41 protein-coding genes are annotated in these 57,671 nt (G+C 54.9%); 19 read left to right on the top strand and 22 right to left on the bottom strand.

The window, feature by feature from the left end:
* Window positions 1-22: 22 nt before the first annotated feature.
* The 4 genes from IQ254_RS03815 to IQ254_RS03800 form a co-directional block, all read right to left on the bottom strand.
* Window positions 23-658 (bottom strand): peroxiredoxin, encoded by a 636-nt coding sequence (locus tag IQ254_RS03815; RefSeq protein ID WP_193964536.1) that lies wholly within the window; start codon window positions 656-658, stop codon window positions 23-25.
* Window positions 659-938: 280 nt separating this feature from the next.
* Window positions 939-1,250 (bottom strand): DUF6464 family protein, encoded by a 312-nt coding sequence (locus tag IQ254_RS03810; RefSeq protein ID WP_193964534.1) that lies wholly within the window; start codon window positions 1,248-1,250, stop codon window positions 939-941.
* A 659-nt stretch (window positions 1,251-1,909) separates the two neighbouring features.
* Window positions 1,910-2,428: a DUF3122 domain-containing protein gene (locus tag IQ254_RS03805; RefSeq protein ID WP_193964532.1), complete on the bottom strand. Its 519-nt coding sequence runs from the start codon at window positions 2,426-2,428 to the stop codon at window positions 1,910-1,912.
* Between the two features lie 207 nt (window positions 2,429-2,635).
* Window positions 2,636-4,117: a tetratricopeptide repeat protein gene (locus IQ254_RS03800; protein ID WP_193964530.1), complete on the bottom strand. Its 1,482-nt coding sequence runs from the start codon at window positions 4,115-4,117 to the stop codon at window positions 2,636-2,638.
* 446 nt (window positions 4,118-4,563) lie between these two features.
* Here IQ254_RS03800 and IQ254_RS03795 point away from each other — a divergent pair, with 446 nt between their 5' ends.
* Complete coding sequence (locus IQ254_RS03795; protein WP_193964528.1) at window positions 4,564-6,357, top strand: sodium:solute symporter family protein; 1,794 nt, start codon at window positions 4,564-4,566, stop codon at window positions 6,355-6,357.
* A gap of 55 nt (window positions 6,358-6,412) precedes the next feature.
* Here IQ254_RS03795 and IQ254_RS03790 read toward each other — a convergent pair whose 3' ends face one another.
* The gene (locus tag IQ254_RS03790; RefSeq protein ID WP_193964526.1) at window positions 6,413-14,056 is read right to left on the bottom strand and encodes an EAL domain-containing protein; all 7,644 of its coding nucleotides are present in this window, start codon (window positions 14,054-14,056) and stop codon (window positions 6,413-6,415) included.
* A 744-nt stretch (window positions 14,057-14,800) separates the two neighbouring features.
* Between IQ254_RS03790 and IQ254_RS03785 the strand changes: the two genes are divergently transcribed.
* The 4 genes from IQ254_RS03785 to IQ254_RS03770 all read left to right on the top strand — a co-directional run bounded on the left by IQ254_RS03785 (window position 14,801) and on the right by IQ254_RS03770 (window position 18,904).
* On the top strand, window positions 14,801-15,031 hold the full coding sequence (locus IQ254_RS03785) for a hypothetical protein (RefSeq protein ID WP_193964516.1): 231 nt from the start codon (window positions 14,801-14,803) through the stop codon (window positions 15,029-15,031).
* A 698-nt stretch (window positions 15,032-15,729) separates the two neighbouring features.
* Complete coding sequence (gene leuD / locus IQ254_RS03780) at window positions 15,730-16,299, top strand: 3-isopropylmalate dehydratase small subunit (RefSeq protein ID WP_193964595.1); 570 nt, start codon at window positions 15,730-15,732, stop codon at window positions 16,297-16,299.
* A gap of 113 nt (window positions 16,300-16,412) precedes the next feature.
* Window positions 16,413-18,056: a hypothetical protein gene (locus tag IQ254_RS03775; RefSeq protein ID WP_193964514.1), complete on the top strand. Its 1,644-nt coding sequence runs from the start codon at window positions 16,413-16,415 to the stop codon at window positions 18,054-18,056.
* A gap of 125 nt (window positions 18,057-18,181) precedes the next feature.
* Window positions 18,182-18,904, top strand: coding sequence for a GvpL/GvpF family gas vesicle protein (locus tag IQ254_RS03770; protein ID WP_193964512.1), 723 nt, complete (start codon window positions 18,182-18,184; stop codon window positions 18,902-18,904).
* 87 nt (window positions 18,905-18,991) lie between these two features.
* Here the strand turns inward: IQ254_RS03770 and IQ254_RS03765 are convergent, their stop codons facing one another.
* A complete protein-coding gene (locus tag IQ254_RS03765; protein WP_193964511.1) occupies window positions 18,992-20,353 on the bottom strand; it encodes an ammonium transporter in 1,362 nt (453 codons plus the stop codon).
* 852 nt (window positions 20,354-21,205) lie between these two features.
* On the opposite strand from IQ254_RS03765, the gene IQ254_RS03760 reads away from it, so the two are divergent.
* On the top strand, window positions 21,206-23,431 hold the full coding sequence (locus IQ254_RS03760; protein WP_193964509.1) for a DUF4114 domain-containing protein: 2,226 nt from the start codon (window positions 21,206-21,208) through the stop codon (window positions 23,429-23,431).
* A 207-nt stretch (window positions 23,432-23,638) separates the two neighbouring features.
* Here IQ254_RS03760 and aspS read toward each other — a convergent pair whose 3' ends face one another.
* Complete coding sequence (aspS, locus tag IQ254_RS03755; RefSeq protein ID WP_193964507.1) at window positions 23,639-25,432, bottom strand: aspartate--tRNA ligase; 1,794 nt, start codon at window positions 25,430-25,432, stop codon at window positions 23,639-23,641.
* Between the two features lie 155 nt (window positions 25,433-25,587).
* Between aspS and IQ254_RS03750 the strand changes: the two genes are divergently transcribed.
* On the top strand, window positions 25,588-26,346 hold the full coding sequence (locus tag IQ254_RS03750; protein ID WP_193964505.1) for an HAD family hydrolase: 759 nt from the start codon (window positions 25,588-25,590) through the stop codon (window positions 26,344-26,346).
* A gap of 324 nt (window positions 26,347-26,670) precedes the next feature.
* Here IQ254_RS03750 and leuA read toward each other — a convergent pair whose 3' ends face one another.
* Window positions 26,671-28,359 carry a 2-isopropylmalate synthase gene (gene leuA, locus IQ254_RS03745; protein ID WP_193964503.1) on the bottom strand — a complete coding sequence of 563 codons (1,689 nt, stop codon included), beginning with the start codon at window positions 28,357-28,359 and terminating at the stop codon, window positions 26,671-26,673.
* Between the two features lie 578 nt (window positions 28,360-28,937).
* On the opposite strand from leuA, the gene IQ254_RS03740 reads away from it, so the two are divergent.
* Together IQ254_RS03740 and IQ254_RS03735 are read left to right on the top strand one after the other, a co-directional pair.
* The gene (locus IQ254_RS03740; protein WP_193964501.1) at window positions 28,938-29,612 is read left to right on the top strand and encodes a Uma2 family endonuclease; all 675 of its coding nucleotides are present in this window, start codon (window positions 28,938-28,940) and stop codon (window positions 29,610-29,612) included.
* Window positions 29,602-31,209: an AAA-like domain-containing protein gene (locus IQ254_RS03735; protein WP_228040098.1), complete on the top strand. Its 1,608-nt coding sequence runs from the start codon at window positions 29,602-29,604 to the stop codon at window positions 31,207-31,209. The genes IQ254_RS03740 and IQ254_RS03735 overlap by 11 nt, the downstream gene beginning before the upstream one ends.
* Before the next feature lie 359 nt (window positions 31,210-31,568).
* Here IQ254_RS03735 and IQ254_RS03730 read toward each other — a convergent pair whose 3' ends face one another.
* Window positions 31,569-31,862 (bottom strand): hypothetical protein, encoded by a 294-nt coding sequence (locus IQ254_RS03730; RefSeq protein WP_193964499.1) that lies wholly within the window; start codon window positions 31,860-31,862, stop codon window positions 31,569-31,571.
* A gap of 260 nt (window positions 31,863-32,122) precedes the next feature.
* Between IQ254_RS03730 and IQ254_RS03725 the strand changes: the two genes are divergently transcribed.
* Window positions 32,123-33,037, top strand: coding sequence for an AAA-like domain-containing protein (locus IQ254_RS03725; protein ID WP_193964497.1), 915 nt, complete (start codon window positions 32,123-32,125; stop codon window positions 33,035-33,037).
* 146 nt (window positions 33,038-33,183) lie between these two features.
* Here IQ254_RS03725 and IQ254_RS03720 read toward each other — a convergent pair whose 3' ends face one another.
* The gene (locus IQ254_RS03720) at window positions 33,184-33,675 is read right to left on the bottom strand and encodes a transposase (RefSeq protein WP_193964591.1); all 492 of its coding nucleotides are present in this window, start codon (window positions 33,673-33,675) and stop codon (window positions 33,184-33,186) included.
* Between the two features lie 438 nt (window positions 33,676-34,113).
* Window positions 34,114-35,253, bottom strand: a complete 1,140-nt coding sequence (locus IQ254_RS03715) for a HetZ-related protein 2 (protein ID WP_193964495.1) — start codon at window positions 35,251-35,253, stop codon at window positions 34,114-34,116.
* Between the two features lie 443 nt (window positions 35,254-35,696).
* Between IQ254_RS03715 and IQ254_RS03710 the strand changes: the two genes are divergently transcribed.
* On the top strand, window positions 35,697-36,365 hold the full coding sequence (locus IQ254_RS03710; RefSeq protein WP_193964493.1) for a sugar transferase: 669 nt from the start codon (window positions 35,697-35,699) through the stop codon (window positions 36,363-36,365).
* A gap of 256 nt (window positions 36,366-36,621) precedes the next feature.
* Here the strand turns inward: IQ254_RS03710 and proB are convergent, their stop codons facing one another.
* The 6 genes from proB to IQ254_RS03680 form a co-directional block, all read right to left on the bottom strand.
* Entirely contained in the window at window positions 36,622-37,821 is a 1,200-nt protein-coding gene (proB, locus tag IQ254_RS03705) for a glutamate 5-kinase (protein ID WP_228040094.1), read from the bottom strand.
* A gap of 385 nt (window positions 37,822-38,206) precedes the next feature.
* Window positions 38,207-38,716 carry a YqeG family HAD IIIA-type phosphatase gene (locus tag IQ254_RS03700; RefSeq protein WP_193964491.1) on the bottom strand — a complete coding sequence of 170 codons (510 nt, stop codon included), beginning with the start codon at window positions 38,714-38,716 and terminating at the stop codon, window positions 38,207-38,209.
* Window positions 38,717-38,863: 147 nt separating this feature from the next.
* Window positions 38,864-39,925 (bottom strand): endolytic transglycosylase MltG, encoded by a 1,062-nt coding sequence (mltG, locus tag IQ254_RS03695; protein ID WP_193964489.1) that lies wholly within the window; start codon window positions 39,923-39,925, stop codon window positions 38,864-38,866.
* 37 nt (window positions 39,926-39,962) lie between these two features.
* Window positions 39,963-40,523, bottom strand: a complete 561-nt coding sequence (locus IQ254_RS03690) for a DUF3727 domain-containing protein (RefSeq protein WP_193964487.1) — start codon at window positions 40,521-40,523, stop codon at window positions 39,963-39,965.
* Window positions 40,524-40,626: 103 nt separating this feature from the next.
* Window positions 40,627-41,052 (bottom strand): Holliday junction resolvase RuvX, encoded by a 426-nt coding sequence (gene ruvX, locus IQ254_RS03685; protein WP_193964485.1) that lies wholly within the window; start codon window positions 41,050-41,052, stop codon window positions 40,627-40,629.
* Between the two features lie 22 nt (window positions 41,053-41,074).
* Complete coding sequence (locus IQ254_RS03680; protein WP_228040090.1) at window positions 41,075-42,289, bottom strand: GNAT family N-acetyltransferase; 1,215 nt, start codon at window positions 42,287-42,289, stop codon at window positions 41,075-41,077.
* Between the two features lie 282 nt (window positions 42,290-42,571).
* Here IQ254_RS03680 and cruF point away from each other — a divergent pair, with 282 nt between their 5' ends.
* Together cruF and cruG are read left to right on the top strand one after the other, a co-directional pair.
* Window positions 42,572-43,492, top strand: a complete 921-nt coding sequence (gene cruF, locus IQ254_RS03675) for a gamma-carotene 1'-hydroxylase CruF (protein ID WP_193964483.1) — start codon at window positions 42,572-42,574, stop codon at window positions 43,490-43,492.
* 51 nt (window positions 43,493-43,543) lie between these two features.
* Entirely contained in the window at window positions 43,544-44,767 is a 1,224-nt protein-coding gene (cruG, locus tag IQ254_RS03670; RefSeq protein WP_313887358.1) for a 2'-O-glycosyltransferase CruG, read from the top strand.
* A gap of 64 nt (window positions 44,768-44,831) precedes the next feature.
* On the opposite strand, the gene IQ254_RS03665 is transcribed toward cruG, so the two are convergent.
* Both IQ254_RS03665 and sds read right to left on the bottom strand, forming a co-directional pair.
* On the bottom strand, window positions 44,832-45,302 hold the full coding sequence (locus tag IQ254_RS03665; RefSeq protein WP_193964481.1) for a CYTH domain-containing protein: 471 nt from the start codon (window positions 45,300-45,302) through the stop codon (window positions 44,832-44,834).
* 107 nt (window positions 45,303-45,409) lie between these two features.
* A complete protein-coding gene (sds, locus tag IQ254_RS03660) occupies window positions 45,410-46,381 on the bottom strand; it encodes a solanesyl diphosphate synthase (RefSeq protein WP_193964479.1) in 972 nt (323 codons plus the stop codon).
* 75 nt (window positions 46,382-46,456) lie between these two features.
* On the opposite strand from sds, the gene IQ254_RS03655 reads away from it, so the two are divergent.
* The gene (locus IQ254_RS03655) at window positions 46,457-46,645 is read left to right on the top strand and encodes a hypothetical protein (protein WP_193964477.1); all 189 of its coding nucleotides are present in this window, start codon (window positions 46,457-46,459) and stop codon (window positions 46,643-46,645) included.
* A 454-nt stretch (window positions 46,646-47,099) separates the two neighbouring features.
* On the opposite strand, the gene murI is transcribed toward IQ254_RS03655, so the two are convergent.
* Window positions 47,100-47,948, bottom strand: a complete 849-nt coding sequence (murI, locus tag IQ254_RS03650; protein ID WP_193964475.1) for a glutamate racemase — start codon at window positions 47,946-47,948, stop codon at window positions 47,100-47,102.
* 994 nt (window positions 47,949-48,942) lie between these two features.
* Between murI and IQ254_RS03645 the strand changes: the two genes are divergently transcribed.
* Complete coding sequence (locus IQ254_RS03645; RefSeq protein WP_193964473.1) at window positions 48,943-49,926, top strand: RNA polymerase sigma factor, RpoD/SigA family; 984 nt, start codon at window positions 48,943-48,945, stop codon at window positions 49,924-49,926.
* Between the two features lie 172 nt (window positions 49,927-50,098).
* On the opposite strand, the gene IQ254_RS03640 is transcribed toward IQ254_RS03645, so the two are convergent.
* Window positions 50,099-50,374, bottom strand: a complete 276-nt coding sequence (locus IQ254_RS03640) for a hypothetical protein (RefSeq protein ID WP_193964471.1) — start codon at window positions 50,372-50,374, stop codon at window positions 50,099-50,101.
* A gap of 510 nt (window positions 50,375-50,884) precedes the next feature.
* Between IQ254_RS03640 and IQ254_RS03635 the strand changes: the two genes are divergently transcribed.
* The 3 genes from IQ254_RS03635 (at window position 50,885) to IQ254_RS03625 (ending at window position 54,370) form a co-directional block, all read left to right on the top strand.
* Entirely contained in the window at window positions 50,885-51,895 is a 1,011-nt protein-coding gene (locus IQ254_RS03635; protein ID WP_193964469.1) for a cytochrome c oxidase subunit II, read from the top strand.
* A gap of 117 nt (window positions 51,896-52,012) precedes the next feature.
* Entirely contained in the window at window positions 52,013-53,680 is a 1,668-nt protein-coding gene (gene ctaD, locus IQ254_RS03630) for a cytochrome c oxidase subunit I (RefSeq protein WP_193964467.1), read from the top strand.
* Window positions 53,681-53,758: 78 nt separating this feature from the next.
* Entirely contained in the window at window positions 53,759-54,370 is a 612-nt protein-coding gene (locus IQ254_RS03625; protein WP_193964465.1) for a heme-copper oxidase subunit III, read from the top strand.
* 62 nt (window positions 54,371-54,432) lie between these two features.
* Here the strand turns inward: IQ254_RS03625 and IQ254_RS03620 are convergent, their stop codons facing one another.
* Window positions 54,433-56,544: an FAD-dependent oxidoreductase gene (locus IQ254_RS03620; protein ID WP_193964464.1), complete on the bottom strand. Its 2,112-nt coding sequence runs from the start codon at window positions 56,542-56,544 to the stop codon at window positions 54,433-54,435.
* Between the two features lie 371 nt (window positions 56,545-56,915).
* Here IQ254_RS03620 and IQ254_RS03615 point away from each other — a divergent pair, with 371 nt between their 5' ends.
* The gene (locus IQ254_RS03615; protein WP_228040083.1) at window positions 56,916-57,308 is read left to right on the top strand and encodes a CsbD family protein; all 393 of its coding nucleotides are present in this window, start codon (window positions 56,916-56,918) and stop codon (window positions 57,306-57,308) included.
* Window positions 57,309-57,671 lie beyond the last annotated feature (363 nt).

The raw sequence follows: 57,671 nt of genomic DNA, 5'->3' as shown, positions 1-57,671 counted from the left end.
GCGTAATGGACAACGGCACAGCCTACTTGTTGGGCTGGGGGGTCATGCGCAGGTAGGGCTTAATCTCAGTCACTCCCTTGGGAAAGCGTTGCTTAGCTTCTTCGGTGGGGATGGTGGGGGCAACCACAACATCGTCACCATCTTTCCAGTCGACTGGGGTAGCCACGCTGTAGTTGTCTGTCAGCTGCAGCGAATCAATCACCCGCAAAATTTCGGCAAAGTTGCGTCCGGTGCTGGGCGGATAGGTGATGGTTAACCGCAGTTTTTTGCTGGGGTCGATGACAAACACGCTGCGCACCGTAACCTTGGCATTGGCGTTGGGGTGAATCATGCCGTAGAGGTCAGATACCTTCTTATCGTCGTCGGCAATAATGGGGTAGTTGACGGTAACGCCCTGGGTTTCGTTGATATCGCCAATCCAGCCCTTATGGGAGTCGGCGCTATCGACGCTGAGGGCAATCACCTTAGCACCCCGCTTCTCAAACTCAGGCTTGAGCTTAGCTACACTGCCCAACTCGGTCGTGCAGACGGGGGTGTAGTCGGCTGGGTGAGAAAACAGCACCACCCAGCTATCACCCGCCCAGCTATAAAAATCAATTTCACCCTCGCTGGTCTGCTGGGTAAAGTTAGGGACCTGATCGCCCAGTTGAAGTGCCATGTCTAATCTCCGTTTATCTCAGTAGGGGAAAATGTGTCGTTCGGCTTTGACGTTTGCCATTCTCGCATAAACCCCGGTATTCCGGTCGGGGTTTAGTAGATTATCTTAACGATCCTATGAAATGCCCGACTCGGGCAGGTCTATGGGGACAGTCTGCCGGTCTGACCGACAACAAGTAGGCACCCAGGGAACGTCCAGGTGCCTACTTGTTGCCAAGGCTATAAATATAGAGTTGCTTACATAGAGTTGCTGATCCTATGGGCAGCGTTCACCAATCGCTCTAAATCTGTCGCTCAAGGACTTTAGGAGCATAGGCACTACACCCGTCGCAGGGGCCCATCGGGTTGATGGCACAGCGCAGGTAGGGCGATCGCGCATTGAGATCGCAGGTAATGTCGCCCATCATGTAGCCCAGGCCTTCTACAAAATGCATGTCGGTATTGCCATCCATGAGCTTCAGCATGCTTTGCCCGAAAGCCGTGGGCGCCGAAGCTTCGCCATGTTTTTCGTCCTGGTCAGCTCGAACGCTCAGCCACGCTGAGATGATGGCTGGAGTCAGGCCGACAACGAAAATCAAAAGAATGACGAGCATGAATTTGCTGCAATAAAATCAGTAAAGTCATCCTAACCCGATGACTTAGGGGGGCAGGTTACAGGGCCAAAAGATTGGTACTTACCGTTGCGTTACTTAGTCTTTCGTAATGTCGGTTACAAAGTCATCTGGGGTCTTGCCACCTGTAGCGCCTGGCAACCCAAAGCGGCTTGATGCGCCCATGGGACGCCAAACAGATTGAAAAGTTCCCAATCAGCAACAGATTTTCGATAAATCTCTAGTTAAGATTGAGTTAAGGCCGTTTTTTTCTGGTTTCTTGGCCAAAATAATCTCTTTTAGCCCTTACCTGAACAACCTCCTGAACTTTTCAGAACTTTCATGTATTGGCGAATTCTGGTTCATGGGCGATTATCAAAACATCCTGTAGACTCGCGTGTGCTCCAAAGCTAAGACCGGGTAGGGCCACAGGACATTGCGGGGGTTCGCTCCTCAGTGATAGCGCCCTACCCGGCTTTTTATTTTTAAATAATCAATCCTGCTGGTCATGGACTGCACTGAGCTTGGGATCGCCATCACCTCTAGCTGGCCACAGTTTGAGGGTGAGCCTATTCAGTGACGAGCAACCGCTAGCCGTTCGATCTTTGATTTTGAGGTTGGCTGAGCCTTGGAGGTGTCAGGGCTCCAGGGATGGTTCAGACCTATCTATCGTTCATAGCGTAGATTTGCAGCCATTCTTTGACGACGTAGGGCGCGGCCACCAGCCGAGCAGCGCCCCCTCCCTGCAAAGGTACCAACAGCGTCAGCGGAATTGGCTGGGTTAATTCGGCTAGCACCTTACCAAGGCCATATTGAGCCACGCTCTCAGGTAGCTGCTGCGTCTGCGGATCGAGTTGGCGCGGTGCCCGCCATCGGGCCGTGGTACCTGTTTCGATCGCCAAATCGGCGACCGGGGCGATCGCGACCTGCCCTGGAAACCCCACTAAACGAAGATAGGTACCCTGAAAAACACCGTGGCTGTAGCGCTTAAACACCGTTGCCTGCCAGGCCAAGTCGGTCTGGTCGCGCAGGCTCTGGCGCGAGCGATAGGTCGTTTGTCCGGGCTGCTCGTGGTAGGTATGCACCGATGCGATCGCCGGTTGGGCCAGGGCGACCAACAACAAACAGCCCAACACCAGCGCCAGGACGAGGAGCTTCAGACCGCGCCAGAGAGAGTGCATAACAAACGGGTAAACAGCATGGAACCGCAAGACGAGCGAGGGCATGGTCTCCGGCCCTTTCTTACTGTAATTAAATTTACCCGCTCTACAGTTTATACGAAATCCAATTTGGAAAACCCCGATTCACAATTAGGAACCCCGTAGGGGCATAGCATGCTATGCCCCTAGCAATCGGGGGTATGTAACCAGGATTTGGTATTACTCGCTCTACAGTTGGCTCATCTGGTTTAACGTCTGCCGATAGCCAGCGGCTTCGCCCTGTTGCAGGTAGAGCTGCGCCGCTTGCTCAAAGTCGCGGCGAGCGCCAGCGTCGTCACCGAGGCGAGCGCGGACTATACCCCGGTTATAAAACAGCTCGGGCCTACCGACATTGGGGGCATTGAGAATCGCCTGGGTGAGGTCTTGGTAAGCATTTTGCATTTGGTTGACCTCTAGATAGGCCGCCCCCCGGGCAGCGATCGCCTCCAGGGATGCGGGTTGTACGGCTAGCGCCTGACTGTAATCGTCAATGGCCCCAAACGTATCACCGATAGAACGTCGGGCATTGCCCCTAGCCTGGTAGGCTTCGACATAGTTGGGGTCAAGAAACAGCGCCTCGGTATAGTCGGCGATCGCCCCCACAGGATCGTCAGCCTTGAGCAGGGCATCGCCCTTTAACTTGTAAGCCATGGCTGAGTCTGGGTTCAGCCGTAGCACCCGAGCAAAGTCTTGCTCTGCGGCCTGTAAATTCCCCTGGTCAGTATGAATGGTGCCCCGGCTCATGTAGGCTTCGGTCAGATCGGGATTGAGCTCAATGGCGCGATCGAGGTCTTGCAACGCACGGCTTGGCCTGCCCTGACGGAAATAAACATGGCTCCGGTTGAGGTAAGCCTTTGCCAGGGTAGAATCGCGACTCACGGCCTCATTTAAATCGCTTAGAGCAGCATCAAATAGGCCCAGATGATAGTAGGCTACACCCCGCCCCATATAGGCTTTAGGCAGGTCGCTATTGATATCAAGGGCGCGGCTGAAGTCGGCGATCGCATCGCTATAGTTGTCGATGTTCTCTAACGAAAACCCGCGCAGCACATAGGCCGCAGGGTCAGCAGGGTTGAGCTCAATTGCAGTCGAAAAGTCTTCAATGGCCAGATCGTGACGCCCTTGCTGGGCATCAATTAGCCCACGGTAGAGGTAGGCACCCACGGCATCGGGGTCAGTTTCTAGGGCAGCATTGAAATCGGCCTGGGCACGGCTGGAGTCACCCTGACGATAGTAGACACTCCCTCGGGCAAACAACGCATTGGCATTGCCCGGGTCGATGGCTAGAGCCTGGTTGAGATCTACCAGGGCCTGGTCATAGTCGGCCCGGTCAGCATAAATCACCCCCCGGTAAAGGTAGGCGTTGGCGAAGCCTGGGTCTTTTTCTAAGGCTAGGTCAAAAGCTTCGAGGGCCGCGTCATAGTCACCGCTGTTGTAGCGCTCTACCCCTAGATTATAGGCAGCGGTGGCCGATAGACCCGGATCTTCGACTTCGGGCTCAGGACCTGGCAAGTTGGTTTCGGGCAGCGCAGCATCCGGAATTTCAGGTTCAACGACTTCAGTCTCGACGATCTCGGCATCAGCCGGAGCGGTCTGGGCGTAGCCAGCCATTGGCAAAGTTCCTACGACCAGCCCTAGACTAAGTAGCACCATTGAATAACGCAGTTTCATAGCTTCCCTCCACCGACGGTGTTTGCAGATTGAGCAGGTTAATGCTGGCGTTAATAACCCGTTTTGGTCAGCATACCCACCTGTGCCCTTGGGGCTAATGATAGGTCAGCTTTCATTGGTTGCGATGGTGATTCTCGAAGTTTTTAAGCCCTCGAGATCGGCAATAAAACCTTTAGAGCTGGTCTCATGCAGCCAACACGTAGTAAATTTTTAGCGACTTTAGACCCTAGGCTGGGGCCGTTGAAGGGCAACTATACTTTAAGGCCAAGTTCGTGCTGGCCACCTATCATTGGCCACAGCCATCGTTTGCAGGCGACAGGGTATTGACTCCTCGGGGTTGCAGAACAGCCCTTGAAGCACGGCTAGCTGACGGCACCCGGCACCAAAATCACTGTCTGGTGAGGTGATTGTGGCAAGATAGCATCGATGTTTGCCGGTACCCCGCTGTGATTTGGATTGATTGGGCCATTGTGGTGGCCTATCTGGTGTTTACCCTGGCCCTGGGTCTGTATCTCTCACGCCGAGCTGCCGGGGGGCTGGTGGAGTTTTTTGTGTCGGGGCGATCGCTGCCCTGGTGGCTGGCGGGCACCAGCATGGCGGCTACCACCTTTTCCATCGATACACCACTTTACATCGCTGGGGTGGTGGGCAATCGGGGCATTGCCGGCAACTGGGAGTGGTGGAGCTTTGGCATTGCCCACGTGGTAATGATCTACGTTTTTGCCCGGCTGTGGCGGCGATCGGAAATTATTACTGATGCCGAACTCACCGAGCTGCGCTACGGCGGAGCCACAGCGGCCTGGCTGCGAGGTAGCAAGGCGTTTTTGTTTGCAGTGCCGATCAACTGCATCGGCATTGGTTACGCCATGCTGGCCATGGTTAAGGTGATCGACGCCCTTCAGCTGTGGCAGTCGTTCGGCATTGAGCCGGGGGAAAATCTGAAGCTGCTGAGCGTGATCGGGGTCAGCGCGCTGGTGCTGGTCTATGCCGGATTTTCGGGTTTGTGGGGGGTGGTGGCAACCGACTTCTTCCAGTTCTTTTTGGCGCTGCTGGGGGCGATCATTGTGGCGGTGGTGGCGGTGATCCATTTAGGCGGCATGGGTAGCCTGGTCGAGCAGGTGCGCGCCACCTCAGGCACCGACCTGCTGGCCTTTGTGCCCCTAGAGCGCACCGCCAATGGCTGGTATCGGTGGAGCGAGACGGCCGGAATTAGCATCAGCACCTTTTTGGCCTACGTGACTCTGCAATGGTGGGCGTTTCGCCGTAGCGACGGGGGCGGCGAGTTTATTCAGCGCCTAGCGGCATCTAAGGATGAAGCCGAGGCCGAGAAGGCGGCCTGGTTTTTTAACATCCTGCACTACGTCGTCCGCACCTGGCCCTGGGTGATCGTGGCCTTGGCCGCAGTGGTGATCTATCCCAACCTGGAGGATCGGGAGCTGGGTTACCCGATATTGATGCTCGATTTTTTGCCCCCAGTGCTGCTCGGGCTGGTGGTAGCGTCGCTAATTGCGGCCTTTATGAGTACCGTATCGACGCTGATTAACTGGGGCGCATCGTACCTCACTAATGATCTCTACGGGCGCTTTTTACGGCCTGGGGCGACCGATGCCGAGCTAGTGCTGGCAGGACGGTTAGCTTCGATCGTGGTGACGGGCATCGGCGCGATCGCCGCCTTCTATTCCCAAGACGTGGCTACGGTGTTTCGCCTGGTGATTGCGATCGGCACCGGGCCAGGGCTGGTGCTAATTTTGCGCTGGTTTTGGTGGCGCATCAACGCCGCCGCTGAATTGGCTTCAATGCTGGCGGGCTTTTTCGTTGGGCTCGTCACTAGCGTGGTGCCTCTGCTCACCATTCCTGACTTTGGTCTGCGGTTATTAGTGACTACGCTGATCACGACCGTCATTTGGGTGGCGACCATGGTGCTAACACCACCTGAAACCGACCAGACCCTGGATACCTTCTATCGCAAAGTGCGCCCTGGTGGCCCCGGATGGGAGCGCCAGCGCCAGCGTACTGGGCTGTGGCCTGCCCAGAACCTGGGTCGCGACTTAGCCAAAGCCCTTGCTGCCCTCTTCCTACTGCTGGGGGCCATGCTAGGCGTCGGCGGCTTCTTGCTCTATCAGCCCCTCACCGGCTGGTTTTGGCTGCTGGTGGCGGTAGCGGGCTGGGTGAGCCTGCGACGCCTGGGCAAAGCCGTGCTGCCTATGCCCAGACCAGGGCTCGATGATCCACCGGGGTGAAGCGGCAACGCGACCCTGGCGTTGGATAGAGTCGTTGGATTGAATAGAACCAGCCCTAGGGTGGCCCCTGAAGAAAATGGGTCTCAATCTCGTGGACTGCCATTGGTTTGGCAAACAGGTACCCCTGCCCCAGTTGACAGCCCAGGGCCTGTAATCGCTGCAACTGCTGAGATGTCTCAATTCCTTCGGCGATCGCCGTCAGCCCCAGCTGCTGACTTAGCGTCACAATGGTGCTCACCACCTCATAGTTGCGAGATTCCAATTCCATCTGACTGACAAAGGCGCGATCGATCTTCAAATTGTTGACCGGCAACCGATGCAGATAACTGAGGGAAGAATAGCCAGTCCCAAAATCATCAATACTGATCTGCACCCCTCTGGCATTTAGCTGCATCAATAAATCGATGGTTTTGTCGATCTCTTTAATCAGCATTCTCTCGGTAATTTCGAGGGTGATGGCCTGCCCCGCCAGCCCGGTATGCTCTAGGATTTGATCTATTTCCTCAATCAAGCTGGCTCTACACAAATCTTGAGCAGCAAGATTGACGCTGATTTTGAGGTCATCGCCATCGGTAAATTGATGCTGCCAAGCCGCCAACTGCTGGCAGGCTTGCCTGAGCACCCAACTATCAATCAGCGTGATCAGTCCAGTTTCTTCGGCCACCGGAATAAACTCATCGGGGCCAACCAGCCCCTGGCTTGGATGCTGCCAGCGCACGAGGGCTTCGAAGCCGACGAGTTTTTGATGGGCCAGACTCACGATCGGCTGATAGTGAATGGTCAGTTCCTGCTGATCAATAGCTTTGCGCAGATCGGTTTCTAGGTTAAGGCGACTGAGCACTGCGGTATGCATGGCTGTATCAAAGCACCGATAGGAATTTTGCCCTTGGGATTTGGCCTGGTACATGGCGATGTCAGCATCGCGAATGAGTTCGGAAGCCTGTCGATAGGCCCGATCTCCCATGACTATGCCAATGCTGAAGCTGGTAAAGATTTGATGATCCTCAATCGTGATGGGGGTTTGACAATCCGTCAAAATTCGCTCGGCAATTTGGGTGACTTCTTCAATACCGGTGATGTTTTCTAGCAGAATCAAAAATTCATCGCCGCCGAGCCGAGCCACTAGATCGATCTGGCGTAAATGGGTTTTCAATCGCTGGGCGATCGCCACTAATAGCTGGTCTCCCACCACATGGCCGAGGCTGTCATTGATCACTTTGAAGCGATCAAGGTCTAGAAACACTACAGCGTAGCGGTAGTTGTCCGAGCGTTGGGCCCGTTGAATCGCGAGGTCGAGTCGCTCAGACAATAGGGCGCGATTGGGTAATCCCGTCAGCGGGTCATGCAAAGCATGGTGGCTCATCAAGGCCTGGGCCTGCTGACGTTCGAGCTCGGCGGCGGCGCGGGCCGCAAAAACGTGGAGAATTTGCTTCGCGAACTGCAGGTTAGTAATGGGCTGTCTATGGAGAATGAACAAATGCCCTAGAGCTTGCCCCTGGGAGGCTGGTAGTACCACGCCTAGATAGCTTTCTGCCTCCAGTTCAACCAGGTCTAGGTCGTTGGGAAAGGCTTGCTGAACATTGCGCTCGCACAAAAACTCGCCGCTGATAAACACCTGCTCACAGGGAGTTTGAATCAGCGGATAGGTATGTTGAGGCAGTAAAACACCGTTGGCCCAAAAGGCGATCGTCTGCAACTGCTCCTCAACTTTTTGCGTAATGACGGCATAGTCAACGCCTAAGGCCTGGGCAATGTGCTGTACCAGCGCTGGGAAAAAGTCTTGCCCTGTGGTGGCTGCCGTGCCGGCAATCAGATTTTGTAGAGCCAGTTCAGTTTGTTTGCGATTGGTAATATCCAGGGTCGTACCAAACAGCCGCATCGTTTGACCCTGGGCATCTCGCTCGACCTCGACACGCCATTCGTAATAGCCCAAAGAACCATCGGCCTGAGGGCGGCTGTATTCCAATGTGTGGACATCACTTGCCGCATGGGCCACCTCGATGCAGTGCTGCAAGCAATCGCGCACCGCCTCTGGCAGTAGCCCTAGATAATCCTCGTAGGCAGGAGCTGAGGAACAGGGTTCTAACCCATGGATGCGGAACATTTCGGGAGACCAAGTCAGGGTTTGACGGGCCAAGTCCAATTCCCAGTTGCCCACGTGGGCAACCTGCTGGGCTTTGAGTAGGGTCGCTTCGCTCTGGCGAAGTTGGGCCTCAGCCTGATGGCGTTCGATCGCAATCCCAGCAATGTGAGCCATTTGCCTCATGGTCTGCAATTCGTGGGGTTGGGGCGATCGCACCTGGCGATAATACATGGCAAAGGTGCCGAGCACTGCTCCCCCCTGAGCCGTGATGGGAGTCGACCAACAGGCCTTTAAACCATGGCTCAACGCTAGGTCTTTGTAAGGGCACCAGAGTGGATCCGTGGCCAGATCGGCCACGATCACCGTTTCGTTGCGAAAAGCCGCCGTGCCGCACGACCCGACGCCTTCCCCAATCGGCAGACCGACCACCGCCCGGTTGTAATTCCTTGGCAAGCTCGGGGCCGCTCCCGGCTGAAATCGCTGGTCTTTGTCGAGCAGTAAAACTGAACAGAGCACCCCATCTGAGTTGTGCTCCACCGTCTCAACTAGGGTCGTTAGCACCTCCGTCAGCGGCTGACCCTGGGCGATTTTGGCCAGGAGGGCGTTCTGGGCCTCGAGCTGAATTTCGGCAAACTTGCGATCGCTAATGTCGATGTGAGTCCCTAACAGACGGGTCGGTTGCCCCGCAGCATCCCACTCTGTGAACTGACCCATGGAAAGGATCCACTGCCAGCCTCCCGATTGGGTGCGCAGGCGAAATTCAGCTTTGTATTGGGCCGTTTTGCCGGTCTTATAGGCCTGGTAAGCCCGATGGGTCCGTTCAACATCCTCGGGATGCAGGCGGGTACGCCAAGTCTCAATCGTTTCGCGAAAGGTGGCTGGGTCATACCCCAACATCAGCGCATATTCAGGGCTGACAATGGCCTCATCGGTTTGCAGGTTGATGTCGTAAAAGCCCTGCTTGGTTGCCCTCAGGGCCAGACGGAGTCGTTTTTCACTGCCTTGTAGGGCGGTGGTACGGTTTGCGACTTTAGCTTCGAGGGTTTGGGTGTAGTTTTCTAGGGCGTGGTAGAGACGAGCATTTTCGAGGGCAATGGCCGCCTGGGTACACAAAAAATTGCCCATCAGGATGCGATCGTAGGTAAACACGCCGCTGGCTGATTGATGGCTCAGCTGCAAAATGCCCATCAATCGCCCCTGATTGAGAATGGGAAGCCCCAATACGCTTTTGGGCTGCTGTTGGATCAGCCAGGCATCCATGACCGGCAGGTCAGTCCTGTGGTCATTGATAACGACGACCTCCTGGGTGTTTTTGACGTATTGAATCAGCTTGATCGGCACATTGGCACTATCCTCAAAGGGGATCTGGCAGAGCTCAATTTTTTCCGGGGTGGCGATCGCGTTGATCTGCCAGGAGCCTTGCTCGTCAGGCAGAATCAGAACACAGCGATCGCCCCCTGACGTTTGCAGCATGATTTGGGCCAGCTCTCGCAGGAGGTCATCGATCTGAACCGATTGGGCCAACACTCGGGATGTCTTGATCAGGGTGGCCAAATCGAGTTCGCTATTGAGATGGCCTTCTACGGTTTGTTCTAGATCGATGGTTCCGGGCAGAGAGAGAAGGGGCTTAGCAATGATTTCCAGCGTTTCCCGGGGATTCACCGTTTTTCGCTGGAGTAAGGGGCGTAGCAGGTGGGGGTAGCGCTGCTCCAAGGCTTGGGTTTTAGCCTTAGCGCCCCAATGGGCATAACCGTAATAAGCCGACTGCATATAGCCTGCAGCGGCCTTTTCTTTGCCCCAGGCCAGATAGAACTTGGCCGCCAGTTCATTCGCCAATGCCGCCTCCTGAATGTAGCCGTTGTCCTGGGCGGCGGCGATGGCACGCTCGTAGAAGTCGGCGGCGATCGCGGGCCTCTGCAAAATGCGGTAGCGCTCCGCTTCCACCAGGTGCAGCTTGTGCAGGGTGTTCATCGGGGCATGGCAGGCCCATTGCTTCAGCTTTTGGCGCCCCTGCTGAATCTGTTGAAGCCGCGGCTTTTGTGCAGGCGATTGGGCATAAACCGCCAGCCATGTCAGGGTCGCAAACCACCAATATTGCTGCACTTCATAAAAACCGATGAAGCCATCCAAATAGGTTTGACACTTCGAAATCGCGGCGAGAGCCCCCTCCCAGTCCGCTAACCAATAGGCAAACATGAGGTCATAGAGATACAGTGCCCCCAGACCGGTGCGATCGTCAGCCTCAGTTAAAATGGCGGCCAGGCTGTCGTGGCTTAGCCCCTGGTGATCGAGCTTGGCCAAGGTTTCAGTATGACCTAGCAGCCGCAGCGTAAACCGATAGCTGGGATAGGCATAATCGAGTACAGCGCTCCTTTGAGTTGTTTCCAGCGCCTGGATATAGGTGACATGCTGCCTAGCATTGTCCGTCAGCTCCATTCCGGCTGAACGGGCATTTCTCAGGTAGGTGAGAATTGACCAAGCGGCATACTCATTCTCTCCCGTTTCTAGGGCTCGATGGTAGTTACTGAGTAAAGCCGCTGAACTCCCGTTGAGATGGTGTTGCCAAGACTTGATACAGGCGTAGACCGTAAAAATAACCCCGGCCTCAGTTGCCCGAATCACAGCAGGGTTTGCCATTATTTTAAGGGCAAGTTCCCCAAATTGATGCCCCGTTTTGATGTCGCCTAAAAAACTACTAACAATCACACCATAGGAAGCATAGGCCGACGGTGCCGCATCGTTGCTGCCGTACCTGACAAGTAATTCAATTTGCTTGAAAATCAATAGTGGATATAGGTTAGGTGCACTAATGTAAGCGGCGGGCAAAATAGCCTTGATGATCGCGCTTTTTGCCTTTGCCAAGGGATTCTGCATGGGCGGCGAATTTGCCAAAGAACCCACGGAACGTCTCCCCAGCAGCAGTTTAGTTTTGAGAAAGCCAAATAGAATTGAAATCTGGCCAGGCTCTGACGGAAAGCTGATCTTCAGCTCAGCCAGGATATCTAGCCCGACCTCTAAAGCCTCTGCTGTCCTGTTCTGAATGATATAGGCGAGAATTTTGATTCTATAGCTTTGAATTTTTTCTAGAACTGTATCGGCTTGTTCTAAAACTACAGCTATTAACGCCTCTGATCGTTCAAAATCACTATTTAGATACGCGACTTCGGCACCGACCTCATAGAGCCCTCGAATCAATGCCCGCTGCTGCTGCCAAGCACTTTTGTCCAGCATATCAATCCCAGCTTGACAATATTGACTAGCCGCAGAATAGGCCGTTCTCGTTCTAGCTTTACGGGCGGCGTTTAACAGTAGCTGACCTAGCCGATGCTGCTCGTTTAGATCGGTGACCAAGGCTTTTCCCAGACTGATGTTGTTGGCAACAACAAACAGACATTGCTCTAATTCGGTCTGTGAAGCCTGTTCGAGCATTAACCGCCCAATGCCCAAATGGGTGTGGGGTTTCTCAGCCGCAGAAAGCAAAGCATAGGCAGCCTGCTGTACGCGATCGTGCAGAAATTTATAGGCCACTAAGGCGACTTGGCCCGACACTGATGCTACACCGTCTTGAAAAAATTTGTAGGCTTCATCAACCGGCAAAATTAGCTCATCCTGCAAAGCTGGCCATAGGTCAGCGGCTGTTTCTGTTGCTGATTTTTTTGCAATTAGGGCCAATGTGGCCAAGTCAAACTGATTGCCCAGACATGCGGCCAGCTTCAGTACCTGCTGGGTGGGCGGTGGCAGCTTTTGCAGTTGTTCAGCAAGAAACTCCACCACATCCCCATGCAGGTGGGACACGGTCGCTGGAGTGACATCCCATTGCCAATACCCTTGCTGTCGATCAAACTGGATGAAACCGTCTGCATGCAGCAATTTGAGCAGCCGAGTCATGAAGAAAGGATTGCCCTGGGTTTTGCGGTGCACGAACTGAGCCAACAGGCGCGATCGCTCCCTTGGGCCACGGAGCGTTTCGGCCATGAGCTGGTGGGTCTCGCTCAGACCAAGGGGCGAAAGCCTCAAGGTGTTAACCGCTTTGCCGTTTTTTTGCAATTCCCCGACCATAGTGGGTAAGGGATGGGTGGGCGCCACCTCGTTATCGCGGTAAGCACCGATGACGAGCAAAGTTCCGTTGCGACTCACAAGGAGCTGGATCAGCTGCAGTGAAGCAGCATCGGCCCACTGCAAATCATCTAAAAACATCACTAAGGGATGCTCTGAGGTCGTAAATACTGCGAATAGCTTTTCAAACAATCGGTTAAAGCGCTTTTGGGCGGCCAGCCCGGATAGCTCTAAAGCGGGGCGTTGGGGACCAATGATATGTGCAAGGGCAGGGACTAAATCAATTAAGACCTGGCCGTTTTCGCCCACCGCCGCCAAAATTTCGGTGCACCATTTCGCCCGTTGAGCATCTGACTCTGAGAGCAGTTGCCCCATCAGGTTTTGCAGTGCTTGGGTCAAGGCAGAGAAGGGAATATTGCCGTTGAGCTGGTCAAACTTGCCCTTGATGAAATAGCCCCTTTGGCGCGTGATGGGTTTATGGACTTCATTCACCACAGCGGTTTTACCAATCCCCGACAACCCGGCGATGAGCATGAATTCGCTGAGCCGCTCGGTTTCGCCATCTGTGGTTGGGGTAGAGATGCGATCGAAGGCATTCAACAGCGCCTGGACTTCAGGCTCCCGACCGTACAGCTTTTCTGGAATGGTGAAGCGATCGCACGCATCCCGCTGCCCGAGGTCAAAGTGGGGCATGGTTCCGGTACTCGCCCACTGAGCGCCACACTGTTCTAAATCATGCCTGAGGCCCAACGCGCTTTGATAGCGGGCCTCGGCATTCTTGGCCATGAGTTTGGCCACAATGGCGCTGAGCTGCTGAGGTACGGTTGGCTTGATCCGATGGACGGGGGTCGCCACTTTGGCCATGTGACAATACACCAACTCTAAGGGGTCGGCCACCTCGAAGGGCAAGCGTCCGGTCAGCAACTGGTAGAGGGTGCATCCCAGGGCGTAATAGTCGGCCCGATAATCCACGCCCCGGTTCATTCGCCCCGTTTGCTCGGGAGCCATATAGGCCAGAGTGCCTTCCAGCCTGTTTGGGCTTTGGAGTTCCTGGGTTGCTTTGGGCAGCAGAGTCGCGATGCTAAAGTCAATCAACTTAACCGCTTTAGACGCCGGATGAATTAAAAGATTCGCTGGCTTCAGGTCTTTGTGCATGACCCGATGCTGATATAGCCCCTGGAGAATATCGGTTAACTGGAGCGCCATAGGCAGGATCTCGGTCCATGTTAGCGATCGCTGCCGAGCATAGGCTTCCAGAGACACCTCGCCTTCGTCTGCCATTACTAGGGCATAGCCATTGCCTAAAGGCTCCAAACCCAGGGGTCGAACAATGCCTGGAACGGCCAGATTTTTAGCGATCCCATACTGATTGCGAAACTGCACCAGTTCCATGAAGCTAGGATAGCTATGGCGCAAAGCCTTAACCACAACGGAGCGTTGCTGGGTCGTGTGGAACGCCCGATACACAACTGTCCGTGTTCCCTGGTGCAGCGTCTCGATCAGGATATAGCCAGACAGTTCAGACAGGGGGCTCGAAGTAGCGCTGACAGGAAGTTGCATAGTTAGTGAGAAGCTTGCCTAAAGCAGAATCCTGAAGGTCTGGCAATAGCGCCGGGCTCGGCTCAAGTCGGAACCAGAACTACCCATGAATAGTATGAGCCGATGGCAAACGGCAAGACTCTGACCTGAATTGGGCCTCGCTCGATTTGGGGTCTATAAAACTTAGCGTTGAGTCTTGATTGACTAGATGAATAATCGCCACCCGCCGCCATTGTTGACGGTCAAAACGGGCTAGGCGAGTTTAAGCCATGTCAACTGCTGACATTGTAATTTACCCCATCCCTGTCATGCTTTTACCATTCCCCTAGGATGGAGAACCGGTTACCTGACAAAAGCTACGTCGTTCACCCTCGCCCCCAGCGGGCCGATCTCTTAGGCAAGAGCTGCTCTATCTCGTTTGACCTCAGGGTTTCACCCCCAGACTGCCGCGCCAAAAGGCGGAGAATGATCCCCCGATCGTCCCTAGAGCTTGAGCACCTTCCCCTGGGTTCAACGGCATTGCCCAAGAAGACTGGCCAAGACCGTGCTCTAGGGCCGGCAGCAGAGCGGCAAAAATCTGCCCAATGGCGACCATATCAAAATCGAGCCGGTCTCTTTTGTCCTCAAAGTATTGGTCAGAGCTGCCTTTGGAAATTTTGTCCTACTTCACCCCGCCAGCATGCGACCGATGGATATCTTTCTCCATCACCGGTTCCCCATGTAAGATGAAAGTATAGGTTACATTCCTTTACGTGCGATCGCCCCATGTCCTTCTTCCGTTCCTATATTGCGCCTTTGCTCATCGTGCTTATCTTTGCCGTAGCGATGCTAGCGGTAAGCGCTCGGATATTTTTGCCCAGCGACATGATGGCTCCTGCCCCCATCGAAGAGCAGCTATCGACGACGGACTCCATGCCAACGGCCACCCTTGACTTGGATATGCCAAATCTTTCTGAGCTGCTCCATGGCCCTGCCGGGTATGCAGCTGAAGGATAGTTGATGAGGTAGCCGAGACCTATCGTCCCTGCTAAGCGAACCCCCCGAACAGATTTTCTGCCGGGGGGTTCTTAAGTTTAGTCTTTTACCTGTAACCAGACATAATTACCCTCGAGAGATTTCTCGGAATAATATGCTTTGAAAACGTTCGGAGACAGCAGCACTTTGACTGGTTAGCTTGAGAGTTTTCCTCAAGAAAGTTTTGATTAAATAGAGATGTTCAAATGCCGTCGTAAAGAAACCATCGCGTGGGGTTTATAGCGTCTCTGGGCATTTCTTACAGAGCTCTCTATCAGCTAAGAGAGGAAATATCAACAACCGAGTAAAGTGCTGCTGGTATTTGACGAGATAGATTCAGACGTTAAATCGATAACGTACCTCCTATTTAACAGGACTGAACTATTCGATCTGTTGGGGAAGAAATCAGCTTTGGTATCTGGTGATTTGCTTCCTTACTTATTAAGATACTCCTCTGGATTGTGGATGGCCAGGGATGATACTAAAGTTTATGATTGGGTTAATAGCTACTCTCATAGCGCAAAAATGGAATGTGTCGGATCCAAGCTAAACGGTTGGGTTGGTCGCTGGATACGGTCTGGCGCTGTTATTCTAGGAGGCGGCTATTTCCCTGGCGGAAGGCTAGCGATACATTCAGAGTTCAGAGTTAAGGAGCGATCGCAGTGGCGCAGACAGAACGCATGATCGGCACCGGGATTCCCCTCACGGGCAATGATATTGACACCGATCGCATCATTCCGGCCCGCTTCTTGAAGTGTGTCACCTTCGATGGCCTGGGCGAGCAGGTGTTTGCCGACGATCGCGCCGCGCTGGAGGGTGCCCACCCCTTAGATCAGCCCCAGTACCAGGGGGCGACAATTTTGGTGGTCAACCGTAACTTTGGCTGTGGCTCGTCGCGGGAGCATGCTCCCCAGGCGATCGCCCGTTGGGGCATCAAAGCCTTGCTGGGCGAGAGCTTCGCCGAGATTTTCTTCGGTAACTGCGTAGCTATTGGCATTCCCTGTCTGACGGCGACCTCGGCGGTGGTGGGCCAGGTGCAGGCAGCCCTGGCCGCCGACCCGGCCCTGGCCCTGACCCTCGATTTGGCTAGCCAAACGGTGCAATTTGGGGCTGAAACCGCCGCTGTCACCATGCCCGAGGGAGTGCGTCAAGCCTTTTTAGCCGGTACCTGGGATGCCTGCGGCCAGCTCGTGGCCAATGCCGAGGCAATTCGGGCGACGGCAGCTAAGCTACCCTACGTGGCCTGGTAAGGGCACAGCATCCGGTGCCCTTACCCATAGATTTACAACGCCCTGTGGTTTTTGCCCGAAATATAGGCATTCTCTAGGGAGATCCCCCTCATCTTCCTGCGTAGATTGCTGCTATGGTTTCCTCTGCTGTGCGTTCGCTTACCCCCTGGCTGCAGCCGGGCACTGCCAGTCTGCCGGGTGCCACGGCTTCTGCGCTGAGTAATACGGTATGTCGCATGGTGCCGTTGGCCAACCAGCGCTCATCCCTGGGTCGGGTGCCGGGCGTAGCGGCGGCCCTGGAGCAGTTGGTTAGGCAAACTATGGTGCTGCGATCGCCCACTGGCGGTTGGCCCACCGATCTGCCCCAAACACCAGAGCATCTCGGGCCCTACCTGAGTGAAGAAATCTGGGAACTGCTAGAGGCCTTAGAGGCTATGACAGCCCCAGCGCCAGCCGCTAAGAGCGCCCTCGTACCCATACCTACCCTGGTACCTGCCCTGCTGTGGATGCTGGCCAGCGGGGGATACGAAATCATGCGTTTGATTGAGGGGGTGCAGGCTCGAGTCTACGACCCCGATGGGCGGGGAGCCGTGCATATTGTGCGTCTAGTGCCGGTGCTAGTGCTGACCGTAGAAGAGACCCGTTACGCCCTAGATTTGGTCACCCAGACAGCTCCAGTGTCTTCGCTTTATCTGGCTGAGGCCACCGAAATTCAGCTGTTAGAAAACGACCTCGACAGCCAGCCGATACTCTGTAGTCAGCTGTTAGCGCGGATAGCTGAGCTAGTCAGCAATACCCAGCCGGGGCTCAACCCACTGCTGGGTGACGGCTGTGCAATCGATACACTGCGTCCGTTTCAGCCCTGGCAGCCGGCCACTCTCACGGTGCATCTGCACCTAGCCGAGATGGCAACCCAAGGGCAGCCCCAGATCTACGAGAGCGCGGCCCTGGCGGTGCCTGACACCCTGTGTCTGCCGCCGACAGGCAGGCAGCACGGCCATGGGGCAGCGGCAGCGAGCTTTACCCTCGATGACTTTGCCAGCACCCTGGTCGATAACCCCGATGACGCGACCACAAGGGTGCTGGGCAGCTGGCTCACCTTTACCGATGAGCAATGGATTCAGACCTTTTTGAGCACCTGTGCCCAGCAGGTTATTAGCCAAAATCTGCACCAGATCGTCGCACTCAGTACAGATGATGAGCCAGCGACTCGTGCAGAACGGCTGCAACAGCGCGAAGCCGCCTGCAATCTGATTACCTACCGGGCTACCGACTTAGTGCGGGGGGCCAATAGCCTGTTTAAGCACACGTTTGTGCATGAGCCTGTGCTGGTAGCCGATGTTTGGCCTCGCCTACGGTGGTACCTGGCGCAGAGCTCAGAACGGGTGATGCAGCTGATGGGTGGGGTCATCGCGCAGGTGCTACCCCCCGGCATGAGCTGGCAGCAGGGCAGCCTCTACCTGCGCCCGTTGCTACAGCTGACTACCCCTAGCCACAGCTGGATTATTGACCTCAGCCGGGGGCGAATCTTGCCCACTGTTCCCCAGGCACTGCCCGCCGATGCCGTCGTTGACGTCGCCGACAATCCCTGGTCTACCCCCTTAACGGTGACCGATCTCACGGGGCTGGTCGACTACGACTTGGCCACCTTCACTCCAGCGATCGCCGCCCTGCGCCAGGGCACCCCCATTCACCTGCACCGGCTCGATGGAGATACGGGATGCCAGGCGGGGCAGCTCACCCTCGACTGGTGTTTTACCTTACAAAACACGTTGTAAATCTAGTATTTTGGGTGGGTTATGCCTGACTGATCAAGGTGACCATCGCAGGGTATCAATGGCCATAACTTTTATCGCGAGCGGCACCGCAGCCGTGGCGCGATCGCCTAGAGTGAGATCAAACTGTGGCGAATCCAAGGGCGTTTGATACCGTGTCTCCAGAGCTGACTCCAGAGCCAATCTACCTCTACAGTATTTGTCCCCGTCCTGTACATCCCCTGACGTTGCCCCTGGGGTTAGTCGAACCTACCCAGCTGATTGCCGTCGAGGATATTGCGGCCGTCGTTGAAACGGGCGTAAATCTGGAGACACTGCAAGCCGATGAACCACGCCTGCTCAACGCAGTGCTCAGTCACGATCGCGTCATCTGTGAACTGTTTCAGCATACGCCGCTACTGCCCCTGCGATTTGGCACTCAGATTGCCTCCATAGAGCATCTCAAAGCCCACTTGGCCGACCAGAGAGCAGACTATGCGGCTAAGCTTGCGGCCCTCGGGTCTAAGGTCGAATATCAAATCAAGTTCATAGCTGAGGGGGTAGAACTACCGCCCCTGCGTCAGGGGCTGACCGGACGCGAGTACTTTTTAGCTAAAAAGCAGCGCCTCCACGAGCAAACCGCCGCCCAAGAGCAGCAGCAACAGCAGTTAGCCCAGTTTTTTGACGACATTCACCATACCTACGGCGACAGCCTTGAGGCCGAGAGCCCAGCAGGAGAAGCTAAGGTTTACCTGCTGGTCGATCGCGCGGCGATCGCTGACCTAGAGCGTCAAATAGCAACCTGGCGATCGCAGACATCCCACTGGGAGATTGTTCTCAGCGCCCCCCTGCCCCCCTATCACTTTGTCTAAATTTCGCCGTTGCAGGGCTAAATTTGCTGGGCCTATCGGGCCCAGCGTCTCAGCCGCCAGGCGGCAGTTGCTGCGTCTACAGCAGCCTCAGCCCTGACGCCCTACCTGAAACTCAGGATAAGCCTCCATGGCATGCTCACCTAGGTCAAGCCCCTTATGTTCGTCAGCTTCAGAGACCCGAATGCCCACCGTAACCCGCAAGATTAGCCAGCACACCAGGCTAAAAATCACCGTAAACGCCCCTACCGCCGCAATCCCCAACAGCTGTACAAGCAGTTGCTGAATGCCGCCCCCCATCAAGAGCCCAGCCAGAGGGCCAGAGCCTTCGCCATACCAGGGATAGGTACCTGGGGTAACGCTAAACAACCCCAGGGCCACCGTGCCCCACACACCGCAGACTAGATGTACCGAAACCGCTCCCACCGGGTCATCGATTTTCAAGCCATCCATCAGTGTGACCGAAAAGACCACAACCACCCCGGCCACCAGGCCAATTAGAGCGGCACTGCCCAAATTGACATAGGCACAGGGCGCAGTCACCGCCACCAGCCCCGCCAGCACCCCGTTGATAATCATCGACAGGTCGGGCTTGCCAAGATAAATCCAGGAGGTAACCGTGGCCGCCAACCCACCCAGCGCCGCAGCAAAGTTAGTTGTGACCACTATATGACTAATGGCAAAGGGGTCAGCCGCCATGGTCGAACCGGGGTTAAAGCCAAACCAGCCCAGCCAGAGAATGAAACACCCCAGGGTCGAAATACTGAGATTGTGCCCCGGCATGGCCACTGAGCGAGCTTGAAACCGCCCCCGCCGTGGCCCCAGTAAAATAGCCCCCACCAGCGCCGCCCAGCCACCCACAGAATGCACCACCGTAGACCCGGCAAAATCGTAGAAACCAAGGCCAGCCAGCATACCGCCCCCCCAGACCCAATGGCCCGTAATCGGGTAAGACAACCCCACCAGCAGCAGGCTAAAGATAAAAAAGGCCAGAAACTTAATCCGTTCGGCCACGGCCCCAGACACGATGGTGGCAGCAGTGCCGGCAAAGGCTAGCTGAAAGAAAAATTTAGCGTTTAAGGGCACCCCAGCCCAGCTGAGAGCACTAAAGGTGCCTCGGTAAGCATCGCCCGTAGCCGGGCTATTGTCAGCCCCCTGGAGCAAGAACCCAGAAAACCCAAAGAGTGGGTTACCGTCACCAAACATAAAGGCAAAACCCACCACCCAAAAAGCCAGGGTCGAGAGGCCAAATACAATCAGATTTTTAGCCAACAGGTTGATGGCGTTTTTGCTGCGGCAAAACCCGGTTTCGAGCATGCAAAACCCGGCATTCATAAAGAACACTAAGAACCCAGCCACCAGCACCCACAACGTATCAAGGGCCACCTGGAGATCAGCCGCCCCCTGGGCCAGAGCGGCGGGGCATAGCATGAGCACTGTGCCTAAAGCCATCCAAGGCACATAACGCCATCGTCCGACCGCCTGACCTAGGGGATGCAGACATTGGTGTGAGTAAGGATTTTGTAGTTGAAGTCTGGCCACGGCTTGTCTCCCAAGCAATTTGACTCTTAACCAAACAGGTTGGCATGAATGATTCTCTGTGGCGCAAATTTTCCCTAGGCTACTAAAGCACTAGGGCAGTACCTAATGAGCATCTGTAAGAGCACAAGCACAATCTCAAAACGGTGGTGGATTGGGTGCAAAAAGATGGGTGGATGCGCAGACAATGCCGTGATTTAGCTGATCAGAGGTTCATCGGTTGAGAGCAGTTGCAGGCCCTTTTTGCTGAGCGCCTGCGCTGATCGCGATCGCCCGTGTCAGGCAGGTACTAACCGGTCTAAGTAATTGTCACATTTATAGCCCGATCGCAACCGTAAAAATCTGAATTCTTCGTGAATCTCTAAAAGTGGCCCAAACGACCGCAGATTTTCTCCTGGAAGCCTTGTAAATAGAGGCTTTCAAGAGAAGTATCCAGGTCATCGAGCTACCGGCTAGCCAGGGTCAGCATAAAGACTCCGTAAGCAATCTTTGTCCAGATATATTTCTTCCTGAGTAAGACAGTAGAAATACTGATAAGGCTTGCACTTGATGGGCAGTCTTCACCTGCTAGTTTTCAATTAGACCCTATAGACCATTGGGTTGTAATCCTGCTTCTTGCGCGCACAAGGCACTGTTACCTCAGCTACCTTTCAACCCAATCCTTATTCATTCCCTTGATGGGGATCCTTAAGTAGGTAATTGATTTCCTCGGCAGGCTTTTTGGCTACGTTTCCCAGGCTTTCTACTCTCACTTAGCATCGAAAAATGAGTACCAACCAGATCTATCAAGCTCAGAATGGGTTAGCTGTAATCGAAGTTGAATCCACCCCGCCAACGGGTGGCTGGCAATCTCAACAGCAGTACAGCGGATTCACTGGCAATGCGTATTATCGCTATGTTGGCAAGGGTCTAACTACAGGAATATCTGGAATTAAAGATAGCGTTCTCTCTTACACCGTTAATCTTGATCAAGATGGCAAGTACTTCTTAAGCTTACGATCATTGCGAGTTCAGGAAGGCCGCAATGCAACCGCAGGCCAGGAGAATGACTTTTGGGTTCGGGTTAATGGAGGGGACTGGGTCAAGGTTCGATTTGGTGGCCCCTTTGGCGAATGGACCTGGGCCAACCTGCGCAATGTTACTAACGTAGCCGGTAATTTAGAAGTAACATCCTATGATTTGCAGGCAGGTCTCAATACTATTGAAATTGGTGGGCGATCGAGCAATGCAATGCTAGACAGAATTCATCTGTCTAAAAATAAGCTAAATCGAGATGAAACGTCACCGCCGTCTCAAATTTCAGCAGTAGCCCCTCCGCCGGTTGATCCTCCACCGATTGATCCTGCACCGGTCGATCCTCCGCCGGTCGATCCTCCGCCGGTCGATCCCGCACCTGTTGACCCTACGCCTCCCACTCCTCCAGTGCCCTCGACATTGACGATTGAAGCCGAGGATTTTGCCACCCTGAGCAACTATGCTAAGCAAACAATTAACCCTGCACTGACTGTCATTAGATTGCAGGCGGCTGTCCCTGCTGGTAATTCTGGTGAAGCCTCTACGTCATTTACTGGTGCAACAGGGCTGTATGCTATTCAGGTTCGATACCTAGATGAAAGTGATGGTGAAGGGCAAATTTCCCTCAGCATTGGGGGTACCCCGATTGAAACGCTCCAGTTAAATCAAAATACAGGTAACACGACAGGGCTCCCCGTTTCCACATGGGCTGTCAATGGGGGGCAACCACTCCTGATCCAGCAGGGAGACGAGATCAAGTTTGTCGGTGTTCGAAATGCAGAAGAATTTGCCAGGATAGACTCTATCACCTTTATTCCGGTAGGAACGCCCGTTGATCCTACCCCGGTTGATCCTACCCCGGTCGATCCTACCCCGGTTGACCCCAACCCCGTTGACCCACCACCGATCGATCCTAGCCCGGTTGGGCCTCTACCGATCAACGATCAAGCGGTACTGAGCATCTCAGAAAACAACTTATTGACCGTTGGCAATACGACTGCGACTAAGACAGTCAAGTTTACGGTCTTAGAACCCTCCAAGGTCGGTGCTGTTGAAGTTGGTTTCTTTGCTGTAGATGATGGTCAAGGAACCATGAACAGCATCGCTCCAGACAGTATGGGCTATATGGCAGCTGCCCTACCTACAACAAAAACTATTTTCTCCACCTTGGGCGATCTCGATATTCAGGGACTAGATTTCTTAAGATTTGCCTCACTCTTAGGCGGACAAAATTACGGATTCTTTTTAACCCAAAACGGCACAGTAGACTCAGTTCTAAGCAATGGAATAGGTGAAGTCATCTTCGCAAGCCCTCTATCTGGGCAGGAGAATAACCAGCCTCTAGAGGTTAGTTTTTTAGCCGACCAGGGTGCCTATGTATTTAACTGGGATCTCAATGGTGACGGCCTATTTGATGACTTTAGATTCAAAATTGAGCTGTTTGATGACAATGGCCTACCTCTAGGATCTAACCTACAGGGCGGCCAAGAGTCTGAAATGCTTGACTTGCGGAGCTTGAGTGGCCAGGTAAACCTAGATCTATCGGTCTTTCGTGAGGCTGATAATGACAATATACTTGGTTTTTATCAGGTCGAAAACACGCAAGGTACCTTATTAGATGAGTTTGGCAATGTTCTAAATCCCGGCGACAGCGGCTATGTTCAGGCAGCGGTTCGTCAGTGGTTTGATAAACCCGTCATTTCTCCAACTAATCAGAGCGTACTGTCAACATCTGTCACGGTCGATGCCGGTAAAATTCTCGTCCCATTCTTAATTACTCAGGGCACTGTGGGAGACATTTTGGCCAGTGAGTTTACAGATGCATCAGTGTTTTTCCCGTTCTTAAAGGCTAACCCCGGTGGTGTTGACCATGTCAAGCTTCTAGGAAGCAATACCTTTGGGTTTGAGGACATAGTTGGCGGTGGTGATTTAGATTATGATGACTTAATTGTCAAAATTAATGTTCAGCCGATTTAGGGGTCACATGTTTAATCTGATTGGGCAACTGGCCTTTGGCATTGTTGTTTAAATCACCTAGAAGTAAGCCATGATTTCTAGGCCCAGGTAGAGCAATCGTGTAGCGGCCTTTGCGTCATGGTGGACATCAAAGGCCGACGGAAACCTGACCAGGCCGCTTGCCCGGTAAAAGGCCACCGTAACCAGGTGCTAAATCAGGCAATGGCCTCAATCGTCGGGCTCAGGTTCGTAGGTCGAAGCTACATACAGCTCGGTGAGCTGGGCGGGGTCCACGGGCGAGGGGGCATGGGTGAGCAAACAACGGGCCTGCTGGGTCTTGGGGAAGGCGATCGCATCCCTGATCGACTCTTCGCCCGCCATCAGCATGACGATGCGATCGAGACCGTAGGCGATGCCACCGTGGGGCGGGGTGCCATACTCAAAGGCTTCGAGCAAAAAGCCAAACTTGTCCTGGGCTGCTTCGGTGGAGAGACCAATGGTTTCAAACACTCGGCTCTGCACTTCGGGCTGGTAGATGCGCAGGCTACCGCCGCCGATCTCGTAGCCGTTGAGCACCATGTCGTAGGCCACGGCGCGGGCGGTTTTGAGGTCGTCTACATCCTCTGGGTTGGGCGCGGTGAAGGGGTGGTGGAGGGCTTCGAGGCGCTGCTGGTCGTCGTTCCACTCAAACATGGGGAAGTCGGTCACCCACAGCAAATTCAGGCTGTCCTCAGGGATCAGGTTCATCTCGCGGGCGATCGCCTGGCGCACCCGATCCAACGTGGCATTGACCATCGGGATTGGCCCCGCCCCAAACAGCAGCAGGGTACCTTCGGTGGCCCCGGTGCGGCGCAGCAGTTCAGTCATTTGCTCGGGGCCGAGGTTGTCTTTAATAGCCCCGATGGTATCCACCGCGCCATCGGCCCGTACCCGCACGTAGGCTAATCCCCTGGCTCCGGCATCGGCGGCGATTTTGAACACATCGCCGCCCGGCTTGATCCGCACATTTGAGATCTGCTCATTGCCGTTGGGGATGGGCAGCACCTTGACGATGCCGCCGTCGGCCACCGCTCCCGAAAACACCTTAAAGCCGCAGTCTTGGACCAGATCCGACACATCCACCAGCTCCAGACCGTAGCGGGTGTCGGGCTTATCGCTGCCGTAGCGATCCATGGCCTCGGCGTAGGTCAGTCGAGGGAAGGGGCGGGGAATATCCACACCCTTCACCGCCTTAAAAATATGGGCCACCAGAGCCTCATTCAGCGCCAGAATCTCGTCCTGGGTCATGAAGCTCATTTCCATATCCAGCTGGGTGAACTCCGGCTGGCGGTCGGCGCGCAGGTCTTCGTCGCGGAAGCAGCGAGCGATCTGGTAGTAGCGATCGACCCCCGACACCATCAGCAGCTGCTTAAACAGCTGGGGCGACTGGGGCAGGGCATAAAACTCGCCGGGGTTGACCCGTGAGGGCACCAGATAATCCCGCGCGCCCTCGGGGGTGGAGCGGGTGAGAATGGGGGTTTCGACCTCGAAGAAGCCCTCTTGGTCTTCCAGAAATCGGCGGATGGCTTTGGTGACTTCGTGGCGAATGCGCAGGTTCTGGGCCATCCGTTCCCGTCGCAGATCCAGATACCGATAGCGCAGCCGCAAATCTTCGCGCACCGACTCCGAGTCGGCGGTGGATACCTGAAAGGGCAGCGGCTTACGCACCGCGTTCAGCAGCTCGATGGTGTCGGCGTAGATCTCGATCTCCCCCGTGGGCAGCTTGGGGTTGACTGCCCCCTCCTGACGCTGGCTGACTCGGCCCTGAATTTTGACCACGTACTCGTTGCGCAGCGGGTCGGCCTGGGGATAGGATGCCGGGGTGCGCTCGGGGTCGCTGACGATTTGCACGACGCCGGTGCGATCGCGCAAATCAATAAAAATCACGCCCCCATGGTCGCGGCGACGATCTACCCAGCCAAACAGAGTAACGGTGCTGCCAATGTCGCTGGCCCGCAGGCTGCCGCAGTAGTGGGTGCGCATAGTGAACTTAGCTTATTTTTCAAAACCTTCCCATTATCTAGGATAGTGGGTGAGCTTGAAAGCTAATTTTCTCAGCGAATACTCGACAAAATTCTCATCGGCGCTCCCTTTGACTTTGCTCAGGGAACGCCGATGCTACGGGGAGAGTGCGGGCAATGGTCTGGGTAAGGTGCGGGCAACGGTGGATTGCAGATGTGGAGGCAATCGTCTTTGACAAAGACGGTACTCTAGCCGACTCTCGCGGACTGCTCCAGGCTATGGCCCTAGCGCGAGCTAACGCCTGTGCCGCGACGGCAGGTTTAGGAGATGAAATTGTTCAGGCGATGCTGACCTGCTTTGGGGTTTCTGCCGACAAAATTGACCCCGATGGGCTGATGGCAGCGGGCACCCGCGAGGCCAATGAACAGGGGGCCGCAGCGGTTTTGATGAAAGCGGGCTATCCCCAAGCACAGGTATCGGAGCTAGTGGCTAAGTGCTTTGCAGGGGTGGATCAGCATCGTGGCGGCAAGGCGGCCTACACCCCACCTTTTGAGGGGACGGCGACGATGCTAGAGCGACTGCACCGCAGCCCTTTAAGGCTTGGGGTACTGTCGTCAGATAGCCCTGCCTATGTGGAGGAATTCTTGCAGCACTATGGGCTGCTGCCCTGGATCGACGAGTGGCAGGGGACAGGGCCAGAGGATTCACCCAAGCCTGATCCATCATTATTAGAGCAGGTGTGCGATCGCCTCCAGGCGAGCCTGCACCGCACCCTAGTGGTCGGCGATAGCTGGGCCGATCTAGCCTTGGCAAAGCAGGCTAAGGCGGCGGGCTTTATCTCAGTGTCAGCGCCCTGGGGGCGATCGCCCGTGCCCGGAGCCAGCCTAATTTTGAGCCAGTGGAGTGATTTGGCTACAGGAAGCGGGTCGGGCTAGCCCGACGCAGACCTGGATGCGATCGCAGTATGGAGGACACTGGTGTCCTAAAAGGACTCAGCTGCAATACTGACAGTTCAAGGGATGCACCCTGATGAATTGTCCAAATTGCCCAGGCCAGCCGGTGGTCAAACAAGGGCTTGACACCTGACACGATGGCATGCCGTTGCAACGGTATCGTTGCTGGCACAGAAGGAATGGGGGTTTGGGCAACTGGTCAAACCTTGGGTCAGTGCTGGAATTGCTTACTAGCAGAGGCTTAGCTAGCATGTCCTGTTAGCAGACCAGTGCCGTTTTTCGAGAAATCCTGGCTTCTGAACCTGCCTACTCTGATGGCAAAATCTGCTTTCGCTGCGCCGGAGACAGCGTTGCCAGCCCCCGATTCACGGCGCTGAGCACCGCCAGCAGCGAGGCGGTAACAATGCTGCCGTGGATGCCGACCCCGTGAACGGTGCCCTCGAGCCAGTCGGCGGCGATTTCAATTAAGGCGATCGCATCGGCATCACTGCCGTGGCCCATCGCTCTTTCCTCGTAGCTGTGTACTCGAACGCCCAGAGCTAGCGCATCTACAAAGGCATCGATGGGGCCGTTGCCGCTGCCTTGGCGGGCTAAGATGCGATCGTTACATTCCAAGGTTGTGGAAATGGCCGATGGACTTTCATCATCCTGCCAGTGGTGGCTCACATATTTAAAGGGTAGGTTGGCCCGCAGATACTCCTGCTCAAAGAGATCCCACAGCATCGGGGCGGTCATCTCTTTGCCGGTGGCATCCATGGCCCGCTGCACCACCTGGCTAAACTCGATCTGTAAGCGGCGGGGCAGGCTGAGGTTATAGTCGCGCTCCAGCAAAAAGGCGATGCCCCCCTTGCCCGACTGGCTGTTGACCCGCACCACCGACGCGTAGGAGCGACCCAGGTCTGCCGGGTCGAGGGGCAGGTAGGGCATATCCCAGATATCCCCAGAGTCGCGGGCGGCAAAGCCCTTGCGAATCGCATCCTGGTGAGAGCCCGAAAAGGCGGTAAACACCAGGTCACCCACGTAGGGATGGCGGGGGTGAATGGGCAGCTGGGTGCAGTCTTCGACCGTGCGGGCCACCTCGTTAATCTGCGAAAAATCGAGGCCGGGGTGAATGCCCTGGGTGTAGAGGTTGAGCGCCAGGGTGACGATATCGACATTGCCGGTGCGCTCGCCGTTGCCAAACAGACAGCCCTCGACCCGGTCGGCCCCGGCCATCTGGCCCAGTTCGGCGGCGGCGATCGCACAACCCCGATCATTGTGGTTGTGCACACTCAAATCCACGCAGTCGCGGAAGGCCAGGTGGCGATGCATCCATTCCACCTGGTCGGCAAACACGTTGGCGGTGGCGCTTTCTACTGTGGCGGGCAGGTTGATGATCGCCTTGCGATCGCGGGTTGGCTGCCACACCGCTAGCACTGCATTGCAGATATCGCGGGCAAACTCCAGCTCCGTTTGCGAGAAGACCTCTGGTGAATACTGAAACCGCCACTGGGTTGCGGGCCGCTCCGCCGCCAGGTCGCGGATCAGCGTTGCGGCATTCACGGCCAGGGCAATGGTCTCGGCGGGATCGTGGCGAAACACCACCCGGCGAAACACTGGGGCGGTGGCGTTGTAGACATGCACGATCGCCCGCCTGGCCCCGGCCAGCGACTCAAAGGTGCGGCGAATCAAGTCTTCCCGCGCCTGGGTCAGCACCTGAATTTCCACATCTGCGGGCACCCGGTTCTCTTCGATCAATCGGCGGACAAAGCAAAAGTCGGTCTCCGACGCCGAGGGAAACGCCACCTCGATTTCTTTAAAGCCGATCGCCACCAGCAGCTCAAACAGGCGCAGTTTTTGGTCTACCGACATCGGCTCGATCAGGGCCTGGTTGCCGTCGCGCAGATCAGTGCTCAGCCAGATTGGCGGCTGGGTGAGCACCTGGCTGGGCCAGGTGCGATCGGGCAGTGCGATCGGCGCAAAGGGGCGATACTTTTGGGCGGGGTTGGTCAACATGGGGATATCTCTAAACTTCGGCAGAATGGCAATCCTTATGTGATGTCTAGACATCATCGGCTCGGAGGAATGGGCATTGCCCACCCGACAAAGCGGCAATCTTTAGATCTGTTGCCCTGGCTCAGCGGTGAAGGCGTCGCACAGCCGAGTTACGGGCATAGACTCCCAAGCAGTAGTCAGGTCTCGGGGCAACCTGTGACCGGGGAGTGAACTATTTAGGGCATTTCGCCTTTGGTTTAAAGATTAGTTGCGCCCAAGGCGCAGCAGCAGACCCAGCCCTAGAAGCAGGCTGAAGAGAGCGGTGAGGGATAGCTGCCGGGAATGCATCGAAGAATTTGAGCGCAAAATTGCACAATACAAAAATCGTAGCCGCCATGGAAATTGGCGTCAAGGGCGCGATCGCGATGCAGAAAATCCGCCGTAAGTTTTAAGCACCATAGACAGCAATCCTTAAATCCTGATGCCATTTCCAGGTCTCAGTCTAAAATCGCAAATCTAAAATCTAAAATCTAAAATCTAAAATTGACCATTTGGACCAACGTCTAGAATAAAAGCCTAGGCCTGAGAGGTATGGCTCCATGGTTCAGCAACGTCAGCCCGACGCTTCAGCATCCGTTGACTACCCCGACAGCGATGGGCAACCCATGGCCGACAATACTAAGCAATTCCGCTGGATTGTGGTAATCAAGGAAAACCTGGAACTGCTGTTCATGGACGAGCCAGAGGTCTTTGTGGCCGGAGATCTGCTGTGGTACCCCGTGGAAGGTGACAACACCATCCGCCAGGCCCCCGACGTGATGGTGGCCCTAGGCCGGCCTAGGGGAGATAGAGGCTCCTATCGCCAGTGGGAAGAGGATGGGATCGCCCCCCAAGTTGTGTTTGAAATTTTGTCGCCGGGCAATCGCTTTGGTGAGATGCTGCGCAAGCTGGGGTTTTACGATCGCTACGGTGTAGACGAATACTACATCTATGACCCCGACAAGCTGGAGCTAACCGGGCTTCAGCGCAGCGAACAGGGGCTAGACGTAATTGACGCGATGGATGGTTGGGTCAGCCCCCGGCTACAGATTCACTTTCACATGAGCAGCAGTGGATTAGCGATTTATCGCCCCGATGGGCAGCGATTTTTAACCTACAGCGAGCTGGGGCAAGCACTAGAGCAGGCCCGGCAGCAGGCTGAGCAAGCCCGAGAGCGGGCCGATCGCCTGGCCGCCCAGCTGCGGGCCGCAGGGTTAGAACCCGTTGAGGAGTAAAGATCTTTTCAGCCCTAGATACCTGGTGTGCTGCGACTGGCCTGGGGGAGGCCAGTCCATTTCCCACCAAGACGAGGCCCTGCGCGATGAGCTGGCCAAGCACCTCAGCCTGCTGGAGCGCCAGGGGGTGCTGAGTCACTGGCACGATCGCCAGATTGCCCCCGGCAGCGATTGGGCCGGGCAGATCGATCGCCATCTGGAGCAGGCCCAGATCATTCTGCTGCTGATTAGCGCCGATTTTTTGGCCTCTGACTACTGCTATGACATTGAGCTCAAGCGAGCGATGGAGCGCCACCGGGCTGGGGAAGCAGTGGTGATTCCGGTGATTTTGCGCCCGGTCGATTGGCAGGTCGCCGATTTTAGTAGGCTTCAAGGGTTGCCCAAAAATATCCAGCCAGTGACGACCTGGCCAAACCAGGACGAAGCGTTTGCCGACATTGCCAAAGGCATACGCCAGGTAGTCGAGGGGTTGCAGACGGCGGCCATTGAAGCACTAGCGGATGACGAATCCGCTCCCCCCGAGCCAGCGCTTGAGCCTGCCGAGGGACAAGCGCCCCAGCCCTCATCAACACTGGTAGACCTGGAAATTCCCGAGGGTCAGGTGCCTCTGTCCTCGCCGTTTTATGTGGAACGACCCCCGATCGAGGCTGACTGCTACCAGGCAATTTTGCAGCCCAGCGCCCTGATTCGGATTAAAGCGCCGCGCCAGATGGGCAAGTCGTCGCTGATGGCCCGCATTCTCAATCACGCCAGTCAGCATGACTATCGCACCGTTGGCATTTCGTTTCAAGAGGCCGATGGCGATATTTTTGCCGAGCTGACCGGCTTTTTGCAGTGGTTTTGTGCCACCCTTGCCGATGCCCTGGGCCTGCCCGACCAGCTCGACCAGCATTGGAAAGGCCCCCTGGGTAGTAAGCAAAAGTGCGGCAACTATCTCTACCGCTACATTTTGCCTGCCATCAATGGCCCCTTTGCCCTGGGCCTTGACGAAGTGGATTTGGTGTTTCAGTACCCCAAAATTGCCGAAGACTTTTTTGCCCTGCTGCGGGCCTGGCACGAAAAGCGTAACGACCCCCTCTGGCAACATCTGCGATTGATTATTACCCATTCTAAAGAGGTGTATGTGCCCCTCAAGATCAACCAGTCACCTTTTAATGTGGGCTTAGCGAAGGACTTGCCCGAGTTTACTCCGGCTCAGGTACAAGAACTCGCCACCCGCCACGGTCTAAATCTCAGCGATAACATTGCCCCGCTGATGCAAATGCTGGGCGGCCACCCCTACCTGGTGCGGGTTGCCCTGTACCACTTGGCTACAGAACGCCTGACCCTAAACGAGCTGCTGGCCATCGCCCCCACCGAAGAAGGCCCCTACGCCGAGCACCTGCGGCGGCACCTGCAAAATCTAGAAGCCAGCCCCGACCTGCTTCAGGCCATGCAGGTTATTCTCCAAAGTGAGGAGCCTGCCACGGTAGGCAGCAAAGCAGCCTTTCGCCTGCAAAGCATGGGCGTGGTCAAGTTTCGCCAAAATTCGGTAGAACCCCTCTGCGATCTCTATCGCATCGCCTTTCGAGAAAGGCTGATAGGCCTTCAGGGTTAGCTGATTGGCACTCCACCGCTGCCATCCTCTGGCCCGTAACCCGCCAACCTTATCGAAGCCCACGCTCGGTAGCTCGTTCATAGGCGGCATCGTGGTCTGCAAAACTCAAAATCATCACCCGTCTGGGACGCGGAGACTCGTAGATGCGAAAAACTAAACGATAGACAATCCCATTCCACGAAATTTCTAGGGCCCTACATCCAGCCAAATTGCCTTTCAGGTCATGGCTTGGAATCCTACGGGTCTTGTGGGGATCAAGAGAGAGCACCTGTTGATATCGGTGAAAGTCATCTTGAAGAGCAGGTGGGAGTTCTATTAAGTCCTGCCTCAGAACTTCCCGGTGGGCTTGAATAGTGTATCTAACCTTGATACCCACGGGTTTGCAGCCAATGATTCAGGTCAGCTTCGTTAATGTCTTCGTCTTGCTGAGTCACAGTGATCCATTGAGTGGGGTCATCCAGGTCAGGCAAACGTTCCATTGCCCGCGATTCGGCAGATTTAGCCGTTTCGCCATTATCTTGTTCAGACCCATAACGGCGCTTCCAAATTAGAAAGGCGACAAAGTCCTGAATAACGTGTAGTTCATCTTCGGAAAACTGCTGCAACTGTTGTGTGATGCGTTCCACCAGAGGAGCCAGCGTAGTCTCATGCATAGTAAGGGCCAGAGCTTGGTGACTCCCACAGAATAGCCTGTCAGATCGGTTTTTGTCCGGCACTTATTTGGGGTGGCTTCGGGAGGGGATAACGCCTTCAACCTCAAGCCTGGATCTGAACGATCGCGATCGCCGTCAACGCCGTGGCCTGCGGCGGTAGAGCTAGGGCCATGTCTTAAATGAAACAACTCAAACCTGGGGTTGGCCAGCCAGGCGGTTTATGATGTGGAAAATGCCCCTAGTCAACTCTGCTCAGCGCCATGACAGCACCCTACCAAGTCGGGGGTGGGTTGCCCCTGGATGCCCCCACCTATGTAGAACGCCAGGCCGACCAGGACTTTTACGATGCTCTCCGGCAGGGCGACTACTGCTACGTGCTCAACTCACGTCAGATGGGCAAAACCAGCCTGCGCGATCGCACCCTGCAACGTCTTCAAAATGACGGCGTGGCCTGTGCCGCCATTGACCTGGCGGAAATTGGCACCGAGCAGCTCACCCCCACCGAATGGTATGCGGGTCTGGTGGATCTGCTCGCCGAAAACTTTGGCCTGCGGCCCGAGTTTGACCTGGGCACCTGGTGGGAGGCCCAGCACCCCCTCTCACCCGTGCAGCGGTTTGGCAAACTTTTGCATTCAGAGCTGTTGGCCAGGGTTACTCAACCCATTGTGATTTTTATCGACGAAATCGATAGCGTGCTGAGCCTGGGGTTTAGCCACGACGACTTTTTTGCCCTGATTCGCGCCTGCTTCAACCGCCGCAACGACGATCCCTCCTACCGTCGCCTCACCTTCGCCCTGCTGGGCGTAGCCACCTCGGCGGATCTAATTCAAGACAACGAGCGCACGCCGTTCAATATTGGCCGATCGATCCCGCTGACGGGCTTTACCCTGGCCGAGGCTCGGCCCCTGGCGAACGGGCTGGTCGGGTTGGTGGCCAACCCCCAGGTGGTGCTGACCGAGATTTTGCGCTGGACGGGGGGCCAGCCGTTTTTGACCCAGAAGCTCTGCGATCTGGTGGTGCGGGAGGTGGTTCAGGGACAGGCTGACACCTCACCCCCGGCTGGGGATGGCCCCCAGACCTCCGATGCCGAGCCCGTAGGATGGGCAAAGGGCCTTGCCCGTGCCCATCGCCAAGAGGTACTCATACCCCGCGCCCATCACACCCGACAAAGGTAACCCATCGATGGGTGGGGGGTGTTTTATAAATGATGGGGATGATGGGCACGCGTTGCTTTGCCCATCCTACGGTGTGGACCCTGGGGTTGAGGTGGGGTTGCATTGATGGGCACGCGTTGCTTTGCCCATCCTACGTGTGGACGTGTCTATTCGCTGCTCCAATCGGCTGTATACAATCCTTGCCTCACCGAGCGATGGAAAGAGCTGTAGGGCCAATCCGCTGGTTTATGGCAATAGCCATGCTTAACGGGATTGTAATGGATATAGTCCAGATGACATCGCCAATCTCGCTCATCCCGGATACAGTGCTCCCAAAAGCGCCGCTGCCAAATACCTTTCTCTCGCTTGGCTCGTTTAGAGGCGTTGACTATGCCAGGCTTCAGGCCAGCCGAAAACTTGCGCTTAATTACCATCCAACGCAGGGAAAAGTCATCGTCGCCATCGGGTAAGCGCCATAGCGTGTGCAGATGGTCTGGCAATACCACAATGCCCTCAATCACAAACGGGTAACGCTCCATACTATGGCGAAAAGCGTTCCGCAGGCGATCAATGTGCTGAGTCAGTAGAGGCCGTCGATTTTCAGTTACAACCGTAAAAAAGTACGAGCCCCCGTTCTGGTAGTAGCGTCGGTATTCCATAGAATTAGGAGTACCCACCGACCGACCCAAAACCACACGTAGGATGGGCAAAGGGCCTTACCCGTGCCCATCATCGAGAGGTGCTGTTGACTGAGTCAGTAGAGGCCGTCGATTTTCAGTTACAACCGTAAAAAAGTACGAGCCCCCGTTCTGGTAGTAGCGTCGGTATTCCATAGAATTAGGAGTACCCACCGACCGACCCAAAACCACACGTAGGATGGGCAAAGGGCCTTACCCGTGCCCATCATCGAGAGGTGCTGTTGACTGAGTCAGTAGAGGCCGTCGATTTTCAGTTACAACCGTAAAAAAGTACGAGCCCCCGTTCTGGTAGTAGCGTCGGTATTCCATAGAATTAGGAGTACCCACCGACCGACCCAAAACCACACGTAGGATGGGCAAAGGGCCTTACCCGTGCCCATCATCGAGAGGTGCTGTTGACTAGCCATCGCCGCCCTGGGTGCGCAGTTCCTGGGCCTGCAAATAGATCTGCACCCATTGGGCCTGAATTTGCCTGTTTTTCAACCCCAGGCGACGCGCCAGCTCCTCAGTGGGTTGCCCGTCTTTGTAGGCGGTCAAAATCGCCTGCTCTTCGGTCGAGAGGCTGGGCCAAAACTGCTCCCACTGGGCGGGGGTGAGGCCAAAATTGTGCTCTTGCAGCGAGGTCTTGAGCCAGCCCAGCACCATCGCTGGCTGCTCCCGCAGAGCAAAAATGCGAATGGCATGGTAGCTGATTTTTTCCCGCAGGCGGTACACCTGCTGCACCGGCATATCCAGCGCTTGGGCAATCTGCTCCTGGCTGAGGCCCTTGAGGTGCAGCTCTAGCCAGCGGGCGGCGGTGTCGTCGAGGTTGCGGCTGAGATAGTTGGCAAAGGAGGTTTTGACCTGGTGGCGCAGGCTCTGCTGTTCGAGCTCGGTTTGGGTTTCCTGGTACTGGTTCCAGGCTTCTACATCGAGCAGGCTGAGCGAGTCTTCGCCGTCGCCCGCCGAAATTTCGTCTGAGACCAGGCGAATGAGTTCGCCAGTGGGCACCTGGGTCATGCCGCCCTTCTGGCTGCGGCGCAGGTAGTTGACAAAGCGGTAGATAATCAGCGGCTGATTGCGAATGGGGCGCAGGCAATATTCTTCAATGCTGGCCAGCATCAGCAGGTTGCGCAGCCGGGAGTTGCGGGTGCAGGTCGCAATCCACTTGAGCTGCTGGGCCAGGTGGCGATCGCTGCGCATCATCTCCTGAATCACCTCTTGAATCACATCGACCACCGAACGGCGGCGATCGCGGCTGAGTGAAATCCAGGTCTTGATTTTGCTGCGAATCAGAAATAGGCTACTGAGGCGTTTAATCAGTCGCTGATAGCCTTCCTCGGGGCTGACATCCCAGTAGCGCTGCTGCAAAATACGGTAGCGGTATTCAATCGCCCGCTGGGCGATCTCAAGATCTGATCCCGTTAAAGTATTGAGACGGTCGGGTGACTCGCCCAGCAGCCAGTTGACAAGACTCAGGCAGGTAGACCGAGATTGATCAGGCAGATCTTCTGTTAGGCGAACTAACCAATCCTCAGTCATAGAGTCTACCGCGGCCATGCTGTTCGTCCTTCTTTGTGCGCGTGCTGGAGTTGACTGTAGGCTTATCTTAATATCTGTTCTCTCCAGACTCTTAAGCGAGAGCAATTTTCTGGGGGTTTTCTCTGACAAGCCCACTGTAGCTGCAAAAGCTTTATACAAAATTCATACTGGCCCCCGCTTTAGAAAGATTGGACGAATTCTATCCGATATTAGCCGGATGCCATTTTACAGAGCTGGTAGGGTCTAAGTTATTCCATCTGTAGTTATACGGTGCAAAGGTTGTTATAAAGGTCACATAACAATCTGCGTACTTCCGGTACTCTTTCTCTCAGGGTGAAGTGGAGTTTATATCCACATTAAATACAGCGTCAAGGCACCCTAGCCTTGCGTGTGATTGTGCATAACTTGGCATCCAGCTGCTCAAAAAAGACTGGCACACGCGTTTTTGATCAGGATCTACCATGCAGTCTCTTCGTCAAGATACGTCTGAAACCCCTCCATCAGGGGTTTCTAAATCTGTTATCCATCCTTCCGCCAAATGTTTGATCAAGCGCTCCATTGATATTGTCGGTGCTCTCATTGGTTTGGCCATATTGGTTTTGATGGCGGTACCGATCGCGATCGCAATCAAACTCGATAGCCCCGGCCCTATTTTTTACGGTCAAAAGCGCTACGGCCTCAAGGGACGGCCGTTTACGATCTGGAAGTTTCGTTCCATGGTTGAAAATGCCGATGCACTGAAGCAAACAGTCGCTAACCAAGCTCAGGGTTTAATCTTTAAAAACGACCACGATTCTCGCGTTACTCGGGTTGGTCGCATACTGCGAACAAGCAGCCTAGATGAGTTTCCACAGTTCTGGAATGTGCTGAAGGGTGACATGAGCTTGGTCGGCACCCGCCCGCCCACAGAAGATGAAGTGTCTCACTACAGTGACCACCACTGGCGACGTCTCGATGTCAAACCCGGTATTACAGGGCAGTGGCAGATCAGCGGGCGCTCGGCAATTAAAGACTTTGAAGAAGTCGTTCATCTCGACCTGCACTACCAGGCGATTTGGTCTCCCTGGTACGATCTTCGGGTGATTTTTAGAACCATTGCCCTGCTGTTCGATCGCAGAGGTGCCTGGTAGTAGTCTGTGGTGTGACTAGAGCAACTCTTACAACCCCTGGAGAGCGAGGGGCGCGGCAAGCATAGAGTCGGTAGGTGGCTAAGTTGGCGTTGCTGATTCCAGGCATGATTGAGCCCTCATCCCCGGCCCTTCTCCCTGAGGAGAAGGGAGCTAAACTCTTGTCCCCTCGCCCTTCGGGAGAGGGCTAGGGTGAGGGGCAATTCTGGCGAGTCATATACCAATCCAGCAATGCCGCTAAGTTTATGCCCACAGGATGCTACAGGTTTGCCAAGGGAATGTCTGTCTCCATTGGGTCAGGGTCAGTGGCAATCACCAAGTTGTCGCGATGCACCACGGTATCGGCTCCCCCATACCCCAAAATTCCCTTAATCTCCTCAGAGCGCCGACCCAGAATGCGCTCTAGGTCAGCGGCATTGTAGTTGACAATGCCTCGGGCAATGTCTGTGCCGTCATCGGCACAAATCACCACGGCGTCTTGGGCGTCAAAGTTACCCTCAATGCGGGTAATACCCGCTGCTAGCAATGACTTACCCCCATTCACAATGGCTGTGCTAGCTCCCCGGTCGAGGTGAAGTCGGCCTGAGGGGGCTAAGCCAGCGGCAATCCAGCGTTTACGAGCTCGACCGGGTCGGGGAGATGGCGCAAATTGAGTGCCAACGGCTTCTCCGGCCAGGGCTTGGGCAATGGTTTGGGGCTGGCGGCCATCGGTAATCACGGTGCGAACGCCCGCCGTGGCAGCAATTTGGGCGGCCTCCAATTTCGTTAACATGCCGCCAGTACCCCAGGTTGACCCCTGACCTCCAGCTACGGCTTTGAAGGCCTGAATGTCTGCCATGCGATCGATAGAGATGATGGGCTCTGCCCCAGGGTTAGAGCGAGGATCGGCAGAGTAGAGCCGATCGACATCAGTGAGTAGAAATAGCCACTGGGCTCCAATCAAGCTGGCCACCAGGGCCGAGAGCGTATCATTATCGCCAAACTTAAGCTCTTCTACGGCGACGGTGTCGTTCTCATTGACGATCGGGATCACCCCGATTTGCAAGAGCTGCCGAAAGGTACGGTAGCTGTTGACATACCGCGATCGCTGGGCCAGGTCACTGCGAGTGAGCAAGACTTGGGCAATGGGCTGGTTCAGGGCCGAAAACAGATCATCATAGATGCGCATGAGACGGCCCTGCCCCACCGCCGCTACGGCTTGCTTCATGGCTAAGGTTTTAGGGCGTTCAGTCAGCTGTAGTCGGCGGCAGCCAATGCCGACCGCCCCCGACGACACCAGCACCACCTGATGCCCCTGGTGACGCAGCATACAGAGAGACTCAACCAGCGCCGCTAAGGTCGATAGCGCAAACTGACCCGTTGTCGATCCGGTCAGGCTCGAAGTGCCAATCTTAACTACCAGAGTTTGAGCTGAAGTCACAGGTATAGCCATCGCCAGATCGGGTAGGACAGTCTGCATAACCCTCTGGAGCGATGGCTATACAACCCTGCGCCGCCCCAGCTTTTGCCAATAGCCGTGACTCGTGCCCTCAGCGCAGTGGCCATCGCTATAAACAGCAGACAAAAACTATAGCTCTGGCAGTATATCAACCGCGCTGGCAGATCAAACATAAAAAACTTTGGGTGCCAACCTAAAGACTGACACCCAAAAACCGCCTATTAAATTAAGAGCCTTTATAGAACTGGCCCCTGTTTATCTTCCACTAATATGCCAGGTATCCTCAGGTTTCAAATTGAATCTAATGTTTTCTTTATGTTTGCCAGTGTAGAGTTTCGTGCCTGAAGCATGGAGTTTTGTAACTGCCTGTCACTCCCATGGGGAGGAGAGATGGCTCCAGCTGGGGCTATAGCGTGACGCCTAAATACTGGGAGATGGTTTCCTCAAGCAAACGCACCGGGGATGTGCGCGCCACTTGATCAAGCCCTGGCATCGGTTCTACCAAAATCGTAAATAACCCCATCCGATTGCCGGCCAAAACATCGGTAAACAGGCGATCGCCTACCATAGCCACCTGGTTCGCGGGCAAATTCATGGCGGCTAGGGCCAGCTTCAGTTTTCGTCCCGAGGGCTTGCCAGCACTGGTTAGGTACGGTACCCCCAAGAGGTCGGCAATTCGACTAATGCGGTGAGCGTTAATGTTATTACTCACTAGCCAAATAGTGGCTACCGCCTTCATTTGGCTCATCCACTGGGTTAGATCAGGGTTGGTCTCGGCCTGTCTTAAAGGAACCAGGGTATCGTCTACGTCTAAAATTAGGCCCTTGAGGTTGTGCTGAGACAGTAAAGCTGGGGAAACATGCAAGACGTTCCCACCCAAAACTAAATCGGGCTGTAGTAGGCGAGAAAAGGACATAACCAAATCATTAATCCCCAGAGTCAGCATAGTCTAGATCGGTCGTCCACAGCGGGTAGGCCCAAGATCCAGTACAAATATTTTTCTTCTGGAAAAATCGCTAGGTTGAGTTAGATCCAGATGGGCTTGAGGACTCTACCTCGGGGACTAATTATCAATGGTGGCCCGAATGTTATCGCGAGCGATTTCGTGCTCTGCTAAGGTACGGCTAAAAACATGGGTGCCATCGTAACGGGCGACAAAATACAGGTAGTCTGTTGGGGCCGGCGCTAAGGTGGCCTCCAGGCTAGCCTGACCAGCGCTGGCAATCGGGGTCGGGGGTAGCCCTGGGTTGAGGTAGGTGTTGTAGGGCGAGGGGGTACCCACCTGAGCCAAGGTGAGGGGTTGTTCTTTAGTTTGCACAATTCCCAGCCCGTATTCCACGGTAGGGTCGGCTCCCAACGTCATACCTTGCGCCAAGCGATTGGTAAAGACCCCAGCGATGAGCTCGCGCTCATCAGGAACCACAGATTCTTTCTCAACAATGCTGGCTAGGGTAGCCCACTCCAGTAGCGAAAGGTCTGTCTTAGTCTGTTGATAGATTGGCAGAGCGGCCGTCTCGAAGCGACTCAGCATGGTGTCTACCACGGCGTCAGGGGTCACCCCCTCCACTGGGATTTGGTAGGTATCAGGAAACAAAAATCCCTCCAGGTGAGGAACCGTATCGGGCAGCCAGGGGTAGCGATCGCTAGGAATCTGCTCTGTAGCCGCTAAAAAAGCCTCCTCAGTAAATAAGCCCTCCTGCTCAAAATAAGCCCCCATCTGACGACGATTCCAGCCTTCTGGAATGGTGAAGGAGGTTTGGATCACCTGACCACTGCGAATCGTTGCCGCGATCGCGGTCATAGAGTCGTTGGGGCTGATGGCGTAGGTGCCCGCCTGAAATTCGCTCTCAGGGTTTTGCCAGGTTTGCCACCGATTCCATAATTTCCAGGCCAGGGCCGAATGAATTAGGCCGGCAGCTTCGAGATCTTGACCAATTTGCTGTCCAGGAGTCCCCGAAGGAATTTGAATTTGCACGATTTGGTCGCCCGTTTCAGGGGAGCCATTACTGACCGGTTGGTTGGCCCAGCTCCACCAAGCCCAACTCTGCCAGGCGGCTAACCCCGTTGCCAGGGGCACCAGCAGACCTAAAAAACCCCACCGAACCCAGCGTGAACCCTTGGCCATGATTGCAGTACTAAATCGTTGCAGGTATGGACGTTTTTTACTCTAGTAGATCAAACAGCTTTTCTTCTAGACTCCCGCGCAGGGTCTGAAACTCTTCTGGGGTAACGACTTCCAACGAACCGTCACCTGTGCGGTGGGCAAAAATAAGCAGCGGATCTAGAGGTGTACAGAGCGTATATTCTTGATCTTCGTAGAAACAGGTAGCTAGAACCTGAAACTCTTCGGTCGCAGGGTTGCCAGCATCGTCGAGGTCATCTAACTCAAGGGTAAGACAATTGTCGTCTTCAGCATCAGGTAGATCACCGGCGGCTGTCAGGGTAATGGCTGTGCGTTGCAGGGTGAGATTTTGCTCAGCTAGCACAGCCTTAGCCGTTAGAAAAATTTTATCAATATCCTCGTCTTCTATATCCATGAGAATGTCGTCGTCATCCTCTTGCTGCCAAATAAAAATTTCAATGGGGGCGTCAATAGGCAGGAGGAGCAGATACTCGCGGCTGTTAAGTTGAAAGCTTTGCTCCACCTGGCAGGGCAAAAATCGGCCGGTATCATCCGTAAGCACTACGGCTGACTCGTCAGTAGGTTGGGTATTATCTGCCATGGAGGCTACTCTTCTCTTGGTGGCCAGGCCTGTAGAGTAGGGTCTACATCCCAGCATGAACACTGAACGGTTTTATCAGAATATCCCATCCTGTTACGTCTATTTACGATTGACGTCGTTCGTCTAACCAGCGCTGCAGGATAATAGCGGCAGCTTTGCGGTCAATCAAGGCTTTTTCTTGGGAGACAGATTGCCCTGCCGCTCGCATCAGTTGTTCGGCTTCCACTGAGCTGAGTCTTTCATCTACATAGATCACAGGCATGGTCAAGGCTACCCCCAGGCCCTCTGCTACCTTGCGTACCTGCCGCGCTTGAAACCCTTCTGCACCATCCATGTTGAGGGGTAACCCCACAACTAGAACCTGTGCCTGACGCACCTGAGCAATCTGCTGGATATCGGCTACCAGATCGGCAAAGGAACGACGGAGTAGGGTCGTTAGTCCGGTTGCGATCAGTCCGGTGCCGTCACAGCCGGCCACGCCGACGCGTCGTCGACCGATGTCTAAGCCCAACGCTGAAATGGGTGCCATAAAATCCCAGAATCACCAATTTTTAATGGTCTCCCTCAGAGGTTAGGGCAGCAGGGCTACTCTCAGGGAGATGGGGACGCATTAAGGGAGGCCAATGCTCGGCTGACCAAGTCAGTCGCCCCGGTACTGGCTTACCAGAGGGCTGGAGCCCAGTCAGCATCTCCGAAAGCTGGAGCCCTTCAAGGGAGAGATGACGTGCCTCGCGCACCTTATGCCAAACTGAACGTGACATCAGCAGCGCGTGGGACTCGGGATGGGTTTGACTTTGGGTAAAACAAGCTTCGCGTTCGGGCTGATAGTCGAAGGAGGTGAGCCGCAGAGACTGAGCCGGAAAAGGTCGTAAGATCTTTGCCATCTGAGTCATCAGCTCAGGGTAGAGCCACGTATAGGCTGGGTGGACAGTCAGGTCGGCCTCATGGGGTTGCTTACCGTCTCGGGAAATAGCCAGCGTGAACTGAGCGATCGCCGCCTTGCGCTGCTGCTCAAAGACGTAGGCGCTAACGGTTTCGATCTGGTTAACGATGCGATCGGCCGTGGCCTTGGCCGTGGCCAATACGTTGACTTTGAAGTCTTGAATCTGATGGTCAAAGACCTGACGTACCAGGGGCGGCATAGAGGCGGTGTCTAGCTGGTAAAGTAGCTGCGCGTCGGCGTTAGTAATGGGCAGCAGGTTGGGAAGATCTGGTTCACGTTCGGCCAGGGTGACGATTTGATCAGGCTCTAATGACCAATAGGTAACTTGGGCTAGGGGCTGAAAGCCGTTGAAGCGATACAGCGCTAAGGCAGACTTGTGGTTGACGTCAACCTCCAGCATCCAGGTTCTGGCTTCCCAAACCACTTCAAAGCAGTGGCGCAACAGGCGAGAGCCAATATCTATGTAGCCCGCTGACGTGGTGGTGTGGCCTAGGGTTTGGCGGTTAATCACAACCTGCTCAACCCGCCAGGTGCTGCGAGTGCGGTTGAAGGGTGACACTTGTATTAACCCCACCAGGCGACCTTGGCGCTCAGCGACGAAGGTAGTACAGCCTTGAGGCATAGGGCCGGGTAGCCAGCCCATGACCTTGAGCGGGCCGTACCAGCGACGCTGATAGTCTAGCCAGGAAACGATTGCCTCAGCGGCGTCATCATCACCACCAGCCTCAAGTTCTTCGGGCTGCCACTGCTTGAGGTTATCTAGATCACGGTATTGCAGCTGCCTTACCAATAGGGCGGGGCCAGGGGATGTCATAGGTGCCATAGGATCTCAGGGATCTGACCTGTATGCCGTCATCCTAGCCGATTTTCCTGATTTCCACACCGAGCTGTTTACCGAGAAACGATGGCAACGACCCCTACGGGCTAATCTCAAGGGACTGCTCTGGCTCAAAGCACTGGCGCGCTAGGATCTCTAAAAATAACCGTTTACAAAACTTATAATGTAAGCGACGATTGCATCTATAGCTTTTGTGCAGCTGATTGATTGAGATAGTAGTCAAGGCCCGAGTTGCACTGGCTAGACAAGCGGTATTTAGGACTTACCATGAGAAATCTTTTAGCCATTGAGCGGTTTTGCCTATACGGTCATATCGTTGCTATGGTCTTTGGCCTGGCTGGCTTGCTATGGGTGGTACCTCACCCTGGGGTGCTGGAATATTTGCCAGCAGGGCAAACGCTGTTTAGATGGAGTATGGCCGGTGGGGGGGTGGGCTACATTCTGCTGGGAACAGTGGCCGTGGCAATCTATGCCTACCGTACCCTGGGGATGGGTAGTCTTGTTACCTTCGCGATCGCGGCGGTGGGCATCTCGGTGACCAGCGAACTACTGGGCACCAGTACTGGATTTCCCTTTGGTCACTACAGCTACCTCAATGGGCTGGGCTATAAGATTGCTGGGCTAGTTCCGTTTACGATTCCGCTGTCGTGGTTTTATCTCGGCTTGTCTTCGTTTTTGCTCGCTCGTAGCGGGTTAGCGGCGGGGGGCGGGGCCGGGCGCTATGGCTGGGTACAGTCGATTGGGGCGGTGCTGCTCGGTTCCGTGTTACTGACATCGTGGGATTTTGTGCTTGACCCCGCTATGAGTCAAACGGCGATGCCATTTTGGTACTGGCACGAGCCGGGCGCTTTCTTTGGCATGCCCTATCAAAACTTTGCCGGCTGGCTGGGCACTGGAGTCGTGTTCATGGGAGTTGCGCTTGGGCTGTGGAAGCGGTTTAGGTTTTCGTCAGATCTCGATCAAAATCAACTGGTTTTACCGCTCATGGTGTACCTAGCAAACTTTGGGTTTGCTTTGGTCATGAGCTTGGCCGCTGGTTTTTATGTCCCCATTGTCCTGGGCATTTTGACCGGTGCGTTGCCCGCTGTTTTGTGCTGGCGCGCTACGGCCCAGGAGCCTGGGGATGGCGATAACGTCATGACAGCCCCCATAGATGCTGCCGTGACGGCCAAGGTGGCGCTCAAGTAGGCCCCACGTTCAGAGATGATGATCTTGGTTTGGCCATTTTGAGGTGTGCTTTTGCCTGTTGATGTAGTCGCCCCGTTTCCCTGGTTGAGTGCCCTGGCAACGGTGGTGTTGATGGTGCAGTTGCCCATGGTGGCTGTACTGCTATCGAGGTTGGTGCGCGGCCCTTTCCGCCGTCCACCCCTAGGGCCAGCTCAGCCTACGCCTGATCAACTCGGTACAGTATCGGTCGTTGTGCCAACCCTAAACGAGGCAGAGCGTTTGCGTCCCTGCTTAGAGGGTTTAACTCAACAAAGCTATGAGCTGCGCGAGATACTAGTGGTCGATAGTCGTTCAACCGATGGCACCCAAGCTGTTGTTGAGGACTATCAGGCTAGTGACCCCCGGCTGCGGCTGCTCGAAGACGAGCCGCTACCCCCAGGATGGATCGGTCGCCCTTGGGCCCTAGACTATGGCTTTCGTCACACAGCATCGGCTAGCACCTGGGTGTTGGGCATCGATGCCGATACGCAGCCGCAGCCAGGTCTGATTGCGGCTTTGGCTGGGGCTATGGAGCGAGATGGCTATGACCTGGTGTCATTGGCCCCCCGCTTTATTCTCAAACAGCCTGGTGAGTTTTGGCTACAACCAGCTTTGCTAATGACCCTGGTCTATCGGTTTGGCCCGGCGGGAAGTTTGAGTGATAGTCCCCAGCGCGTCATGGCCAATGGTCAATGTTTTATGGTGCGGCGATCGCTGCTAGATCAGCTCGGTGGCTATCAATTAGCGTCAGCCTCATTCTGCGATGATGTCACCCTGGCTCGCTGCGCAGCTGCGCAGGGGGCCAAGGTCGGGTTTTGGGACGGCAGCCGTTTGCTCAAGGTGCGCATGTACGAGAGCATGGCCGACACCTGGCAGGAGTGGGGCCGCTCCCTCGATTTAAAGGATGCTGCTCCAGCGACTCAGATCTGGTGGGATTGGTGGTTTTTGGCATGGGTACAGGGAGCCCCGTGGGTACTGGTTCCTAGCCTATGGATACTGAAGCTGGGGGGGGGTGCAGACTGGTCTTTGACGCTGCAACTGCTGCTGGTTGTCAATCTTGCGCTACTAGTCATTCGCTTGGGTATGCAGGCGGCGATTGCATCAGCCTATGACATTAAAGGCGCACCGGGAGCCTGGGCCTTTTGGCTATCGCCTCTGGCAGATTTGGCGGCGGTAGCCAGAATAGGATTATCTTCTTGGCGGCGACCGACCCAGTGGCGGGGTAGAACCTACGCTGCGATGGAGTCAGCAAAATAGATGCAGTACCTGGCCGCCCCTGGGCGGCTACCATCCTGAGGGCCGATTTGTCGTTTTCAGTGGCTCAATCTGCCCAGGCATTGAAGGGATGACGGGCGAGGTTGGCGTTTAGATAACGGGGGTCGTGACTGACGTCCGCCCCAATCCAAGCGGGCAGCTCTACAAATTGGTCTGGGCTGGTTAACTCAACTTCAGCAATAATCAAGCCCTGGTTGTCGCCCCAAAACTCGTCTATTTCCCACACCACGCCACCCTGGGGCAGCCGGTAGCGGGTTTTTTCAATTAGAGGGGGCTGACAGAGGGTTGTCAGTATAGCTTGGGCATCTGCCACCGGGATCGGGTATTCAAACTCGAGTCGTATCAGGCCCTTGGCTGGCCCTTTGAGGGTCAGATAGGCGCGATCGCCCACCTGCCGTACCCTAACTGTACGAGCATCCTCGGTTGGAATGTAGCCCTGGCACATCAGTTCGCCTGAGGCTCCGGAACGCCAACTATCGCCTACTACCAAAAACTTGCGCTCAATTTCTTGACCCATCGGGGTTGCTCTAGGGGGTATGCTTGTAGCCTAACCCACGGTGACCTTGAGTCGCGGGGGCATGGCTATCTTCAAGCTAGCCATGTTTCAAACCCACCCTAATCTTGCTAAGCAATACGCCTCAGGACGTAGCTGGTTAACTCTTGTAGCGCCTGGCGAGCCGCAGAAGGCGGTAAATGCTCTAAACAGACAGCGGCCTCGCGAGCATGATTTGCCGCTAGTTCCCGAGATTGGGCAATGCCGTGGCTGCTATGTACCAAGTCAATAGCTTGTTTGAAGTCGTTAGCCTCAGAAAACTCACGCTCAATCAGAGTGGTTAAAAAGGGATGCTCGGCCATGGCATAAAGCACCGGAGCAGTCAAGTTACCGCTGCGGAGATCAGAGCAGGCAGGCTTGCCCAAAACATCATCGGAGCTAGTGAAGTCGAGAATGTCATCAACTATCTGAAAAGCTAAACCCAAGTGTCTACCATAGTCATACAGTTGTTCAATAATGGCTTCAGGCACATCGCTCAAGACGCCTGCTGCCTTGGCACTATTGGCCATCAGAGACGCGGTTTTGAAATAGCTTTTGTCGATATAGGCTTCTAGCGAGAGGCTGGTGTCAAAGCGGTTTAAGCCCTGCTGGATCTCGCCTTCGGCTAAATCCATAATGACTTGGGAGAGCAGCTTGACAACCCGTAGGTTATCGAGATTTGCCAGATACCATGACGCCTGGGCAAACAAAAAGTCGCCAGCGAGTACGGCAATGCGATTGCCAAAGCTACTGTGCACCGTCGGCACCCCCCGCCGAAGGCTGGCTTCGTCAACGACATCGTCATGCACCAGGCTGGCCGTGTGAATCATTTCGGTGATCTCAGCTAAGCGGCGGTGCTTAGCCGTAATCTCTTGATCAATCAGGGTAGCCCTAGAGAGCAGCAGCACAATGGCTGGCCGCAATCGCTTGCCACCAGCGCCGAACAAGTGTTCCGCTGCGGCTGACAGAATAGGATGCCTTGCCCCGATTAACCCCTTGAGATTTTGGGTCATTAGATCAAGGTCGGACTCAACGGGTGAAAATAAAGAAGTTACTGAAGTCATGGACCCCGGCAAAAGCGGTAAAGTTACGAATTTTTACATATTCTATCGTCATTCTAAGACAACCCCAGGGTCAGTATGGGGAAAAGCTTTGCCTTTTTGCCCTGCTTGCAGCCTAGAAACCAGCTAGGACTAGGGTTTGGTTCTCACGCTGAAACCTTAAATTTCACTAGATCACAGCGGCTTTGGCGCGATCGCATTAGAGATGCCGCCGACACCCACACCATGCCGTTTGAGGCGGCAAATTTAAATCACACCGGGGCCTAAATTGCCTCTCCAGCGCAAGAATATCGTGATAAACTAAAAATTAAGAATTTATCAAGTAAACAGACCGGGGCTGACCAAAAAAAACTTTGCAGGCCTTGTTGTATTTACTGAATGTGAGTTGATCGCGGCGTTGGATGGGTTCTGCCACTGTTTTTGCAGACGCCAGATCATGCTTACTTGCTTGTAGGGAGTGTGCTTTCACTCCTTACTCTTCTTGGGCGTCAGTTTTTCCACTGTGAAGGATATTTTCGCGCGGTCTTGATACCGTCGTGACTTCTTATAGATCGATATTAGTTTTTGTTCCTCACCTACCCGTCTCCGTCGATGACCTACTCCGCCTCTCTCCTTGTTATTCCAGTATTGGCTATCGCTTATCTGCTGTTGGTCTATGGGATGTTGACCTTGGCCAAACGAGCGAGTGGATCACGTCGTTCTGAGAGTTAGGCTCTCGTGCCTAGAGCTTTGGTCGAACAGCTAGCTCTGGCAAATAAATCTGATTTACCGCAGGTCGGTGACCGAGCCACCGCACCGCTAGGTTCGCAAACTCAATAGCTGATCCGCTGACGCAAAATTCTGTCGCTTGAGCAGGAAGACTGCTGCGCAACCCCAGAGCATCTAACTCTTGGGCGCCGGCGGCAACCATAGAGATGGCCGGGTCAATATATTGCATGGCATTGGGTAGAATCGCCTGCAGCACCGATTTCAGGTGGGGATAGTGGGTGCAGCCATACACTAAGGTATCGATTTCAGCCGCCATGAGTGGTTGTAGGTAGGTGGCGGCGGTCACTTTAGTAGAGGAATCTCGAAGACGATTCTGCTCGACAATGGGTACAAACTTTGGGCAGCCTACCTCCCAGACTTGACAGGTCGAGTCAATTTCTTGAATCGCGCAGGTGTAGGCTCGGCTGGCAACGGTAGCCTGGGTGGCGATCACGCCGATGCGTTTTCCCCGGAGTGCAGCAGCTTGAGCACCGGGGCGAATGAGCCCTAGGACAGGAAAGGGAAAGTCTCCCTGAATTTGGTCAAGGGCAAGGGCAGAGCTGGTATTGCAGGCCATCATCACCATCTTGACGCCCCGGTCGGCCATCCAGGTCAAGATCTGGCGCACAAAATAGAGAATTTCTTCGGGCGATCGCGCTCCGTAGGGCAATCGTGCGGTATCGCCAAAGTACAGTACCGACTCATTGGGCAACTGGCGGTAAATCTCTCGCAGCACCGTTAGGCCGCCAACACCACTGTCAAAAATGCCGATAGGGGCTGGCTGTTTAGAAGTTGACAAAGGATGATTGAGCCCGTTGTTCATGGGTGCTGAGGCCTATGACCAAAAAAATAATCTCAATGAGTCTACAGGGTTTTGGCGCTAGCGCTGCTGTCAGCAGAAAAAGTTGTGGGAGGTTATGACGACGGATACCCATAGCCATGGGCCGTTTTGTAGTACGTGAGTAGATGCTAACGACGCAGATCGCTGTACATCTCAGGCCCCACTCAGGTTTGCATCCTAGACTTAAATCCAGGGCGACGAAAATCTATAGTGCCATAGGGTTGCTACATCGATGACACATCGTTGCGATATGGCATCGGTATATTCCAAAAGGAGGAGCTGGGCTTGGCGGCAGCCCTGGCCATGGTTGAAAGTCGACCAATTCAACAGGTTCGGTTTTCCTGGGGGGCAAACCCCAACGGGTAAGGCTGTCAGATCTTAGACAATCAAGGTGTCTTGAAAGCAGGAAAGCCAACCTGTAATTGAAACATCTGATGCAGTCCTATCTGCTTGAGTTAGTTAACTTGGACTAAGGAAACAAAGTTGTGAATCTACCCGTCGATTACATAACTACACATGTAGTACTTTACGCAACAAGGCAGTTGCTATATCCTGGAGGAACAAACTCATAATGGCTTCGGGTTCTGTGAGTGGGATCTAAATCCTGGGACAGACCTTTAGTCACTTGTGTCACAGCTTGACTCACTGCATTTTTATAGCTTCGTATTGCAAGTGATGAATTTGTTCCTGACCGGGTTTGGTTGGTTGAGAAACATTTAGAACGCAATCTGGCTAAGGCGGTCAAGCGTATATCAGGGACAGGTAGGGTTAGTGAAGATGGAGGTAGGCATACGATGGTCTGCCCAGCTCAGTCGATATTGTCTTCACGCTCTATAGGGTAAGGCTCCTGAGCTTGCAAGGTTAGGTATTGATTGTCGGTAGACCTGGCTCAGTCAGTGGTTGGGATCGTTCTCAAGATTTCTATGGTTTGGATGTCAGCGTTTGCAGCATTGCCAGTGGAGGAAAGGTTAATTACATGGCCAAAACAAAGACTCGTACATTAAAAAGTAAGCCTCTCTACAGTGCTGATGCTGTAAGAACCTATCTCCATGAGATCGGCAGAGTGCCGTTGCTTACCCACGAAGAGGAGATCATCTTCGGCAAGCAAGTACAAGCTTATATGGCTCTGTTAGAAGTCAAGGAAAACCTGGCTGAGAAACTGGGCCATGAACCCACTACTTTGGAGTGGGCTGAGGCAGCTGGGTTGACTGAAGACAAGTTCAAGCAGGCCGTGGGCCTGGGTGAGCGAGCTAAGCGCAAGATGATTGAGGCAAATTTGCGTCTTGTAGTTGCGATCGCCAAAAAGTATCAAAAACGCAACCTAGAATTTCTCGACCTGATTCAAGAGGGGACTCTGGGTTTGGAGCGCGGTGTTGAGAAGTTTGATCCCACTAAGGGATACAAATTTTCGACCTACGCCTACTGGTGGATTCGTCAGGCTATCACCCGTGCGATCGCCCAGCAGGCCCGCACCATTCGTCTGCCCATACACATCACCGAAAAACTCAACAAAATCAAGCGAGTGCAGCGAGAGCTGTCGCAACAGCTGGGCCGCAGCCCCAACGCCACCGAAATTGGTGAGGCGCTGGAGCTCGAACCCAAGCAGATCCGCGAGTTTTTAGTGTTGGCGCGGCAGCCCATTTCTCTCGATGTGCGCATTGGCGACAATCAAGACACCGAGCTACAAGAGCTGCTGGAAGACGACGGCATTTCTCCTGAGACCTTTACCGCCCAGGAATCGCTCAAGCAGGATATTCGCAATCTGTTGTCGGAGCTGACCCCGCAGCAGAAAGAGGTGATTACGCTGCGTTACGGTTTAGAAGACGGTAACGAGCTGTCGCTGGCTAAGGTGGGCAACCGCATGAATATCAGCCGGGAGCGAGTGCGTCAGCTAGAGCAGCAGGCTCTCAAGCACCTGCGTCGTCGTAAATCGACGATGCATGGCTACATTGCCAGCTAGCGTAAATTAGAGCTAAATCAAAACCAGCGCCTAGCTTAAGTTAGGCGCTGGTTTTTTTAGAGCCCGATCAGCGCCACCAACTCAGTCACTGCGTTGGAGATGGGGTCATATAGAGTGAGTCTGAGACCTGTAATAAGGTCAATTAAAGCCCTGTAGCCGGGTCGTCTAGGGCCTAAAACTGACCGGTCACACGCTTTTCAAACTCTTGCCGCACTGCCTCAGCAATGACCAGCGCTTCGGGATAAATATCGGCGTGGGCCTCTTTTAGCCAGGCCAGCAGACGGGAGAACTGGACGTTGCGTAACTCTAAGTCGGCCTGAAAAATGGATGCGGTAGCCATATGTTGGGCATAGCTGGGCGGATGCCCCTGTTTGACGAACTGAGCCGTGAGTGCCACGAGAGCTTCTTTGCGAATGTCAGGCTGATCTGAGGCCATCGAAAATTCCATGGTTTGGTTCTCTCTAGGTACAGCGGCACTTCGACAATAGGGCCGATCTATTGCATGGTCTGCTGATAGCATGCCCATTCCTCAGCGCTGGCCCCGAGTTGTAAGAAAACTCTAAGAAATGGAGAGTCAACAGGGCTGATCGGCCTTGCGATCAGCCTGACTAGGCTACGGTGACGCAACTCCTGACGATGCCCAGGATGACTGCCGTGAAGATGGCTATGGTCAACCGGTTAGCAGAATTTTATGGTTGGCCTCAAAGGCCTTGGTTGCTCTAAGGCTCGATTTTGACATGCCTGGCCCGGTTACAAAACTTCGTGGAACTGCCCTGGGCTACTGAGAGAGTTGAAGCAAAACAAAAGTTTCCTGGCCCTGACCAGGTCTGCCCTTTAGCATGCGTAAAGATATGGCTGATGATTTTTTGGCCATGAAAGTTAATTTACAAACTCTGATCGTGGTTGTTCCTGACGTACAGGGCTGCTGCGATCGCAACATCTCCCTAGGAGAGTAGCCATGAAACAAATTCCCGCTCCCCTCTTGACGCTCGTGATCGGTATTGTGGTCACCCTAGTCAGTCTATGGGTAGGGCAAAACAACAATATGCTGCCGGTACAGGCGTCGGAGCAGGCTCCCCTGGTGGATGATCTGTTTAACGTCATGGTTACCATTGGCACTGCCCTATTCATCGTGGTGCAGGGAGCCATTGTCTACTCCATGATTCGCTTTCGCCAGCGTAAGGGCGATGAGACCGATGGCCTACCCATCGAAGGCAACCTGCCCCTAGAGGTATTTTGGACCGCGATTCCTGCGGTGATAGTCGTTGGCCTGGGTCTCTACAGCGTGGTGGTGTTTCAAGAGATGGGCGGCTTTTCGCCCGGTGGCCACCACAACCACGGCACTATGGTGGCTATGGCACCTCAAAAATCAGTGATTGATGTGGCACCGCTGCTGTCACAGGCGAGCGAAGATGACCTGTTTTCTAAAACTCAGGTTTACGGCTTTGGGGCTGGCTCCCAGACCCTAGGCAACGTTCCGGATCTGACAGTTAATGTCGTCGGTATGCAGTACGCCTGGATCTTTACCTATCCAGACACCAACATTGTTGATGGTGAACTGCACGTGCCTGTAGGCCAAGACGTGCAGCTGATGATTGAAGCCAAGGACGTGATTCACTCTTTTTGGGTACCCCAGTTCCGTCTCAAGCAAGATGCTCTCCCCGGTGAGACAGCTGAGCTGAGATTTGTGGCTACCCGCGAGGGCACCTACCCCGTGGTGTGTGCGGAGCTCTGCGGGGCCTACCATGGCGGCATGCGCACCCAGGTAATTGTGCACTCTACCGAAGACTATGCCGACTGGATGGCCAGCCGAGTGGCGTCGGCTACTCCGACATCAACCGTGGCCCAGCCGATGGAGAATGCTACCGATGCCGAGTATCTAGCTGCGTTGGCCCCTGAGCTGGTTCAGGCTCCAGTGCAGATCGCTCAGATGTCCGCAATGAATATGGATCACGCCTCTCTACGCTAGGGCTTGATGCACCGGAAATGCTCACTAGGGCTGTGCCCGAGAGACTCGTTTCAGTGCTTTTGGCCCAGTGTTTTCAACTTCTCCAGTTTTGATAGCCGTTTATTAGCAACTCCTTATATGGCTCAAGCAGATATCTCCGTGGCCCCTGTGGTTGCCCAGGGTGGCCACAATCATCCCGACAAGTGGAAGTGGTACGACTACTTCACCTTTAATGTTGACCACAAAGTGATCGGCATTCAGTATTTAGTCACTTCGTTTTTGTTTTACCTGGTGGGTGGGTTCATGGCGGTGCTGATGCGCACTGAGCTAGCTACCCCTGACTCTGACTTTCTCACGCCTGAGCTTTACAACGCCTTTTTGACCAACCACGGCACGATTATGATCTTTCTGTGGATCGTGCCGGCGGCGATCGGCGGCTTTGGTAACTACCTGATCCCGCTGATGATTGGAGCGCGGGATATGGCGTTTCCGAAGCTCAATGCCATTGCCTTTTGGCTCAATCCTCCGGCGGGGGCGCTGTTGGTGGTGAGCTTTTTCGTCGGTGGTGGAGCCCAAGCGGGTTGGACATCTTACCCGCCCTTGAGCGAAATCACGGCTAACCTGCCCCAGACTCTGTGGTGTTTGGCCCTGGTCTTAGTGGGTACATCGTCTATCTTGGGCTCGGTAAATTTCTTGGTCACGATCTGGAAAATGCGGGTGCCCAGTATGGCCTGGGATGAGATGCCGCTGTTTTGTTGGGCGATGGTGGCTACGGCCATTTTGGCGCTGTTTGCTACCCCGGTATTGGCCGCTGCACTCATTCTGCTGGTGTTTGACATCAACTTTGGCACCTCCTTTTTTAAGCCCGATGCCGGGGGCAACGTGGTGGTCTATCAGCACCTCTTCTGGTTTTACTCACACCCGGCGGTATACCTCATGATTTTGCCGATTTTTGGCATTATGTCTGAGGTGATTCCGGTGCATGCTCGCAAGCCGATTTTTGGCTACAAGGCGATCGCATATTCCTCCATGACCATTTGTCTGGTGGGGTTGTTTGTGTGGGTGCATCACATGTTTACCAGCGGTACCGCCCCCTGGATGCGAATCTTCTTCACGATTTCAACGTTGATTGTGGCGGTGCCTACGGGGGTCAAGATCTTCAGCTGGGTAGCGACCCTGTGGGGAGGTAAAATTCGCTATACCACGGCCATGCTGTTTGCCGTGGGGCTGCTGTCGATGTTTGTCTTTGGGGGTCTCAGCGGTGTGACCCTGGGGGCAGCGCCCTTCGACATCCATGTGCACGACACCTACTATGTGGTCGGCCACTTCCACTACGTACTGTTTGGCGGCTCAGTGTTTGGCATCTATGCCGGAATTTATCACTGGTTCCCCAAGATGACCGGGCGCATGCTGAATGAGCCCCTGGGCAAGGTTCACTTTGTGCTTACCTTTATCGGCACCATTCTCACCTTCACTCCCATGCACTCCTTAGGGATTCAGGGCATGCCCCGACGGGTGGCGATGTATGACCCACAGTTTACCGACCTCAACCAGTTGGTGACCGTTGGATCATATATTTTGGCGGTATCAGTGATTCCGTTTTATATCAACGTGATCTGGAGCTGGATGGCGGGTAAAGAGGCGGGACCAAACCCCTGGAACGCTATGACCATGGAATGGACGACGGCTTCGCCGCCAATCATCGAAAATTGGGAGGTGCTGCCGGTGCTCACCCACGGCCCCTACGACTACGGCTTTGAGCCCAAGGAAGCGGCGACTGGTGAAGAAGCGCTAGTACCGAAATAGATCTTTCCAGTACCGCAGGTGGGCACCGCCCACCTGCGGTACTGCTCTACTTATACATCCCTTACTCCCCGGTATATTATGCAAGGCACTGTAGACTCCACCCCGGTTGTCACTGGCCATGAGCTAGCAACCCATGAAGAGCACCAAGATCTGCGGTTGCTCGGCCTGATCACCTTTCTGTGTTCAGAGTTTTTGATGTTCGCGGGCTTTTTTGCCGTGTTTTTGGTGTTTTGGGGCAGCAAAGCCGAATGGCCACCCAAAGAAACTGAGGTGGAACTGCTGCTGCCAGCGGTGAACACGTTCATTCTGGTGTCGAGTAGTTTGGTGATTAACCTGGGCACCAAGGCCATCAAAAACAATGACCTGGCGGGGCTACGCAAGTGGTTTGGCATTACCGCTGCCATGGGGGCCGTGTTTTTGGTGGGCCAGGTGTATGAGTATATGAACCTGGGCTACGGCCTCAAAACCAACTTGTTTAGCAACTGCTTTTACCTGATGACGGGCTTCCACGGGGCCCACGTGTTCATTGGGCTGATGCTGATCTTGGGCGTGCTGTGGCGATCGCGCCGCGCCAACCACTACAACGACATCACCCACACTGGCCCCGAGATGGCCGAGATCTACTGGCACTTTGTCGATATCGTTTGGATTGTGCTGTTTACTCTGATCTACCTGCTGACGCTGATCTAGGGTGGGAGTCAACTCACTCAAACCCCAGGGTTTTTCAAAAACCCTGGGGTTTTTGCTAGAGCCTAAATCTCCAGTTGCCCCTTGAGGATCTCGTAAAGCACGCGGGAGAGTTCGCGGCGCTGGAGGTTTTGGCGATCGATGGGGGTGCGGGCAAAGGCGCGATCGTAGACCTCGGGCATGGCCCGCTTGACCAAAAATGAGAGTTGTTCGCGGGTGATGGGGGCATTTGGAGCAAAGCGATTTCTGCCGACTCCGGCGATCATGCCGTGGGCATAGAGGGTTTCGATGGGTATGTAGGCCCAATGCTCACCGGGAACAACATCAGTAAAGGTTGGGTTTGCTGGCAGAGTGGTCGGGAGCTTGAGCAAGTTAGCTAGGGCTGTAGCCACTACAGCCCGACTGACCGGCGCATGGGGCCTGAAGGAGAGGTTTTTGGGGTTTTCGCTGCGCACGATACCCGCCGTCGCCATCACTTGAATCGACTCAAAATCGGGATCATTGTGGCTGATGTCGTTGAACCAGAAGATAGGAATGCCGTTGCGGGCCATGAACCCCTGAATTTTGCGAATGTGGCGTTCTTCGGTGGCTAATACTCTGGGGTCTAGCCCAGTCCACACCGCAAACGTCGCCAGAAACCCGCTGGCCTCGCCAATCGCCCACTCCATCGGGTGCATGCGGTAGGCGGCGTTGGTAATGTGGGTGGTGCCCAGGCTCTTGGCTGAGAGTACTAACCCATCGGTATCGCGCGGCACGAGTGCGCCCAAGGGCAGGGTAAAGGGCAGCGCAATCACATCTTTGCCCTTGGGGCTAACGTGGCCTGGGGCATCGTTGCCGTGCAGGTCGAGGTAGTGGTACTGGCCGATGCCCACCGAGTCGTCAAAGCAGTGAGCCCGCGCCAGGTCAGGGAAAAAGGTCTCGGCCACGTCGTCATGGCGAATAGTGGTCAGGGCAATGCCGCGCCGGGCTTCACGCACGTAGGGCTCCAGGGCAATGCCGTCGGAGGTCCAGGTGAGGTCACCCCTGGGCTTGAGGTCAGCGGCCCCGTGGGTTTGCAGGTAGTGGACGTAGGCTTGGGCTCGCCGCCGCGCCCGCTGCATGTGCAGGTGGCGCTCGTCGCGGTTGACCCCGACTAAGCGACCGGGGCGATAGTCGTTGCCGCAGCAAAAGGCCCGATTAGGCTCGCTGGAGGTACCCCAGTTGAGCACGGTGACATCGCCTGGGGAAACTTTTTTGTCGTGGGTTTGGGTTCTGAGGAGGCGACGATAGCGAAATATGCCGAAGTCGCTAAAGAAATCCCATTTTTGCCACTGGTCGGATTTGGCCTTGGTCCAGAAGTTATGGGTGAATTCTTTGAGCCCAATCCAGGGGGCGACCTCAAACTCGTCGGGCTTGCCGATGGCTACGCCCTTGCCCCGTGGCGTGTGCTCAATGACGACATCGAAGGTAATCGACTGCTGACACTGAGGCCGCGCATCTTCCGGCAAAATGGCCTCGCCAGTTTCGTGGCGGGCCTCTTGCCCGACCCGAGAGGGAATATGGCCCACCTCTAACAGGTCGCCCAGGTCGGTAGCTTCGACGGTGACCTGGGCGGTGACGGTGAAGGGGTGGCCAGACTGGGTGTCGCGAAAAATGACGCCCTGGACCTGAGACCGTCCGTTCACATTACCCATGACCACCTCGGCAGGCTCGGCAAAGGGAATCAGGGTCAGGCGACCGTCACGCAGATAGGGCAACAGGGCCTCATTCATAGCGGTGGCGGCCACCACTGGTGTGGTGGAAAGGGGGCTGACCCAACCGCCGCCGGGGTTAGCGACCTTTTTGCCGCCGACGGGTTGCAGTTCGCGCTGGCGATCGCGAAAGGCCCGCTGCGCTTTTGAAATTGCAAACTCTTCGCCATCGACGGTGTAGAGGGTGGCCTTGGCCTGGAGCAGATCGCCGTCGTCGGAAGCCGGTAGGGCCTGGGCGGTGAACTGACCCCCGACCACTTTGTGGGGTTGGACTAGACAGACATCCAGGTTGAGCCGTAGCGCCGTCAGGGTAGTGGTATAAGCTGCCGTTGAGCCACCGACGACCAAAATCGAGGCGGCTAGCTCGGCGCCATTGGCCGGACGGGTGAAGGCATTGTCGGTAAACAGCCCGTTCCGCTGGGTGACGGGGTTAGAGGCATGGGCCATGGTGAAGTTGAGTCTCTAGATTGGATCGATTTTAGGTGAAGAATCCAGGAGCGCGGCTAGGGCTGGGATGCTGACTGACATGAAACTATTGATCTGCCAGAACTGATACCAAAGCCTGTTTATTTACTCCCGATTCCTCAGGGCGAATGCCATTCGTCACAATTTGGCCTTTATGGAATCGGGGGTATAGGGTTAGGACTTGGTATGAGATCAATACTGAAAGGTCGGTGCTGAAGCATCTAGATCTATGCCTAATTATTTGAGTGGGATCTGCCGCTGGGGCGATTTGAGGCAGGGTGCTGCCAATTTATAACAGGGGAGATGGAGACCTAGCACTGACGGTTAGGTACAGTTTTTTTAGGAGACCCCTTATGAATATTCGTGCGATCGCAATTCAAGTCCGGCGATTTTTGACTGTAGGTTTAGCGGCTCTAGTACTGGGCTCTAGCCTGCTCTTTAGCTTTGGTGCCCCGGCGATGGCTCTGGGTAACGAGGCGGGTGACAAGGTACAAGCCCGAGCTGAGCAGGCCCTAGACCAGGTAGCTGGCGCTGGCACCGCTAACCAAATCAAAGGCCGCGCTCAAGAAGATATTGGCCGATTGCAGCGTTCCGCCAGCCAAGCTGAGGGCATTGGCAATCAAGTACAGGGCCGCGCCCAGCGCGACCTAGGCCGTACCCAGGGTGCCGTTGAGGATGCTGCCGATGCCGCTCAAGACTCTGCCGAAGGGCTCGTAGATAATGTGAAGAGTTTCTTTGGCCAGTAAGAGCATGATGGTGTACCTGGCTTGAGGCCATCTTGAGGCCACTTAGTCTTCTCCTCGCCCGGTTTTGAGGCCGGGCGCTATGATGGCGCATTTGCTGACAAACTCAGTAGCAAAGGGGTATCCACTTAAGCCGGGACGCTGGTAGAACTTGGAATGTCGGAGTCAGGAGCCAGAATGCCTGTCAATACTGACTTCTGGCTACTTCGCGATAGCAATGCCCTGCTCTGAGTTGATACCTTAACGGGTGACAACGTACCTAAAGAGCTTGCTGCATCAGGGATAGAGCATAGAGACCACGCTGAAAATAGCGATGTTTATGGGGTTTGAGCGCTATCAGTTGGAGTGCCCAGTCGGTCCATAACT

The sequence above is a fragment of the Nodosilinea sp. LEGE 07088 genome (assembly GCF_015207395.1).
Lineage (GTDB): Bacteria > Cyanobacteriota > Cyanobacteriia > Phormidesmidales > Phormidesmidaceae > Nodosilinea.
Note: the sequence above shows the minus strand (reverse complement) of the source record. Positions and strands in the feature narration are given on the sequence as shown.

What these genes read in the sequence shown, in the direction of transcription:
- IQ254_RS03815 (WP_193964536.1), bottom strand. Translation starts at nt 658, where the DNA reads ATGGCACTTCAACTGGGCGATCAGGTCCCTAACTTTACCCAGCAGACC.
- IQ254_RS03810 (WP_193964534.1), bottom strand. Translation starts at nt 1,250, where the DNA reads ATGCTCGTCATTCTTTTGATTTTCGTTGTCGGCCTGACTCCAGCCATC.
- IQ254_RS03805 (WP_193964532.1), bottom strand. Translation starts at nt 2,428, where the DNA reads ATGCACTCTCTCTGGCGCGGTCTGAAGCTCCTCGTCCTGGCGCTGGTG.
- IQ254_RS03800 (WP_193964530.1), bottom strand. Translation starts at nt 4,117, where the DNA reads ATGAAACTGCGTTATTCAATGGTGCTACTTAGTCTAGGGCTGGTCGTA.
- IQ254_RS03790 (WP_193964526.1), bottom strand. Translation starts at nt 14,056, where the DNA reads ATGCAACTTCCTGTCAGCGCTACTTCGAGCCCCCTGTCTGAACTGTCT.
- IQ254_RS03785 (WP_193964516.1), top strand. Translation starts at nt 14,801, where the DNA reads ATGTCCTTCTTCCGTTCCTATATTGCGCCTTTGCTCATCGTGCTTATC.
- leuD (WP_193964595.1), top strand. Translation starts at nt 15,730, where the DNA reads ATGATCGGCACCGGGATTCCCCTCACGGGCAATGATATTGACACCGAT.
- IQ254_RS03775 (WP_193964514.1), top strand. Translation starts at nt 16,413, where the DNA reads ATGGTTTCCTCTGCTGTGCGTTCGCTTACCCCCTGGCTGCAGCCGGGC.
- IQ254_RS03765 (WP_193964511.1), bottom strand. Translation starts at nt 20,353, where the DNA reads ATGGCTTTAGGCACAGTGCTCATGCTATGCCCCGCCGCTCTGGCCCAG.
- IQ254_RS03760 (WP_193964509.1), top strand. Translation starts at nt 21,206, where the DNA reads ATGAGTACCAACCAGATCTATCAAGCTCAGAATGGGTTAGCTGTAATC.
- aspS (WP_193964507.1), bottom strand. Translation starts at nt 25,432, where the DNA reads ATGCGCACCCACTACTGCGGCAGCCTGCGGGCCAGCGACATTGGCAGC.
- IQ254_RS03750 (WP_193964505.1), top strand. Translation starts at nt 25,588, where the DNA reads ATGGTCTGGGTAAGGTGCGGGCAACGGTGGATTGCAGATGTGGAGGCA.
- leuA (WP_193964503.1), bottom strand. Translation starts at nt 28,359, where the DNA reads ATGTTGACCAACCCCGCCCAAAAGTATCGCCCCTTTGCGCCGATCGCA.
- IQ254_RS03740 (WP_193964501.1), top strand. Translation starts at nt 28,938, where the DNA reads ATGGTTCAGCAACGTCAGCCCGACGCTTCAGCATCCGTTGACTACCCC.
- IQ254_RS03730 (WP_193964499.1), bottom strand. Translation starts at nt 31,862, where the DNA reads ATGCATGAGACTACGCTGGCTCCTCTGGTGGAACGCATCACACAACAG.
- IQ254_RS03725 (WP_193964497.1), top strand. Translation starts at nt 32,123, where the DNA reads ATGACAGCACCCTACCAAGTCGGGGGTGGGTTGCCCCTGGATGCCCCC.
- IQ254_RS03720 (WP_193964591.1), bottom strand. Translation starts at nt 33,675, where the DNA reads ATGGAATACCGACGCTACTACCAGAACGGGGGCTCGTACTTTTTTACG.
- IQ254_RS03715 (WP_193964495.1), bottom strand. Translation starts at nt 35,253, where the DNA reads ATGGCCGCGGTAGACTCTATGACTGAGGATTGGTTAGTTCGCCTAACA.
- IQ254_RS03710 (WP_193964493.1), top strand. Translation starts at nt 35,697, where the DNA reads ATGCAGTCTCTTCGTCAAGATACGTCTGAAACCCCTCCATCAGGGGTT.
- proB (WP_228040094.1), bottom strand. Translation starts at nt 37,821, where the DNA reads ATGCAGACTGTCCTACCCGATCTGGCGATGGCTATACCTGTGACTTCA.
- IQ254_RS03700 (WP_193964491.1), bottom strand. Translation starts at nt 38,716, where the DNA reads ATGTCCTTTTCTCGCCTACTACAGCCCGATTTAGTTTTGGGTGGGAAC.
- mltG (WP_193964489.1), bottom strand. Translation starts at nt 39,925, where the DNA reads ATGGCCAAGGGTTCACGCTGGGTTCGGTGGGGTTTTTTAGGTCTGCTG.
- IQ254_RS03690 (WP_193964487.1), bottom strand. Translation starts at nt 40,523, where the DNA reads ATGGCAGATAATACCCAACCTACTGACGAGTCAGCCGTAGTGCTTACG.
- ruvX (WP_193964485.1), bottom strand. Translation starts at nt 41,052, where the DNA reads ATGGCACCCATTTCAGCGTTGGGCTTAGACATCGGTCGACGACGCGTC.
- IQ254_RS03680 (WP_228040090.1), bottom strand. Translation starts at nt 42,289, where the DNA reads ATGGCACCTATGACATCCCCTGGCCCCGCCCTATTGGTAAGGCAGCTG.
- cruF (WP_193964483.1), top strand. Translation starts at nt 42,572, where the DNA reads ATGAGAAATCTTTTAGCCATTGAGCGGTTTTGCCTATACGGTCATATC.
- IQ254_RS03665 (WP_193964481.1), bottom strand. Translation starts at nt 45,302, where the DNA reads ATGGGTCAAGAAATTGAGCGCAAGTTTTTGGTAGTAGGCGATAGTTGG.
- sds (WP_193964479.1), bottom strand. Translation starts at nt 46,381, where the DNA reads ATGACTTCAGTAACTTCTTTATTTTCACCCGTTGAGTCCGACCTTGAT.
- IQ254_RS03655 (WP_193964477.1), top strand. Translation starts at nt 46,457, where the DNA reads ATGGGGAAAAGCTTTGCCTTTTTGCCCTGCTTGCAGCCTAGAAACCAG.
- murI (WP_193964475.1), bottom strand. Translation starts at nt 47,948, where the DNA reads ATGAACAACGGGCTCAATCATCCTTTGTCAACTTCTAAACAGCCAGCC.
- IQ254_RS03645 (WP_193964473.1), top strand. Translation starts at nt 48,943, where the DNA reads ATGGCCAAAACAAAGACTCGTACATTAAAAAGTAAGCCTCTCTACAGT.
- IQ254_RS03640 (WP_193964471.1), bottom strand. Translation starts at nt 50,374, where the DNA reads ATGGAATTTTCGATGGCCTCAGATCAGCCTGACATTCGCAAAGAAGCT.
- IQ254_RS03635 (WP_193964469.1), top strand. Translation starts at nt 50,885, where the DNA reads ATGAAACAAATTCCCGCTCCCCTCTTGACGCTCGTGATCGGTATTGTG.
- ctaD (WP_193964467.1), top strand. Translation starts at nt 52,013, where the DNA reads ATGGCTCAAGCAGATATCTCCGTGGCCCCTGTGGTTGCCCAGGGTGGC.
- IQ254_RS03625 (WP_193964465.1), top strand. Translation starts at nt 53,759, where the DNA reads ATGCAAGGCACTGTAGACTCCACCCCGGTTGTCACTGGCCATGAGCTA.
- IQ254_RS03620 (WP_193964464.1), bottom strand. Translation starts at nt 56,544, where the DNA reads ATGGCCCATGCCTCTAACCCCGTCACCCAGCGGAACGGGCTGTTTACC.
- IQ254_RS03615 (WP_228040083.1), top strand. Translation starts at nt 56,916, where the DNA reads ATGAATATTCGTGCGATCGCAATTCAAGTCCGGCGATTTTTGACTGTA.